General features: G+C 58.3%; 60 protein-coding genes, 2 tRNA genes, 1 pseudogene and 1 riboswitch (2 of these 64 cut by a window edge). Of the genes and pseudogenes, 33 read left to right on the forward strand and 30 right to left on the reverse strand.

From position 1 onward, the window contains the following. Together guaD and INF77_RS03510 are read right to left on the reverse strand one after the other, a co-directional pair. Window positions 1-421: the 5' portion of a guanine deaminase gene (guaD, locus tag INF77_RS03505; protein ID WP_063943665.1), read on the reverse strand. It extends 896 nt beyond the left edge of the window; the window shows 421 of its 1317 coding nt (coding positions 1-421); the start codon lies at window positions 419-421; the stop codon falls past the left edge of the window. 101 nt (window positions 422-522) lie between these two features. Further along, entirely contained in the window at window positions 523-2019 is a 1497-nt protein-coding gene (locus INF77_RS03510; RefSeq protein WP_193532715.1) for an NCS1 family nucleobase:cation symporter-1, read from the reverse strand. A 144-nt stretch (window positions 2020-2163) separates the two neighbouring features. Here INF77_RS03510 and INF77_RS03515 point away from each other — a divergent pair, with 144 nt between their 5' ends. The 3 genes and pseudogenes from INF77_RS03515 to puuE all read left to right on the forward strand — a co-directional run bounded on the left by INF77_RS03515 (window position 2164) and on the right by puuE (window position 4567). Then, the gene (locus INF77_RS03515; protein WP_045630054.1) at window positions 2164-2880 is read left to right on the forward strand and encodes a GntR family transcriptional regulator; all 717 of its coding nucleotides are present in this window, start codon (window positions 2164-2166) and stop codon (window positions 2878-2880) included. Further along, window positions 2880-3714 (forward strand): annotated as a pseudogene (gene hpxA / locus INF77_RS03520) (allantoin racemase). Before INF77_RS03515 ends, hpxA begins: the two are co-directional and overlap by 1 nt. Continuing rightward, the gene (gene puuE, locus INF77_RS03525) at window positions 3668-4567 is read left to right on the forward strand and encodes an allantoinase PuuE (RefSeq protein ID WP_370528594.1); all 900 of its coding nucleotides are present in this window, start codon (window positions 3668-3670) and stop codon (window positions 4565-4567) included. The pseudogene hpxA and the gene puuE overlap by 47 nt, the downstream one beginning before the upstream one ends. Before the next feature lie 42 nt (window positions 4568-4609). Here the strand turns inward: puuE and hpxZ are convergent, their stop codons facing one another. Genes hpxZ through hpxW form a run of 4 tightly spaced genes read right to left on the reverse strand, consistent with a single transcriptional unit; the run spans window position 4610 to window position 8169 of the window. Next, a complete protein-coding gene (gene hpxZ, locus INF77_RS03530; RefSeq protein WP_193532717.1) occupies window positions 4610-4996 on the reverse strand; it encodes an oxalurate catabolism protein HpxZ in 387 nt (128 codons plus the stop codon). Continuing rightward, the gene (locus INF77_RS03535; RefSeq protein WP_193532718.1) at window positions 4993-6390 is read right to left on the reverse strand and encodes an AtzE family amidohydrolase; all 1398 of its coding nucleotides are present in this window, start codon (window positions 6388-6390) and stop codon (window positions 4993-4995) included. The genes hpxZ and INF77_RS03535 overlap by 4 nt, the downstream gene beginning before the upstream one ends. Continuing rightward, complete coding sequence (gene hpxX, locus INF77_RS03540) at window positions 6387-6575, reverse strand: oxalurate catabolism protein HpxX (RefSeq protein ID WP_028012637.1); 189 nt, start codon at window positions 6573-6575, stop codon at window positions 6387-6389. The genes INF77_RS03535 and hpxX overlap by 4 nt, the downstream gene beginning before the upstream one ends. A gap of 10 nt (window positions 6576-6585) precedes the next feature. Continuing rightward, a complete protein-coding gene (gene hpxW, locus INF77_RS03545) occupies window positions 6586-8169 on the reverse strand; it encodes an oxamate amidohydrolase (protein WP_193532719.1) in 1584 nt (527 codons plus the stop codon). A gap of 143 nt (window positions 8170-8312) precedes the next feature. Here hpxW and hpxU point away from each other — a divergent pair, with 143 nt between their 5' ends. The 7 genes from hpxU (at window position 8313) to hpxK (ending at window position 14684) form a co-directional block, all read left to right on the forward strand. Continuing rightward, window positions 8313-9152, forward strand: coding sequence for a MurR/RpiR family transcriptional regulator HpxU (hpxU, locus tag INF77_RS03550; RefSeq protein WP_045261682.1), 840 nt, complete (start codon window positions 8313-8315; stop codon window positions 9150-9152). 191 nt (window positions 9153-9343) lie between these two features. Beyond that, window positions 9344-10126 carry a transporter substrate-binding domain-containing protein gene (locus tag INF77_RS03555; protein ID WP_045261681.1) on the forward strand — a complete coding sequence of 261 codons (783 nt, stop codon included), beginning with the start codon at window positions 9344-9346 and terminating at the stop codon, window positions 10124-10126. Window positions 10127-10130: 4 nt separating this feature from the next. Then, a complete protein-coding gene (locus INF77_RS03560) occupies window positions 10131-10796 on the forward strand; it encodes an amino acid ABC transporter permease (protein ID WP_126345226.1) in 666 nt (221 codons plus the stop codon). Beyond that, a complete protein-coding gene (locus INF77_RS03565) occupies window positions 10796-11452 on the forward strand; it encodes an amino acid ABC transporter permease (protein WP_014883296.1) in 657 nt (218 codons plus the stop codon). Before INF77_RS03560 ends, INF77_RS03565 begins: the two co-directional genes overlap by 1 nt. After that, complete coding sequence (locus tag INF77_RS03570; RefSeq protein WP_008499843.1) at window positions 11433-12170, forward strand: amino acid ABC transporter ATP-binding protein; 738 nt, start codon at window positions 11433-11435, stop codon at window positions 12168-12170. The genes INF77_RS03565 and INF77_RS03570 overlap by 20 nt, the downstream gene beginning before the upstream one ends. A gap of 13 nt (window positions 12171-12183) precedes the next feature. Next, a complete protein-coding gene (locus INF77_RS03575; protein WP_032651243.1) occupies window positions 12184-13425 on the forward strand; it encodes an alanine--glyoxylate aminotransferase family protein in 1242 nt (413 codons plus the stop codon). Beyond that, entirely contained in the window at window positions 13422-14684 is a 1263-nt protein-coding gene (gene hpxK / locus INF77_RS03580) for an allantoate amidohydrolase (protein ID WP_100170500.1), read from the forward strand. The genes INF77_RS03575 and hpxK overlap by 4 nt, the downstream gene beginning before the upstream one ends. On the opposite strand, the gene INF77_RS03585 is transcribed toward hpxK, so the two are convergent. Next, window positions 14650-15651, reverse strand: coding sequence for a magnesium transporter (locus INF77_RS03585; protein ID WP_045630063.1), 1002 nt, complete (start codon window positions 15649-15651; stop codon window positions 14650-14652). The two genes, hpxK and INF77_RS03585, sit on opposite strands and share 35 nt — an antisense overlap. A gap of 60 nt (window positions 15652-15711) precedes the next feature. Then, window positions 15712-15881, reverse strand: a riboswitch (M-box (ykoK) riboswitch). 154 nt (window positions 15882-16035) lie between these two features. On the opposite strand from INF77_RS03585, the gene INF77_RS03590 reads away from it, so the two are divergent. After that, entirely contained in the window at window positions 16036-16539 is a 504-nt protein-coding gene (locus INF77_RS03590) for a DedA family protein (RefSeq protein ID WP_193532720.1), read from the forward strand. A 1-nt stretch (window position 16540) separates the two neighbouring features. Here the strand turns inward: INF77_RS03590 and INF77_RS03595 are convergent, their stop codons facing one another. Beyond that, window positions 16541-17290: an SDR family oxidoreductase gene (locus INF77_RS03595; protein WP_028012645.1), complete on the reverse strand. Its 750-nt coding sequence runs from the start codon at window positions 17288-17290 to the stop codon at window positions 16541-16543. Between the two features lie 100 nt (window positions 17291-17390). Here INF77_RS03595 and INF77_RS03600 point away from each other — a divergent pair, with 100 nt between their 5' ends. Continuing rightward, entirely contained in the window at window positions 17391-17750 is a 360-nt protein-coding gene (locus INF77_RS03600; RefSeq protein WP_023335206.1) for a helix-turn-helix domain-containing protein, read from the forward strand. Between the two features lies 1 nt (window position 17751). Here INF77_RS03600 and INF77_RS03605 read toward each other — a convergent pair whose 3' ends face one another. After that, the gene (locus INF77_RS03605; RefSeq protein WP_028012646.1) at window positions 17752-18546 is read right to left on the reverse strand and encodes an SDR family oxidoreductase; all 795 of its coding nucleotides are present in this window, start codon (window positions 18544-18546) and stop codon (window positions 17752-17754) included. A 125-nt stretch (window positions 18547-18671) separates the two neighbouring features. Next, window positions 18672-19115: a helix-turn-helix domain-containing protein gene (locus INF77_RS03610; protein ID WP_028012647.1), complete on the reverse strand. Its 444-nt coding sequence runs from the start codon at window positions 19113-19115 to the stop codon at window positions 18672-18674. Between the two features lie 151 nt (window positions 19116-19266). On the opposite strand from INF77_RS03610, the gene agp reads away from it, so the two are divergent. Then, complete coding sequence (gene agp / locus INF77_RS03615) at window positions 19267-20508, forward strand: bifunctional glucose-1-phosphatase/inositol phosphatase (protein WP_048958424.1); 1242 nt, start codon at window positions 19267-19269, stop codon at window positions 20506-20508. Between the two features lie 32 nt (window positions 20509-20540). On the opposite strand, the gene INF77_RS03620 is transcribed toward agp, so the two are convergent. Both INF77_RS03620 and wrbA read right to left on the reverse strand, forming a co-directional pair. Beyond that, window positions 20541-20768 carry a YccJ family protein gene (locus tag INF77_RS03620; protein ID WP_193532721.1) on the reverse strand — a complete coding sequence of 76 codons (228 nt, stop codon included), beginning with the start codon at window positions 20766-20768 and terminating at the stop codon, window positions 20541-20543. A gap of 18 nt (window positions 20769-20786) precedes the next feature. Next, the gene (gene wrbA, locus INF77_RS03625) at window positions 20787-21383 is read right to left on the reverse strand and encodes an NAD(P)H:quinone oxidoreductase (protein WP_041910554.1); all 597 of its coding nucleotides are present in this window, start codon (window positions 21381-21383) and stop codon (window positions 20787-20789) included. Between the two features lie 390 nt (window positions 21384-21773). On the opposite strand from wrbA, the gene INF77_RS03630 reads away from it, so the two are divergent. The 4 genes from INF77_RS03630 to INF77_RS03645 all read left to right on the forward strand — a co-directional run bounded on the left by INF77_RS03630 (window position 21774) and on the right by INF77_RS03645 (window position 23837). Beyond that, window positions 21774-21944, forward strand: a complete 171-nt coding sequence (locus INF77_RS03630) for a general stress protein (protein ID WP_001273664.1) — start codon at window positions 21774-21776, stop codon at window positions 21942-21944. A gap of 116 nt (window positions 21945-22060) precedes the next feature. Next, window positions 22061-22978, forward strand: a complete 918-nt coding sequence (locus tag INF77_RS03635; RefSeq protein WP_045261672.1) for a DMT family transporter — start codon at window positions 22061-22063, stop codon at window positions 22976-22978. Between the two features lie 61 nt (window positions 22979-23039). Further along, a complete protein-coding gene (locus INF77_RS03640) occupies window positions 23040-23309 on the forward strand; it encodes a DUF1778 domain-containing protein (RefSeq protein ID WP_193532722.1) in 270 nt (89 codons plus the stop codon). 27 nt (window positions 23310-23336) lie between these two features. Beyond that, window positions 23337-23837, forward strand: coding sequence for a GNAT family N-acetyltransferase (locus INF77_RS03645; RefSeq protein ID WP_192971185.1), 501 nt, complete (start codon window positions 23337-23339; stop codon window positions 23835-23837). A 58-nt stretch (window positions 23838-23895) separates the two neighbouring features. On the opposite strand, the gene rutG is transcribed toward INF77_RS03645, so the two are convergent. Genes rutG through rutA form a run of 7 tightly spaced genes read right to left on the reverse strand, consistent with a single transcriptional unit; the run spans window position 23896 to window position 29330 of the window. Continuing rightward, on the reverse strand, window positions 23896-25218 hold the full coding sequence (gene rutG, locus INF77_RS03650) for a pyrimidine utilization transport protein G (protein ID WP_045261670.1): 1323 nt from the start codon (window positions 25216-25218) through the stop codon (window positions 23896-23898). Window positions 25219-25239: 21 nt separating this feature from the next. Next, window positions 25240-25731 (reverse strand): NADH-dependent FMN reductase RutF, encoded by a 492-nt coding sequence (gene rutF, locus INF77_RS03655; protein WP_032644856.1) that lies wholly within the window; start codon window positions 25729-25731, stop codon window positions 25240-25242. A gap of 12 nt (window positions 25732-25743) precedes the next feature. Then, on the reverse strand, window positions 25744-26334 hold the full coding sequence (locus tag INF77_RS03660) for a malonic semialdehyde reductase (RefSeq protein WP_041910551.1): 591 nt from the start codon (window positions 26332-26334) through the stop codon (window positions 25744-25746). A 9-nt stretch (window positions 26335-26343) separates the two neighbouring features. Beyond that, a complete protein-coding gene (gene rutD / locus INF77_RS03665; RefSeq protein ID WP_028012656.1) occupies window positions 26344-27144 on the reverse strand; it encodes a pyrimidine utilization protein D in 801 nt (266 codons plus the stop codon). Between the two features lie 7 nt (window positions 27145-27151). Next, entirely contained in the window at window positions 27152-27538 is a 387-nt protein-coding gene (gene rutC, locus INF77_RS03670) for a pyrimidine utilization protein C (RefSeq protein WP_008499822.1), read from the reverse strand. A gap of 11 nt (window positions 27539-27549) precedes the next feature. Then, on the reverse strand, window positions 27550-28239 hold the full coding sequence (gene rutB / locus INF77_RS03675; protein WP_193532723.1) for a pyrimidine utilization protein B: 690 nt from the start codon (window positions 28237-28239) through the stop codon (window positions 27550-27552). Continuing rightward, window positions 28239-29330, reverse strand: coding sequence for a pyrimidine utilization protein A (gene rutA / locus INF77_RS03680; RefSeq protein WP_041910549.1), 1092 nt, complete (start codon window positions 29328-29330; stop codon window positions 28239-28241). Before rutA ends, rutB begins: the two co-directional genes overlap by 1 nt. A 245-nt stretch (window positions 29331-29575) precedes the next feature. Here rutA and rutR point away from each other — a divergent pair, with 245 nt between their 5' ends. Then, complete coding sequence (gene rutR / locus INF77_RS03685) at window positions 29576-30214, forward strand: HTH-type transcriptional regulator RutR (protein ID WP_028012659.1); 639 nt, start codon at window positions 29576-29578, stop codon at window positions 30212-30214. Here rutR and INF77_RS03690 read toward each other — a convergent pair. After that, window positions 30211-30606, reverse strand: a complete 396-nt coding sequence (locus INF77_RS03690; protein ID WP_100170492.1) for a lysozyme inhibitor LprI family protein — start codon at window positions 30604-30606, stop codon at window positions 30211-30213. The genes rutR and INF77_RS03690 overlap by 4 nt on opposite strands. 51 nt (window positions 30607-30657) lie before the next feature. Then, the gene (gene putA, locus INF77_RS03695; RefSeq protein WP_193532724.1) at window positions 30658-34620 is read right to left on the reverse strand and encodes a trifunctional transcriptional regulator/proline dehydrogenase/L-glutamate gamma-semialdehyde dehydrogenase; all 3963 of its coding nucleotides are present in this window, start codon (window positions 34618-34620) and stop codon (window positions 30658-30660) included. Between the two features lie 422 nt (window positions 34621-35042). On the opposite strand from putA, the gene putP reads away from it, so the two are divergent. Together putP and INF77_RS03705 are read left to right on the forward strand one after the other, a co-directional pair. After that, window positions 35043-36551, forward strand: a complete 1509-nt coding sequence (putP, locus tag INF77_RS03700) for a sodium/proline symporter PutP (protein WP_045261668.1) — start codon at window positions 35043-35045, stop codon at window positions 36549-36551. A gap of 116 nt (window positions 36552-36667) precedes the next feature. Then, complete coding sequence (locus tag INF77_RS03705) at window positions 36668-37087, forward strand: DUF3574 domain-containing protein (protein WP_028012663.1); 420 nt, start codon at window positions 36668-36670, stop codon at window positions 37085-37087. A 47-nt stretch (window positions 37088-37134) separates the two neighbouring features. Here INF77_RS03705 and INF77_RS03710 read toward each other — a convergent pair whose 3' ends face one another. Then, window positions 37135-38319 carry a NupC/NupG family nucleoside CNT transporter gene (locus INF77_RS03710; RefSeq protein WP_047368266.1) on the reverse strand — a complete coding sequence of 395 codons (1185 nt, stop codon included), beginning with the start codon at window positions 38317-38319 and terminating at the stop codon, window positions 37135-37137. 251 nt (window positions 38320-38570) lie between these two features. Here INF77_RS03710 and efeU point away from each other — a divergent pair, with 251 nt between their 5' ends. The 4 genes from efeU (at window position 38571) to phoH (ending at window position 43149) form a co-directional block, all read left to right on the forward strand. Further along, window positions 38571-39404: an iron uptake transporter permease EfeU gene (gene efeU / locus INF77_RS03715; RefSeq protein ID WP_028012665.1), complete on the forward strand. Its 834-nt coding sequence runs from the start codon at window positions 38571-38573 to the stop codon at window positions 39402-39404. Between the two features lie 40 nt (window positions 39405-39444). Further along, a complete protein-coding gene (gene efeO / locus INF77_RS03720; RefSeq protein ID WP_193532725.1) occupies window positions 39445-40572 on the forward strand; it encodes an iron uptake system protein EfeO in 1128 nt (375 codons plus the stop codon). 5 nt (window positions 40573-40577) lie between these two features. Continuing rightward, the gene (efeB, locus tag INF77_RS03725; RefSeq protein WP_193532726.1) at window positions 40578-41861 is read left to right on the forward strand and encodes an iron uptake transporter deferrochelatase/peroxidase subunit; all 1284 of its coding nucleotides are present in this window, start codon (window positions 40578-40580) and stop codon (window positions 41859-41861) included. Between the two features lie 499 nt (window positions 41862-42360). After that, complete coding sequence (phoH, locus tag INF77_RS03730) at window positions 42361-43149, forward strand: phosphate starvation-inducible protein PhoH (RefSeq protein ID WP_024908976.1); 789 nt, start codon at window positions 42361-42363, stop codon at window positions 43147-43149. 290 nt (window positions 43150-43439) lie between these two features. On the opposite strand, the gene INF77_RS03735 is transcribed toward phoH, so the two are convergent. From INF77_RS03735 to INF77_RS03745, 3 genes are all read right to left on the reverse strand, one after another. Then, a tRNA-Ser gene (locus INF77_RS03735) sits at window positions 43440-43527 on the reverse strand. 138 nt (window positions 43528-43665) lie between these two features. Beyond that, window positions 43666-44343: an isochorismatase family protein gene (locus INF77_RS03740; protein WP_025755865.1), complete on the reverse strand. Its 678-nt coding sequence runs from the start codon at window positions 44341-44343 to the stop codon at window positions 43666-43668. Between the two features lie 20 nt (window positions 44344-44363). Continuing rightward, on the reverse strand, window positions 44364-45224 hold the full coding sequence (locus tag INF77_RS03745; RefSeq protein WP_193532727.1) for a pirin family protein: 861 nt from the start codon (window positions 45222-45224) through the stop codon (window positions 44364-44366). A gap of 109 nt (window positions 45225-45333) precedes the next feature. On the opposite strand from INF77_RS03745, the gene INF77_RS03750 reads away from it, so the two are divergent. After that, window positions 45334-46239, forward strand: coding sequence for a LysR family transcriptional regulator (locus INF77_RS03750; RefSeq protein ID WP_193532728.1), 906 nt, complete (start codon window positions 45334-45336; stop codon window positions 46237-46239). A 157-nt stretch (window positions 46240-46396) separates the two neighbouring features. Here the strand turns inward: INF77_RS03750 and INF77_RS03755 are convergent. Beyond that, window positions 46397-46484: transfer RNA gene (locus INF77_RS03755), tRNA-Ser, on the reverse strand. Window positions 46485-46716: 232 nt separating this feature from the next. Here INF77_RS03755 and ghrA point away from each other — a divergent pair. From ghrA to INF77_RS03775, 4 genes are all read left to right on the forward strand, one after another. Next, on the forward strand, window positions 46717-47655 hold the full coding sequence (gene ghrA, locus INF77_RS03760) for a glyoxylate/hydroxypyruvate reductase GhrA (RefSeq protein ID WP_193532729.1): 939 nt from the start codon (window positions 46717-46719) through the stop codon (window positions 47653-47655). Between the two features lie 84 nt (window positions 47656-47739). Further along, a complete protein-coding gene (locus tag INF77_RS03765; RefSeq protein ID WP_028012671.1) occupies window positions 47740-48477 on the forward strand; it encodes a phosphatase in 738 nt (245 codons plus the stop codon). Window positions 48478-48497: 20 nt separating this feature from the next. Further along, window positions 48498-49052 (forward strand): molecular chaperone, encoded by a 555-nt coding sequence (locus INF77_RS03770; protein WP_047368270.1) that lies wholly within the window; start codon window positions 48498-48500, stop codon window positions 49050-49052. Window positions 49053-49148: 96 nt separating this feature from the next. Then, window positions 49149-49631: a DUF1097 domain-containing protein gene (locus INF77_RS03775; protein ID WP_072201771.1), complete on the forward strand. Its 483-nt coding sequence runs from the start codon at window positions 49149-49151 to the stop codon at window positions 49629-49631. A gap of 45 nt (window positions 49632-49676) precedes the next feature. Here INF77_RS03775 and csgG read toward each other — a convergent pair whose 3' ends face one another. The 4 genes from csgG to csgD are packed head-to-tail and all read right to left on the reverse strand — an operon-like array spanning window position 49677 to window position 52018. Then, window positions 49677-50510, reverse strand: coding sequence for a curli production assembly/transport protein CsgG (gene csgG / locus INF77_RS03780; RefSeq protein ID WP_047368272.1), 834 nt, complete (start codon window positions 50508-50510; stop codon window positions 49677-49679). Between the two features lie 26 nt (window positions 50511-50536). After that, complete coding sequence (gene csgF, locus INF77_RS03785; RefSeq protein ID WP_028012675.1) at window positions 50537-50950, reverse strand: curli production assembly/transport protein CsgF; 414 nt, start codon at window positions 50948-50950, stop codon at window positions 50537-50539. Window positions 50951-50973: 23 nt separating this feature from the next. After that, window positions 50974-51363 carry a curli production assembly/transport protein CsgE gene (gene csgE / locus INF77_RS03790; protein ID WP_028012676.1) on the reverse strand — a complete coding sequence of 130 codons (390 nt, stop codon included), beginning with the start codon at window positions 51361-51363 and terminating at the stop codon, window positions 50974-50976. A 4-nt stretch (window positions 51364-51367) separates the two neighbouring features. After that, window positions 51368-52018, reverse strand: coding sequence for a biofilm master transcriptional regulator CsgD (gene csgD, locus INF77_RS03795; protein ID WP_028012677.1), 651 nt, complete (start codon window positions 52016-52018; stop codon window positions 51368-51370). A 755-nt stretch (window positions 52019-52773) separates the two neighbouring features. Between csgD and csgB the strand changes: the two genes are divergently transcribed. From csgB to INF77_RS03815, 4 genes are all read left to right on the forward strand, one after another. Next, complete coding sequence (csgB, locus tag INF77_RS03800) at window positions 52774-53229, forward strand: curli minor subunit CsgB (protein ID WP_028012679.1); 456 nt, start codon at window positions 52774-52776, stop codon at window positions 53227-53229. Between the two features lie 41 nt (window positions 53230-53270). Continuing rightward, entirely contained in the window at window positions 53271-53723 is a 453-nt protein-coding gene (csgA, locus tag INF77_RS03805) for a curli major subunit CsgA (RefSeq protein ID WP_047368274.1), read from the forward strand. Between the two features lie 61 nt (window positions 53724-53784). Next, window positions 53785-54117, forward strand: a complete 333-nt coding sequence (gene csgC / locus INF77_RS03810; RefSeq protein WP_041910536.1) for a curli assembly chaperone CsgC — start codon at window positions 53785-53787, stop codon at window positions 54115-54117. Between the two features lie 150 nt (window positions 54118-54267). Then, window positions 54268-54425: the 5' portion of a hypothetical protein gene (locus INF77_RS03815; protein WP_063153821.1), read on the forward strand. 163 nt of this gene lie beyond the right edge of the window; the window shows 158 of its 321 coding nt (coding positions 1-158); its start codon is at window positions 54268-54270; its stop codon lies off the right edge, out of view.

Raw genomic sequence — 54425 nt, forward strand, 5'->3', positions numbered from 1 at the left:
GCAGCGTGCAAAACACCAGCGCGGTGGTGGTGCCGTTGCTCACCAGTTGGTTAATGAAAAATTCGGCGATCTCTTTCGCGTAGGCTTCATCGGCAAACTGGCTCTCCACCGGGAAGGTGTAGGTGGTCAGCCACTCCAACAGCTGTTCGCCAAAGGCGCCGATCATCTCCGTTTGTGGATAATGAACGTGGGTGTCGACAAAACCGGGCAGCAGCAGCCTGCCGCGCAGGTCCGTGTAGCCTTTGTGGGGGTCGAGATACTGCTCGCCCTCCTGCCACGCCATGTGCGCCAGAATTTTTCCGTTCTGGATAAACAGCAGCCCGTCCTCAAGGTAGCGGGCGTGTTGGGCAATCGCGTCTGCGCTGTCGCAGACCTGGGCGATATCGAAAAATGCACCGCGTATCGCAGTCTGGTATTCCATCGTGGGTCCTGCCTTATTGTTTGCGTAGCGGGGTGAAAAAGCTCAGCAAGAACGGTGCCAGAATGAACGGGCCGCAGATAAACTGCGGCCGGAAGGAGGGGTTACTCTTTTTGCGTCGCTACGCGGGAGCTGAACGAGGCCGCGCCTGCCGTATCGCGCTCTTCCCGCGCCAGCCAGCGGTAGGTCACGCCGCCGAGGAAGACGCCGATAAACCAGCTGAAGTTTGCCACTTCATGCAGGGCCGGGATAAAGCCAATCACCAGACCTACGGCAACGGATGGGATCAGCGCGCCAATGGCCTTCGGGTTAAAGCCGTTGCGGTACCAGTATTTGCCCTTTGGCGTGTCGTCGAACAGATCGTCTACCGACACCTTGCCGCGCTTAATCAGGTAGAAATCGGCAATCAGAATGCCGAACAGCGGGCCGATAAACGCCCCGAGCACGTCCAGGGTGTAATGGATGAGCTCCGGTGAGTTGAACAGGTTCCACGGGGTGAGCAGGATCGAGCCGACGGCGGCAATCATCCCTCCGGTGCGGAAGCTGATCTTCTGCGGCGAGCAGTTAGAGAAATCAAACGCCGGTGAGACAAAGTTCGCGACGATGTTGATCCCGATGGTGGCGGTGATCATCGTCAGCAGGCCAATTGCCACGGCCAGATCGTTACCTACGCGGCTGACGGTTTCGATCGGGTCGGTGATCATGCGGCCAAACAGCGACTGGGTGCCGGAGACAATCACCACGGTGACGATGGAGAACAGCAGGAAGTTAAACGGTAGCCCCCAGCGGTTGCCGCGGCGGATCTCACCCATGCTTTTGCCGTAGCGGGAGAAGTCGCCAAAGTTAAGCAGCGGGCCGGAGAAGTAGGAGACCACCAGCGCGGTCGCGGTGATCATCTGCCAGGTCTGCTCGCCCGCGCTCAGGGATTTGCTGGCGAGGGTGAAAGAGATCCCGTCAAAACCGGTCTTGTATACAATCCAACCCGCAAGGGCCAGCATCACCACATAGACCGCCGGACCGGCGATATCAATAAAGCGCTTAATGGCGTTCATGCCGTGCCAGAAGACCATCGCCTGAAGAACCCACATGATGGCAAAGCAGATCCAGCCCAGCGGCGACAGGCCCAGGAAGGCACCGGTGGTAAGGCTCGCCAGAGAAGGCCAGAACTTCAGCACCACCAGCATCAGCGCGTTGGCGGCAAGCCAGGTCTGGATGCCGTACCACGCAAAGGCGATAAGCCCGCGGATCACCGCCGGAATATTGGCCCCGAAGACGCCAAACGCCTGACGGCTGATCACCGCATAGGGCACGCCCGCCATCTGGCTCGGTTTGGCCACCAGGTTGGCGCACAGCTGCACGATGCAGATCCCCACCAGCAGGCAGAGCAGCACCTGCCAGCTTGCCAGCCCGAGCGTAAAGAAGCTCGCGGCAACAACGTAACCCCCCATGCTGTGAACGTCGGACATCCAGAAAGAAAAGATGTTGTACCAGCTCCAGTTCTGGTCACGCGTCGGTGCCAGATCCTCATTGCAAAGACGTGGGCTGTAAACCGCACCGGAATCAGCGGCCGTACCCTGCTGTGCGTTTTGACTGTTTGGCATGAAACCTGCTCCTGTGAATGAAAACCCGTTGAGTGGGAGTGCAAACGGTGTTGCAGGATCCAGGCCAAAATAATAAATCTTGTATGCAATATTTTATTTTTATGTATACGATTCGATAACGGAAAGTAATATTCGGAGTGGTGAATGAACAACATAAACGCCCTGCAGACCGCGCCAGACCTGCATGACAAAGACGAAACCATCTTCCAGGCGCTGATGACTGCGATTGTGGAACATCAGCTGCTGCCGGGGAGCAAATTGCCGGAAGAGGCGCTGGCCGAGGTGTTTGGCGTGAGCCGCACGGGCATCCGCAAGGTGCTTCAACGACTCGCCGCTGTGCAAATGGTCACCCTGACGCCCAAACGTGGTGCACACGTCGCCAGCCCGACGGTTGAAGAGGCGCGGCACATCTTCCGCACCCGCGCGCTGCTGGAGGTCGCTAACCTGCCGGATGTGCTGGCGCACTGTCAGCCGCCGCACCTTGCCGCGCTGGAGGCCATTATTCGTCAGGAGCAGCAGGCGCACGAGGCGTACGACGGCCCGGCGGCAATCCGACATTCCGCCAGTTTCCACATACAACTGCAGGCCATCTCCGGTAACCAGGTGCTGACGGAGATGGTGACAAGCCTGAGCCAGCGCTCCTCGCTGGTGATTGCCACCTGGGGCGCGCCGTGGCGTCAGGGCTGTCGCTGCAACGATCACGAACAGCTTGTGGATCTGCTGCGCCAGAAGGCGCTCCAGCCGCTAAGCGATGCCCTCATGCACCATTTTGAACACATCGTTGCCAGCCTTTGCTTCGAGCGGGCGGGCGAGTGCCTGCCTGATTTTGCCCGGCTGTTTGCCGGCCACAAGGAGTCGTAATGTCTGTCTGTATACAAGTGATCAATCCCAACACCAGCCTCGCGATGACGGAAACCATCGGCGCGGCGGCCCGCGCGGTGGCGGCGCCGGGAACGGAGATCCTCGCGGTCTGTCCGGGCGCGGGCGTGCCGTCTATAGAAGGCCACTTTGATGAGGCCATCGCCGCCGTCGGTGTCCTGGAACAGATCAAAAAAGGCAGGGAGCAGGGCGTGGACGGTCACGTGATTGCCTGCTTTGGCGATCCGGGACTGCTGGCAGCGCGCGAGCTGGCGCAGGGGCCGGTTATCGGCATTGCTGAAGCCGCTATGCATATGGCGACGCTGGTGGCGACGCGCTTTTCGGTGGTCACCACGCTGCCGCGCACGCTGATTATTGCCCGCCATCTGTTGCACCAGTATGGCTTTCAGGACCACTGCGCAGCGCTGCACGCCATCGACCTTCCGGTGCTGGCGCTGGAGGACGGCAGCGGTCTGGCGCAGGAGAGGGTACGCGCGCGCTGTATACAGGCGCTGAAAGAGGATGGCTGCGGCGCCATCGTGCTCGGCTGCGGCGGCATGGCGACGCTGGCGCAGGAGCTGACCCGCGAGCTGCGCGTGCCGGTGATCGACGGCGTCAGCGCGGCGGTGAAGATGGTGGAATCGCTGGTGGCGCTGGGGCTCTCGACCAGCAAGCATGGGGATCTGGCCTTCCCGGAGAACAAACCGTTAAGCGGGCATTTTCAGGCATTGAATCCATTTTAACTTTTGGGGGTGGTATGGGGCTTTTCGAACAGGATTATCCGCGGGATCTGCGCGGCTACGCGGGCAACCCGCCACACGCGCGGTGGCCGAATGAGGCGCGCATCGCGGTGCAGTTTGTGCTCAATTATGAAGAAGGGGCGGAAAACCACGTTCTGCACGGCGATGCCGGGTCCGAGCAGTTCCTGTCGGACATCATCGGCGCGGCCAGCTACCCGGACAAACACATGTCGATGGACTCCCTTTACGAATACGGCAGCCGCGCCGGGTTCTGGCGGATCCACAGTGAATTTCAAAAACGCGGCCTGCCGCTGACGGTCTTTGGCGTGGCGATGGCGCTGGCGCGTCACCCGGAGATTGTTGAGGCGATCAAAACCGCGGATTACGACGTGGTCAGCCACGGCTGGCGCTGGATCCACTATCAGAATATGGACATCAGCCAGGAGCGCGACCACCTGCATAAGGCGGTGCAGGTTCTTACCGACCTGTTCGGCAAGCCGCCAACCGGCTGGTACACCGGGCGCGACAGCCCCAACACCCGCCAACTGGTGGTGGAGCACGGCGGCTTCGACTACGACAGCGACTACTACGGCGACGACCTGCCCTTCTGGACGGAAGTGGCCTGCGGCGACGGCACCCAAAAGCCGCACCTGATCGTGCCCTATACGCTGGATGCGAACGACATGCGCTTCGCGACCGCGCAGGGGTTTAACACCGCCGAGCAGTTTTATACGTACCTGAAGGACAGCTTTGACGTGCTGTACGAGGAGGGGGAAAGCGCGCCAAAGATGATGTCCATCGGCATGCACTGCCGCCTGCTGGGAAGGCCGGGGCGTTTTCGCGCGCTGCAACGGTTTCTGGATTACGTGCAGCAGCACGATCGGGTGTGGGTCTGTACCCGCCAGCAGATTGCCGACCACTGGCGGGAAGTGCATCCGTTTCAGAAGTAATTGTGCGATGTTTTGCCGGGTGGCGGCTGCGCCTTACCCGGTCTATACCATCAAACTAACCTGCGCCGCAACAATGCGCCACCCGTAGGCAAACCTTACCCACGTCTGCTGCTGGCGGCCAATCCGCTCCGTACCTTCACGGGTAAACTCGGTGCTGCACACGGCATAACCCTCCCCGAAGGTGGTAATCACGGTGTGGCGCAGCGTCCGCTGAAGCCCGGCAGACGGGCGCGCCGCCCTAAAAGCGCGGATTTCATCGATCCCGTACAGGTTTTCACCCGCCCCCAGACGCACCGTGTTTTTGTCGTGCCAGAACAACTCGTCCAGCACGGCAATGTTGTTACTCACCAGCGCGTCTTCATAGCGATAAAACGCGGCGGTCACCTCGGCAACCACCCACGGCAGGTTAATGTCATCGTGATTGATCATGCTGCGACCTCCGCCGGGCGGGCATCGGTGATGCCGCTCTCTTCCAGCACGCGCGCGACGCGCAGGCAGGCCTGCTCGTTAAACGGCGCGGCAATCAGCTGCAGGCCAATCGGCGCGCCATGTGCGGTGCGCAGCGGAACGGTGGTCACGGGCAGGCCCAAAAATGAAATCGGCTGGGTCAGCATCCCCATGCTGGCGCGGATGGGGAGCGGCTGACCGTTAATCTCCATGGTTTGATCGCCGATCCGCGTGGCGCTGCGCGGCGTCGCGGGGGCGATCAGCACGTCGGCCTGGGCAAACAGTGCGTGAAACGCCTGCCGCGCCTGCGCGCGGAACCGCTGGGCCTGAATATACCAGGCGGAGGGGATCATCGCGCCTGCCAGCAGTCGCTCCCGGGAGTGCGGCTCAAAGCGCTCGGGCTCGCGGCGAAGCGCGGGCAGGTACTGATTTCCCCCTTCGGAGGCGCTGATGATAAACGCCGCGGAGCGCGCCAGCTCGGCGTCCGGAAACTGCAGCTCATCCTGCACGTCGAGCGCCTTCGCCACCCGCGCCACGGCGTCTCTGGCCTGTGCGTCGCACCAGGTGGTGAAGTAGCCGCCGAGCACCGCGCAGCGCAGGCCGTCAAGCCCGCGGTCTAGCAGGGGGCGCGTCTGCTCGCGCGAGCTCTCTGCCTGAAAACGGTCGCTGCTGTCCCGGCCCTGCAGCGCGTCGTACACGGACGCCAGGTCGCACACCCGGCGGGCGAAGGGGCCTATATGATCCAGGCTCGCGACAAACGGATGGCTGCCGGATCGTGACAGGCGGCCAAAGGTGGGCTTGAGGCCATAGATGCCGCACAGGGAGGCCGGAACGCGAATCGACCCGTTGGTGTCGGTGCCGAGCGAAAAGTGCACCAGCCCGGCGGCTACGGCGGCGGCTGAACCGCCGGAGGACCCGCCCGCAATGCGCGTCAGGTCGTGCGGGTTACGCGTCGCGCCGTAGTGGCTGTTCTCGGTGGTAAAGCCGTAGGCGTAGGCGTCCATATTCACCATCCCGGACAGCAGCCCGCCCGCGCTGCGCAGCTGGCGCACGGCGAAGCTGTCAGCGGCCGCAGCGGGGCGCTGGCTGAACAGCTCGGCGCCCGCGAGGGTGGTGTGTCCGGCAACGTCGAACAGGTTTTTCACCGCGTAGGGCACGCCCGCCAGCGGCGGCAGGGGGCGCTTCTCGCGGCGCAGGGTGTCGATGTTCTCGGCCTCGGCGAGCATGCGTGCTTCCGTCACGGTGGTCCAGGCATTGATCTGCGGGTTAACGCGCCCAATCGCCTCCAGCGTCTGGCGGGCAATCTCATGGGCGCTCAGCTCGCCCGCGCTCAGCGCCTGTTGAATGTCGCTGATACTCATCTCGTGTAGCGTCATGCTTTATACACTCCTGCGATCTCCAGACGGTCGTCGAGCGGCAGCGCCATCAGCGGGGCGGCCATGCTGGCAATGCGGCTGAACTGCAACTGCAGCTCAGCGCGGCGGGCATCGTCCAGTGTCACGCCGAGCACGGACTCCATTTGCGCAAGATACGCCTGCCAGTCGGGTTGTTGTGTCGTCATTGTTTTCTCCTCAGTATCCGGCGGCCGCGCCGTTGCTGCGCGGGTCAAACGCCCCTTCAAACAGCCCGTTGGGGTGGCGGACAATCGCGCCCGCGTGGCCCATCGCTTCACTGAAGTCAGGGAATATTTCTACCTCATGTCCGAGTACCTGAAGCCGTAAGACCGTCTCAGCGGTAAAGCGTCCTTCCAGCTTTAACGTGTCTGAGGTTTGTCCCCAGGTGCGCCCCAGCAGCCAGCGCGGGCGGGAAATGCTTTCCTGCAAGGGCACGCCCTGAACCACGTAGCGGGTAAAGAGCGCGGCCTGGGTTTGCGGCTGTCCGTCACCGCCCATCGATCCGTAGACCATTACGCGCCCGTCCTTAAGACGCGCCGCCGCCGGGTTCAGGGTATGGAAAGGCTGTTTGCCCGGCGCGAGGGCCAGAAGATGAGCGGGGTCGAGGCTGAACGACGCCCCCCGGTTCTGCCAGACGATGCCGGTATCGGGCAACACCACGCCGCTGCCGAACTCGTGATAAATACTCTGGATAAACGACACGGCAAGCCCGCTGTTATCCATCACCCCCATCCACACGGTATCGCCAGGTCCTTTTCCGGTTCCCCACGGCGCGGCGTGGCCGTCGTCAACCCTGTCGGCAAGCGCCTGCAGGGCGGCGGGATCCAGCAGTTTCTGAATCTCGGTTTTCAGCTCACGCGGGTCGGTAATGTGGGCATCGCGCAGGCCAAAGGCCAGCTTGGTGGCTTCAACGATGCGGTGAATGGTGTCCGCGTCGTCGGCCTCCGCCATATTCAGGCGGTCGGTGATGCCGAGTATCGCCAGCGAGACCAGCCCCTGCGTCGGCGGGGCATGGTTAAAGATCTCCCCCTGCTGATGCTGCAGCTTCAGCGGCGCGGTGCGCCGGGCAACGTGCGCGTTAAGATCGGCCAGCGTCACGGGGAGAGCCAGCGTCTCCATGCCGTGCGCCAGGACTTCCGCCAGCGGGCCGCGATAAAAGCTGTCCAGACCGTCCTCCGCCAGGCGCGTCAACGTCGTGGCCATGGCGGGCTGATAAAAGCGGCTCCCGACCTGGGGCGGCTTACCGTTCACCAGCCACGTTTCCGCGAAGCCGGGGATGGCCTTAAGCTCGTCGAATTTACTGGCCGTGGCATGGGCCTGTGAGGCCGTGACCGGGGTGCCGTTTTGCGCATAGTCAATGGCGTCGGCCAGCAGGCGGGCCAGCGGCAGCGACTTGCCGGTCATCTCGCGGGAGACTTTCAGCGCCTCGTCCCAGCCGCTCACCGTGCCGGCGACGGTCAGCGCCGCCTGCGGCCCGCGATGGGGAATGTGCGTGTGCCCGTCGTAGGCGGCAAGCGTCGCGCGCGATCCCGCCGCGCCGCTGGCGTCAATGGCGATGGGGTCGCCTTCTGGCGGCACGATAAGCCAGAAGCCATCGCCGCCCAGCCCGTTCATGTGGGGGTAAACCACGGCGATGGTGGCCGCCGCCGCGACCATCGCTTCAATCGCGCTGCCGCCTTCGCGCAGCACCGCCAGCGCGCTCTGGCTGGCAAGATGGTGGGGCGCAACGGCCATGCCGTGCGTGGAGACGTTGCTTTGCATGAGAAGTCCTCGTAACACTGAAAGTCACAAGGCGCTGCAAAAGCTGTTCCAGTTCTGAAAGAAAAGTTTCAGTAAACTGGCACGTATAATGAATACGTATAAAGAAAGGTATAATGTGATGAAACAAAAGTTACAGAGGCGCTATGGAACAACTGGATGAACGTCTGAAAGCACAATACCCGTCGCTGTCGCCGCAGGAGCAACGGGTGGCAGACTTTATATTCGACCATTTTGACGACCTGATCAGCTACAACAGCGCCGAGCTGGCGCAGCTGAGCGGGGTGTCGAAAGCCACGGTCAGCCGCCTGTTTAAGCGTCTGGGCTATGAGAAATATAAGGATATGCGCGACGAGCTGCGCACCCTGCGCCAGAGCGGGATGCCGCTCACCGATAACCGCGACGCGGTGCAGGGCAACACGCTGCTGGCGCGCCACTACAAGCAGGAGATGGCGAACCTGACCCAGTGGGTCAATGCCCTTGACGCGCAGCAGTTTGCCGACGCCATGGCCTGCATGGTCAAGGCGCGGCGCATCGTCATTATCGGCATGCGTAACGCTTATCCGGCGGCGCTCCACCTGCGCCAGCAGCTACTGCAGGCGCGCGGTCAGGTGCTGGTCCTGCCGCAGCCGGGCCAGAGCCTGAGCGAGGAGCTGGTGGACTTAACGCCGGACGATCTGGTGGTGATGATGGCTTTCCGCCGCCGCCCGCGCATCATTCGTCCGCTGATGCAGCAGCTTCAGAGTAGCGGTATTCCGGTGCTGCTGATGTGCGAGCCGCAGGCCCACAGCCTGTTTCCGCTGGCGAGCTGGCAGCTCTGCGCCCCGCTGGACAGCGTCTCCGCCTATGACAGTTATTCCTCGGTCAACAGCCTGATCAACCTGCTGGCGAACGCCTTCCTGCATGACATTCTCGATAAAGGCCGTCCGCGCATTCACGAGATTGCCTCCCTCTACCAGCAGCTGGACGAACTCGAACAACGATAATGGGGCATCAGACTGGTGCTTTGCATTGAAATGGTGCAATTGAACGGGGCGAAAATAGAGAGTATTTTCGCCCCGTCCGCGTTTTATCAGGCTTTAAGAGAAAATTCCCCGCTTCGCCTTATCTGGCACATTAGTTGCAAAATCACATTCAAAGAATCTTTTGTTTCATGTTAACGTTACGGGGAAGCACCATGAAAAAACTGTTTATTGCACTGGCCGGGGCCGCCTGTCTCTTCACTCAGCTGCCCGCAAAGGCTGACCAGCTTCAGGATATCGAGAAGCGCGGCACCATTCGCATTGCCGTTCCGCAGGACTTCCCGCCGTTTGGCTCGGTAGGGACCGATCTGCAGCCGCAGGGCTACGACATCGATATGGCGCGCTATCTGGCGAAACAGATGAAGCTCAAGCTGCAGCTGGTGCCGGTGACCAGCGCCAACCGCGTGCCGTACCTGCAAACCGATAAGGTGGACCTGGTCATTTCCAGCCTCGGTAAAAACCCGGAGCGCGAGAAGGTGATCGACTTCAGCCGCGCCTACGCGCCGTTCTTCCTTGGCGTGTTTGGCCCGAAAGGGGCTGAGCTGAAGGACGCCGCCGCGCTGAGCGGAAAAACCATCGGCGTGACGCGCGGAGCGGTGGAGGACATGGTGCTGACCGGCCTGGCACCGAAAGATGCCAACGTGAAACGCTACGAAGATAACAACACCACGCTCTCGGCCTACCTCTCCGGCCAGGTGCAGTACGTGGCGACCGGCAACCTCGTGGTGGCGGCCATTTCGCGGCAGAACGCGGATAAAGCCCCGGTGCCGAGCTTTATGCTGAAAGACTCACCGTGCTTTATCGGCCTGAAGAAGAACGAACCGGCCCTGAAGGCGAAAGTGGATGCGCTGATTGAGCAGGGCATCAAGGACGGCACGCTGAACGGCCTGTCCGAGCAATGGCTGAAGGCCCCGCTGCCGGCAAACCTTGGCGCCTGAGCCAATGACGGAGCAACTTGATTTTTCAGCCCTCTGGCCGCACTGGCCGGAGCTGCTGGCGGGATTGTGGGTCACCATTCAGCTGACGGTAATGGCAACCGTCGGTGGGCTGGCAATCGGGATTTTCGGCGCGGCGATCCGCAGCGCACGCACCACCTGGTACAGCCGGATCTGGGGCGGCTACGTGGAGATCATCCGCAACACGCCGTTTGTGGTGCAGCTGTTTTTCATCGTCTTCGGCCTGCCGAATCTTGGCCTGAAGATGACGGCGGGGGAGGCGGCGCTATTGGCAATGGTGGTGAACCTGGGCGCGTACAGCACCGAAATTATCCGCGCGGGCATTCAGGTCACGCCGAAAGGACAGTGGGAGGCCGGGCGCGTGCTGGGGCTAACCCGTCTGCAGACGTTTATTCGCGTGGTGCTGCCGCCCGCGCTGCAGCGCATTTATCCGGCGCTGGTGAGCCAGTGCATCATCGTGATGCTCGGCTCGTCGGTGGTGTCGCAGGTCTCGTATGAAGAGCTGACCTTCGCCGCTAACCTGATCCAGTCCAGAACGTTTTTGAGCTTTGAGGTCTATCTGGTGACAACCGGGATTTACTTAGCGCTGTCGATTACCCTGCGCCAGCTGATGATGGCGGCAGGACGCAAATGGCTGGGGGTGCAGGCATGATGACCACCTTTACCGACTGGGACATTATTCGCAACCTGCTGCTGGCCGGACGCTGGACGGTACTACTGTCGCTGGTGGCGTTTGTCGGCGGGGCGGTGGTAACGCTGCCGCTCCTGCTGCTGCGCCTGACGGGCGGACGCACGGTGAAGCGCATTATCCGCGGCTATATCGAGCTGTTTCAGGGCACGCCGCTGCTGATGCAGCTGTTCCTGGCCTTCTTCGGCGTGGCACTGTTCGGCATCGACGTTTCGCCGTGGACCGCCGCCTCGCTGGCGTTAACCTTCTACACCAGCGCATTTCTGCTCGATATCTGGTACGGCAGCATTCGCGCCCTGCCGAAGGGGCAGTGGGAAGCCTCACGCTGCCTGGGCCTGACCTTCGGCCAGACCCTGTTTCGCGTGGTCGCTCCGCAGGCGCTGCGCATCGGCATCGCCCCGACGGTGGGCTTTGCGGTGCAGGTGATCAAAGGTACCGCGCTGGCGTCGATTATCGGCTTCATCGAGCTGACCAAGGCCGGCACCATGCTGACCAACGTGACCTATCAGCCGTTTAAGGTCTTTGCGCTGGTGGCGCTGGGCTACTTTATTCTGTGTTATCCGCTGTCGCGCTACAGCCGCTATCTGGAGACCAAATTCAATGCCTCTCATCACCATTAATCAGGTGCAGAAGTACTACGGCGATAACCACGTGCTCAAGGGCGTCGATCTGGATATCGATATGGGCCAGGTGATCTCCATTATCGGGCGCAGCGGATCGGGCAAAAGCACGCTGCTGCGCTGCATCAACGGCCTGGAAGGGTATCAGGACGGAAGCATCAAGCTGGGCGGCATGACCATTACCGACCGGGATTCTCAGGCGCGCGAAATCAGCCGCTCGGTCGGGATGGTGTTCCAGAGCTTCAACCTGTTCCCGCACATGACGGCGCTGGAGAACGTGATGCTCGCCCCGCGTCGGGTGCTGAAGAAAAGCGCCGCCGAATGCCGCGAACTGGCCCAGCGCATGCTGGAGAAAGTGGGGCTTGGCGATCGTCTGGATTACTACCCGTCGAGCCTCTCCGGCGGCCAGCAGCAGCGCGTGGCGATTGCCCGCGCGCTGGCGATGTCGCCTAAAGTTTTACTCTGCGACGAGATCACCTCCGCGCTCGACCCGGAGCTGGTGGGCGAAGTGCTCAAGGTGCTGGAGCAGCTGGCGGCCGAGGGGATGACCCTGATTCTCGTGACCCATGAAATGAATTTTGCCCGCGAAGTGGGCGACCGCGTGGTGTTTATGCACCAGGGGAAAGTCTGGGAGCAGGGCGACAGCAAAACGCTGTTCGCCAACCCGCAGACCACGGAACTGAAGCAGTTCATCTCCTCCGTGCGCGGCCTCAACTGATAAGGACTTAACAATGGATATCGCACACTTTCCGCAAATCAACCCGCCCCAGCGCCTGCTGATGGGGCCGGGGCCGATCAACGCCGACCCGCGCGTGCTGCGCGCCATGTCGAGCCAGCTGATCGGCCAGTACGATCCGGCCATGACCCACTACATGAACGAGGTGATGGCGCTCTATCGCGGTGTGTTTCGCACCGAGAACCGCTGGACGATGCTGGTGGACGGCACCTCCCGGGCGGGGATTGAAGCCATTCTGGTCTCCGCCATCCGCCCCGGAGATAAAGTGCTGGTGCCGGTCTTTGGCCGCTTTGGACACCTGCTGTGCGAAATTGCCCGCCGCTGCCGCGCGGAGGTGCATACCATCGAGGTGCCGTGGGGCGAGGTGTTCACCCCGGACCAGGTGGAGGATGCGATTAAGCGTATTCGTCCGCGCCTGCTGCTAACCGTGCAGGGCGACACCTCCACCACCATGCTGCAGCCGCTCGCGGAGCTCGGCGCCATCTGCCGCCGCTACGACGTGCTGTTTTACACCGATGCCACCGCGTCGCTCGGCGGCAACGCGCTGGAGACCGACGCCTGGGGGCTGGACGCCGTCTCGGCCGGGATGCAGAAGTGCCTCGGCGGCCCGTCGGGCACGTCGCCGATCACCCTGAGCGCGCGCATGGAGGAGGCGATCCGCCGCCGCAAATGCGTTGAGGAGGGCATTCGCACCGACGCCCACCGAGACGGCGATGAGGAGATGATCTACTCCAACTATTTCGATCTCGGCATGGTGATGGACTACTGGGGGCCGGAGCGCCTCAACCACCACACCGAAGCGACCACCGCGCTGTTTGGCGCCCGCGAGTGCGCGCGTCTGATCCTGCAGGAAGGGCTGGATAACGGCATCGCCCGCCACAGGCTGCACGGCGATGCGCTGCTGAAGGGCATTCAGGCGATGGGGCTGGAGACCTTTGGCGATCTGAAGCACAAGATGAACAACGTGCTGGGCGTGGTCATCCCGCAGGGCATCAACGGCGACCAGGTGCGTAAGCTGATGCTGGAGGATTTCGGGATTGAAATCGGCACCTCGTTTGGCCCACTGCACGGCAAGGTGTGGCGCATTGGCACCATGGGCTACAACGCGCGCAAGGACTGCGTGATGACCACCCTGAGCGCGCTGGAGTCGGTGCTGAACTACCTGAAATTCACCACCACGCAGGGTGCGGCGATGCAGGCCGCGTGGGACCACTATCGCCGCGAGACGCCGCAATGAGCCCGGCGGCAGAACGGGTGATGGCCCGCGCCGACGCGCTGGCCACCATCAGCGAAACCCCGGATGCGCTGACCCGGGTCTATCTCTCGGTGCAGCATCAGCAGGCCAACCAGCTGGTGGGGCAGTGGATGAGCCAGGCGGGCATGACCGTCTGGCAGGACAGCGTGGGCAACATCTGTGGACGCTATGAGGGGGCGCAGGAAGGGGCGCAGGCGGTGCTGCTTGGATCGCATCTGGATACCGTGCGCAACGCGGGACGCTACGACGGCATGCTCGGGGTGCTCACGGCCATTGAAGTGGTGGACAGCCTGCATCAGCAGGGAATGCATCTGGCGCAGGCCATCGAGATTGTCGGCTTTTGCGATGAAGAGGGCACCCGCTTCGGCATTACGCTGTTAGGCAGCCGGGGGCTGACGGGCACCTGGCCGCAGGGCTGGCTGGAAAAAACTGACGCCAGCGGCATCAGCGTGGCGCAGGCGATGACACAGGCGGGGCTCGATCCTGCCCGCGTGTCGCATGCCGCAAGGCGTCAGGAAGATTTCAGCGCCTATCTCGAGCTGCATATTGAGCAGGGGCCGTGCCTTGAGCAGGAGGCGCTCGCGCTTGGCGTGGTGGAAGCCATTAACGGCGCCCGTCGCCTGAACTGTCGTTTCACCGGCGAGGCCGGACATGCGGGAACCGTGCCGATGCTCCACCGCAGAGATGCGCTGGCCGCCGCCGCCGAGTGGATGGTTATCATTGAAAACGCTACCCGACAGCAGGGCGGCAACCTGGTGGCGACGGTCGGGGAATTGCGCTGTCTGCCGGGAGCGGTGAACGTGATCCCCGGTGAGGTTCAGCTCTCGCTCGATATTCGCGGCCCGCAGGATGCACCGCTGGACAGGTTGCTCAACGACCTGCTGGAACATGCCCGGGCGATCGCATCGCGCCGCGGGCTGGCATTTAGCGCCGAGGAGTTTTACCGCATTGCCGCCACGCCGTGCGATCTGCACTTGCAGAACGTGCTGGGGGAGGCCGTAAAATCGGTACAGGGACGCTCGCTGTCGCTGCCCAGCGGCGCGGGCCACGATGCGATTGCCATCGCGGAACGCTGGCCGGTGGGCATGCTGTTCGTGCGCTGCAGGGGCGGAGTCAGCCACCACCCGGCGGAATCGGTGATGGCTGAGGATGTTGCGCTGGCGATTGAGGCGTTTTCGCGTGCGGTGATTCAGCTGGCGGATCGCGTTACTCCAGCCCCAGCGTATACTGCGCGATCTTAAAGTAGATAATCAGCCCGGTACCGTCGATAAGCGTCGCGATAAACGGCGCGGAGACGACCGCCGGGTCAATGCCGCAGCGCTTGAGCACCATCGGGATCACTGACGACACAATCGCGCTCCAGAGCGTAATGCATACCAGCGTCAGGCTGACGATAAGCGTGATTTCCAGCCCGATACCCATCATCCAGGCGCGGATGCACCCGGCAATACCGAGCGTCACGGCAATCATCAGCGAGGTGGTCATCTCTTTGCGCAGCACGCGGCCCACGTCGCGCAGATGCACTTCACCCAGCGCCATGGCGCGCACCAGCGTGGAGGTGATCTGCGTTCCGCTGTTGCCACCCGTGCCGATCAGCAGCGGAATAAAGAACGCCAGCGCGATGGCAGACTCCAGCGCCTCTTCGAAGTGCTGGATCACCGAGCTGGTGTAGGCTTCCGCGACAAACAGCAGCAGCAGCCAGACGGAGCGTTTCTTCCACAGGCTGAAGGCGCTGGTTTCCAGATAGGGCTTCTCCAGCGGCAGCGTTGCCCCCTGAAGCTGGGCGTCTTCGGTGACGTCATCTTCCAGCAGATGGGCGATTTCGCGCTCGGTCAGGCAGCCGACGAGCTTGCCGTGGGTCACCACCGGCACGACGTCCGCGTCGCCGTGGGCCAGAAGTCCGGCGACATCGGCTCGTTCATCTTCCGGTTTGACCTGCAAAAACTGTGAAATCATCAGGCTTTTAATTGGCTGCACGGTATCCGTGACCTGCAATAATTTGCGTACCGCAATCATGCCCGCCAGGCGTCCATGGTCTTCAATAAAAATATGCGACGGAATATCATCGTCTTTTAATTTTTCGAAGAATTGCTCGCGCGCCAGCGCCACGCATAATGAAACGTCGAGGACAATAAAATCGGTATTCATATATTGCGCGACCGCGCTGTCATTGAATGCCAGGTTGTGGTTGTGAATAGCGTAAGACATAGTGAATTCCCTTTGAATAATAAAATCTCTCAGGGGCGAGCAAGACAGGGCATGTCGGAAAGGAGATCCCCACGTCCTGGGTTCAGCACTGTACACCGTATCCCGCAAGGGAAGTTATACTGACAAAGCCTTGATTCGACAGTGCCTGTTTTACCCTGTGCCGGTTCTCTCGAACCCACCAGAGCGATAACGTGTATTTGTACAGGAGCCTCGCCATAACGAGATCGTTGTAAAGCGTGAGGAATAATACGCTTGTTTAAATTTATCGCTCAGGAAATTAAATAATGTTTAAGAAAGGTTTAGGTAAATCTTATTGATAAAATGTTGAGGGTTTATTTAAGGTTATTCCTTTTAAATGGAGGATTAATTAACGGGGGAAGGAAAATGGCGTGGTTTGATAATCTGCTGAATCATTTTGCGCTTTATCCGGCACATCTGTTCGCGCTGTTATTCGTAATGGCGCTGAGCAAGTCCACGGTGCTGATCTCCTCCGTGCTGCCGCCCGCCTCGGTGATGCTGCTGGCGGGCATCGGCGTCAGCCAGGGGAGCATGCCCCCGGCGCTGGCGTGGCTCGCCGTGGTGCTGGGGGCAACGGCGGGATCGGTGCTGAACTACCATATCGGCCAGTTGATGGGGCACACCCGGCTGGTCGCGCGCTTTACGGCGAAGCATGCCGCTACGTTTTTACGGGTTCAGCATCAGCTGCAAAAAAACGGTGTCATCGTACTGTTTACGTCGCGCTTTCTGGCGGTGTTGCGTTATGTCGTGCCGCTGGCGGCGGGGATGCTCAGTCTGAACGCCGTCAAAGTTTACGCCGTCAGCCTGCTTTCCGCCTGTGCATGGGCGGCGCTGTATGTCGGCGCGGTCACCGGCATCAGCGCCTTTTGAGTTACAGACTCCCCATTCCGCCGTCCACCAGCAGCTCCGTTCCTACCGTGTAGCTCGACTCGTCGGACGCCAGATAGAGCGCGGCTTTTGCCAGCTCCGTCGTCGAGCCCATTCTGCCGAGCGGCACCAGCTTGATGATCTCCGCCATCATCGCGTTAAGCGTCTCTTCGCTTAAGCCCGTCTTCGTAAATGCCGGCGTTTCCACCGGACCGGGGCTCAACCCGTTAACGCGGATCCCGCGCGGCAGCAGCTCCGCCGACAGCGTACGCGCCAGCGACAGGAGGGCGGCCTTGCTCGCGGCATACACGCTGCTGGTGGGCAGGCCGATGCGTGCGCTCACGGAGCCGCAGAGGATCACCGACGACGGGTTATTCAGCAGCGGCAGCAGCGCCTGAATTAAAAAGAACGGTCCCTTCAGGTTGATGCCCATCAGGCGGTCCCACGCATCCTCCTGCCAGGCTTCCAGCGGCGCGTGCGTCACGTCGCCAGCGTTGAGAAACACCGCGTCCAGGCGTGGCCAGCGAGCGGCGAGAGTTTCCGCCAGCGCTTTTTGCGACGCGATATCGCCTGCGTCGGTTGGGATCACCCAGGCCTTATCGCCCAGAATGCGCTCTGCTTCGGCGAGGGTGTCCGGGTTGCGTCCGGTCACGGCGACGCGCGCCCCTTCGGCGATAAACGCCTGCGCGGTGGCAAGACCAATGCCGCTGGTACCGCCGGTAATCAGCGTATATTTATCTGTTAAACGACCCATGTTCTTCTCCTGAAATGTCACTGGAGAAAGCACTATAGAAACGTTAGTATCGAAAGGAAACCAGGTACCAAATGGATACTAACGAGGCAAGAGGTGTGCTATGGCAGAAATGCTGGAGGTGTGCTGCGAAAAAAAATCTGAGGCGTATACCTGCCCGATGACGCAGTTTGTCAACCTGATATCCGGTAAGTGGGCGATCCCCATTCTCTATCGCCTGATTGTGTTCAACACGCCCGTACGCTTTGGCGATCTGCTGCGTGCCGCTGCCCCCATCACGCAGAAAGAGCTGACGAAGCAGCTCCGCCTGTTTGAGCAGCGCGGGCTGGTGACGCGGACGGTCTACCCGGAGATCCCCCCGCGCGTGGAGTATCAAATTACCGAGCTGGGGTTAACCCTCCAGGACGCACTTTCGCCGCTGGCCGCCTGGATGAGCGAGTACGGCGACCAGCTTGAGCGTTAGGCTACTGTTTCACGTAGCGCGGTGCCGGAACCCCGGTGCGCGCGCTGTTAAACAGCTCAAGGCGCGCCGCTTCGTAGCGATCCCACAGGGCGGCGTCATGCATCGGCGGAATAGTGATCTGTTCGCCCTGATCCAGACCCGCCAGTGACGCATCGACCATATCGTCGGTAGTCATCACCGACCCTTCCGGCAGATCGTTCACCGTAACCCCTGAATGGCTCCAGATCTCCGTCGCCGTCGCGGCGGGGAGTACGGCCTGAATGCGCACGCTGCTATCGGCAAATTCTTCCTGCAGTCCACGGGTAAAGCTCAGTACCCAGGCTTTGGTGGCGCTGTACAACGCGCTGCCCGCTCGGACATGGAGCGATAACACCGAGGCGATATTGATCAGCGTCCCGCGATTGTTCTGCGCCAGGCGGGGCAGGATGGCGTAGGTCAGACGCATCAGCGCCGTGGTGTTGAGGGTATTGATGGCCTGATGCTGCGCCACATCGCCCGCGAGGAACGGGGCCATCTGCGCGGTGCCCGCGTTGTTTACCAGCGTATCGATGGCGGTATTGTGGCGCAGTTCATTTTCCACGGCGCGGATCCCGGCTTCATCGCTGAGATCGGCCACCAGTATAGCGACGGCCACGCCATAGCGCGCGCGCAGGTCGGCGGCGAGGGTTTTCAGGCGATCCTCGCGGCGGGCGACCAGGACCAGGTTAGCGCCGCGCGCGGCCAGGCGATCGGCATAGACGGCCCCGATCCCGGAAGAGGCGCCGGTAATTAAGGCGGTGGTGATTTGCGTAGTCATCGTGTGTTACCTCAAAGCAAAGTGGGTCATTTGGTTTCAATATGAAACTGAATTAACTCTCTGCTATTTGGTTTTATAATGCAACCATTTTGCCGGGCATTTTGTGCTTTTGCCGTTGGGAACGATCAGGAGGGGAGTTTAGCCACGATCTCTTCAGGCGTCAGTTCGCGCCCATCGTCGGCGATAAGTGCCAGTTTACGCAGGGGTTTGCGCTGTTCGCTATCGACGAGAACGGTGCCGCATTCGTTTTCCGCGAACAAAAATTCATTGCCCCACTGGGAGAGAGCAACCAGCACCGTCTGGAGCGCGCGTCCTTTGTCGGTCAGAACGTATTCCTGCCAGGCGCTGCCGTCGGAGGCGGGCTGAAGCCGGAGGATGCCTTCATCGACCAGCAGCTTCAGCCGCGAGGTGAGCATGTTTTTCGCGATACCGAGGCTTTTCTGAAACTCACCGAAGCGTTTAATCCCGCGCAGCGCGTCGCGAACGATCAGCAGCGACCACCAGTCGCCAATGATATCCAGCGAACGGGCGACGGGGCAGGTGCTCTCTTCAAGGCGGGTGCGTTTCACGGTCAGGTCTCCGGTGGGGTATGGTTTTATTATAAAACTAATTAGCGCCCACCGTAAGCACGTTAATCATCAGTTTGAGAAATGCTTCCCGAAAAAACTGTCACGAATCTGTCACACTCACTGGAATATTAAAAAACGTGAGGAACGAGGGATGAGAAAAGCACTACTCGCAGTGGCCGTGGCAGGTACCCTTTCAATGACCTTTGGCGCACAGGCGCAGGAGACGCCGAAAGGCTATCAGCTGGAGCAGGTGTTAATCATGAGCCGTCACAACCTGCGCGCGCCGCTCGCTAACAACGGCAGCGTGCTGGAGCAGTCCACGCCGAAGCAGTGGCCGGAGTGGGACGTGCCGGGCGGTCAGCTCACCACCAAAGGCGGCGTGCTGGAAGTCTATATGGGCCATTACATGCGCGAGTGGCTGGCAGAGCAGGGGATGGTGAAGACGGGAGAGTGTCCGCCAGCGGATAGCGTTTATGCTTACGCCAACAGCCTGCAGCGTACCGTCGCCACCGCGCAGTTCTTCATTACCGGTGCGTTCCCGGGCTGCGACGTTCCTGTGCACCATCAGGAAAAAATGGGCACCATGGACCCGACCTTTAATCCGGTGATTACCGACAACTCGCCGGAATTCCGCGAAAAAGCGCTGAAGGCGATGGAGACCGAGCGGCAGAAAATGCAGCTTGGCGAAAGCTATAAGCTGCTGGAGCAGATGACGAACTACGCCGATTCCCCGTCCTGCAAAGAGAAAAAAGTCTGCTCGCTGGCAGACGCGAAAGATACCTTCAGCGCCGACTATGAAAAAGAGCCTGGCGTATCCGGGCCGCTGAAGGTGGGTAACTCGCTGGTGGACGCGTTCACGCTGCAGTATTACGAAGGTTTCCCGGCCGACCAGGTGGCCTGGGGTGAAATCAAGACCGACCAGCAGTGGCGCGTGCTGTCGAAGCTGAAGAACGGCTATCAGGACTCGCTGTTTACCTCCACCGAGGTGGCGCAAAACGTGGCGAAGCCGCTGGTGAAATATATCGATAAAACGCTGGTCACCGAACAGGCGAAAGCGCCTAAGATTACTCTGCTGGTAGGGCACGATTCGAACATCGCTTCACTGCTCACCGCGCTGGATTTCAAGCCGTATCAGCTGCATGACCAGCAGGAACGGACCCCGATCGGCGGCAAGATTGTCTTCCAGCGTTGGCACGACAAAAACAGCAATCAGGAGCTGATGAAAATTGAGTATGTCTACCAGAGCGCGGAGCAGCTGCGCAACGCCAGCGTGCTGACACTGCAGTCGCCCGCGCAGCGCGTGACGCTGGAGCTGAAGGGCTGTCCGGTGGACGCGAACGGCTTCTGTCCGGTTGATAAATTCAATGCGGTCATGAATAACGCGGCGAAGTAAAAGAGAACCCCCCGCATGGCGGGGGGAAACGCTTAGACGTTTTTACGTACGATGGTTTGCTCGCCCCAGAAGAGCGAGTCTTTGTCCGTTTTTTCGAAGGCGCGAATCAGCACTTCATCGTTGCCTTCTTCCCAAATCTGCTCGGCCAGCTTTTCGTCGTAGTTCGCGACTTCAAAGATGGCTTCGGCAATCTCCGGAGAGGTGTTGCGTAAACTTGCCCATTCGCCCACGTGGTGAGCTTTGGATTCCTGTGTTGGCATACTTTTCCTCCTGTTGGGTTAGCCGTTCAGTTTTTTAGCGAGACCCGCGACGTATTCACCCTGATAGCGGGCGATAGAGAGTTCTTCATTGCTTGGCTGACGTGAGCCATCCCCACCGGCAATGGTGGTTGCGCCGTACGGCGTCCCGCCGCGCACCTGAGAAACGTCAAACAGCTCCTGCGCGCCGTAGCCAATTGGCACAATCACCATCCCATGATGAGCAAGGGTAGTCCAGGTTGAGGTAATCGTCTGCTCCTGGCCGCCGCCGGTACCGGTAGAGCTGAATACGCTGGCGAGTTTGCCGTACAGCGCCCCGGATGCCCAGAGCCCGCCGGTTTGATCGAGGAAGGTACGCATCTGGCCTGACATATTGCCGAAGCGGGTCGGGGTGCCGAAGATAATGGCATCATACTCCGCCAGCTCCTGCGGGGTGGCGACCGGGGCATTTTGTGTTTTTCCCCCGGCTTTGGCGAACGCTTCCGCCTGCATGGTTTCCGGTACGCGTTTTACCACAACCTCAACGCCGTCCACTCTGTTTGCACCTTCTGCTACCGCGTGAGCCATGGTTTCAATGTGTCCATACATGGAATAATAGAGCACCAGAACTTTTGCCATTTTGCATCACTCCTCGTTGGTTTTTCTGACAGCGGATCGCTGCGTTCATTTAAAGATATGACATCACGGCCAGACTGCAAAAATGAACGGCATTTCTTTGATTTATAACAACATGGTTACAATAAGGTGCTGTAGCAAAATGAAACAACTTTCTGGTCGTCGAATTTTAAAATGATAAGAAAGGCTTATAGATTTCCGTCGCGTTATCTGACCCGAAAGGCGGATATCATGTTGCAGAATATTACCCGTGGCTTGCCGGATAGCCTCAGTCCACTAAGCTTAGTTTCACGCGGCACAGATAAAGGCCCTGTCCTTTAGCCGCGAGGTGAAAGAATCCTCTTTTACTGAATGCAATATGATGTCTAATGTTTCACACTCTGGAGGTTAGAGATGGCAAACCATCGTGGTGGTTCAGGTAATTTCGCTGAAGACCGTGAAAGAGCATCAGAAGCAGGTCGTAAAGGTGGCCAGTCTAGCGGGGGTAACTTCAAGAACGACCCTCAGCGCGCATCAGAGGCTGGTAAAAAAGGGGGTAAAAATAGCCACGGCAGCAATAAGTAGTACGCCGGGTTGACTCCCTGCCGCCGGGTTTCCCGGCGGTTTTTTTATGTCTGCAACATTGAACTGTAACCAAAGGCAACGCACACTACAGAATTGATCTCACTTGTTGGTGTCGCATGTCCGTCTCACGCTTTAAATTCTCCATAAAACCGCAGGAAGCCATCCTTATTCTCATCACCATGTTCTGGGGCGGGACCTTTCTTGCCGTCCAGTACGCGGTGACCCTCAGCGATCCGTTCTTTTTTGTCGGCCTGCGCTTTGCGACGGCGGCGATAGCCGTGGGGCTGATCTCCCTTAAAACGCTGCGGGGTCTGACGCTGAAGGAACTCAAGGCAGGCGTGGCGATTGGGATTGCGATAGCGATGGGCTATAGCCTGCAGACGTGGGGATTGCAGACCATCTCCAGCAGCAAATCCGCTTTTATTACCGCCATGTACGTGCCGCTGGTGCCGCTGCTGCAATGGTTATGCCTCGGGCGGCTACCGGGGCTGATGTCCTGCATTGGCATCGTGCTGGCGTTTATCGGCCTGATTTTATTAGCCGGGCCGGAAAATAACCTGCTGGCGCTGGGGCCGGGCGAGATCATTACCCTCGTCGGGGCCATTGCCATCGCGGCGGAAATTATTTTGATCAGCGCCTGGGCTGGGAAAGTGGACGTCAAGCGCGTGACGGTGGTGCAGCTCGCGACGGCGTCGCTGGTGGCCTTCGCGACGATGGTGCCAGCCGGGGAATCCGTGCCGCCGATGTCCACGGGGCTAGTGGTGGTCGCGCTGGGGCTTGGCATCTTCAGCGCCATTATCCAGGTGACCATGAACTGGGCGCAGCGCAGCGTATCGCCAACGCGAGCGACGGTGATCTACACCGGTGAACCGGTCTGGGCGGGGATTTTCGGACGACTGGCCGGCGAGCGTTTACCGCTGCTGGCGCTGGTGGGCGCGGCGTTTATTGTCGCCGGGGTGCTGGTGAGCGAACTAAAGCTCAGAAAGCGGGGGCGTGAAGCGAGTCATTTGACTGCTGAAAAAGGTTTAGATTGAAAAAAAGCGCAACGTTACTTAGGATATGTACGGATTAAAACCGTACACGGTGATGTAAACCATGCCAGCACTTAAAAAACAGCGTATCGATCTTCGCTTAACGGACGAAGACAAAACAATGATTGAAGAAGCGGCGGCGATGACGAATCAAACGATCACCCAGTTTATGGTGAACAGTGCGTCAGAGCGTGCTGCAGAGGTCATCGAGCAGCACCGTCGTCTCGTGTTAAACGAAGCCTCCTGGAATGCGGTGATGGATGCTATCGACAATCCGCCAGAGCCAAATGAACGCCTCAAGCGAGTGGCAAAACGTCTTCGAAACATGGAGTGAAGCGTCTTGGCAAATCTCACGATTGAAATGTTTTCAGAGGGAACCGACTATGATTTCGGGGATTTTGATTGTGGTGAACCCTCGCTAAATGCCTTCCTGAGAGAACACCTGGTACGCCAGCACAATGGACGTATTCTACGAGCCTACCTGCTTAAAGAGCGCGACCATCCGCGCGTGCTGGGCTATTACACGCTATCGGGAAGTTGCTTTGAGAGAGCGATGCTTCCTTCTAAGACTCAGCAGCGTCGGATCCCTTATCTCAACGTACCCAGCGTGACGCTGGGACGTCTGGCTATTCATAAAGAACTACAGGGAAACGAGTGGGGAACAACGCTTGTTGCACACGCTATGCGGGTGGTTTACCTGGCGTCGCAGGCTGTGGGAGTAAACGGAATATTTGTTGATGCCCTTAGCGAGCAGGCTAAACGATTTTATCTGAAGCTGGGGTTCATCCCGCTGGCAGGCGAAAACAGCCATTCTTTGTTCTTCCCGACAAAAGCTATCGAACGACTGTTTGAGCAGGCGTGATCGCTCTTAAGGAGCATGCAGGTCGGGTAAGGCGTAGCCGTCACCCGACATATCGATTTCACGAATCCTGATGCGCCGCGGCGGCCTGCGGCGCGGCAGCCATCCGGCGGCTCAGCAGGGCGTTAAGCAGGATCGCGCCGAAGGTCGCCGTACCAATCCCGCCAATCGTAAACCCGCCCAGCGTCAGGGCAAAATCGCCCGCGCCCAGCACCAGCGTGACGGCCACCATGATCAGGTTGCTGTTCTGGCTGAGGTCAACCCGATGCTGTACCCAGATGCGCGCCCCGGCCACGGCGATCAGCCCGAACACCACAATCGACGCGCCGCCGATGACCGGTGACGGAATGGTGTGGATCAGCGCGCCGAACTTCGGTGAGAAACCAAGAAGGATCGCCATTACCGCCGCCGCCACGAAGACCAGCGTTGAGTAGACCTTGGTCACCGCCATCACGCCGATGTTTTCCGCGTAGGTGGTCACGCCGCTGCCGCCCACGGAGCCTGAGAGCATGGTCGCCAGCCCGTCGCCGACGAACGCGCGGCCCATGTACGGATCCATGCTGCGCCCGGTCATTCCCGCCACCGCCTTCAGGTGCCCTAAGTTTTCCGCCACCAGGATCACCGCCACCGGGGCGATAAGCATCATCGCCTGCGTGTTAAAGGTGGGCGAGGTCACCTGCGGCAGACCGAACCAGGCGGCCTGATGAAGCAGGGTAAAATCGACCGGCTTGCCCATGCCGAACACGTTCGCCAGCAGGGCGTAGATCAGACAGGCGACAATCAGCCCGACCAGGATCAGCAGACGCTGGATCATCCCGCGCGTAAAGACTGCCACCAGGCCGATGCACAGCACCGTGATCACCGCCATCCAGCTTTCAAACGGCGAAGCGGAGACGCTTTTCACCGCAATCGGCGCGAGGTTCAGGCCTATCGCCATCACCACCGCGCCGGTGACGACGGGGGGCATCATCCGTTCGATCCAGCGCGTGCCGATCTTCATCACAACGAGACCAATCAGGGTATAGACCAGCCCGCAAGCGATGATGCCGCCGAGGGCCACGCTCAGGTTGGGGTTGATCCCCTGGCCGTTAAAACCGGTAGTGGCGATCACCACGCCGACAAAGGCGGCGCTGGAGCCCAGGTAGCTGGGCACGCGCCCGCCGGTAACAAAAAAGAACAGCAGGGTGCCGATTCCCGACATCAGAATAGACAGGTTGGGATCGAGCCCCATCAGCATCGGCATCAATACCGTCGCGCCAAACATCGCGACTGCATGCTGGACGCCCATCACCATGGTTTGCCCGAGCGGGAGGCGTTCATCCGGCGCGACCACGCCTGCTTCAGTGGAGGTCGATTTCAACTGCCAGTGGGGAAATCCGAACATGGTCTGTCTCCTTAAAGCGCCTTAGCAGGCGGGTCGCATAAGCGCGTGGTAGCTGCGGTCAAACCACACCAGACCTTGCGGGGCGGGGTGGCGAATAATCGATACGATGTCGCAAAACAGAATGTCGTGAGTACCGACGCTGACCACCTGGCTGATGCGGCAGTCAAACGAGGCCAGCGCATCCTCCAGACGCGGGCAGCCCGTGTCGCCCGTCTGCCAGCGGGCGGCGGTAAAGCGTTCCGCCATCGGCGTTTTACCGCCAAACAGATTGGATAAAGGCTCCTGTCCGGCGCTCAGGGTATTCACGCACAGGGTGCGGTTTTCGCTGAACGTGGGCCAGACCGACGCGCCGCGGTTCAGGCACACCAGCAGGGTGGGAGGGGAATCCGTGACGCTGCATACCGCGCTGGCGGTGAAGCCCGCCATCCCCGCCGGGCCGTCGGTGGTGATGATGTTGACCGCCGCGCCGACGCAGGCCATGGCGTCGCGAAAGGTTTGTTTATCGGGTGTCATCACGATCGCTCCTTACGCCAGTCCGCAGGCATCGTCGAAGGTCAGGCGCGGCAGACGCCCGTAAAGTTTGCGCGTATCGCCATAGCCAATGTTGATCAGCAGGTTGCTTTTAAGCGTTGTGCCGGTGAAAAAGGCCTCGTCGACCTTTTGTCGGTCAAAGCCCGACATCGGGCCGGTGTCCAGGCCGAGTGCGCGGCAGGCGAAAATCAGATACGCGGCCTGCATTGAGCTGTTGCGAAAGGCCGTCTCTTCCGCCAGCGCGGGGCTTGCGGTAAACCAGCTTCTGGCATCGCCGTGCGGGAACAGCTCGGGCAGGCGCTCGTAGAATTCCCCGTCCCAGGCGACAATCGCTGTCACCGGGGCGGTAAGCGTTTTCTCGAGGTTGCCGCTGGAGAGCGCCGGGCGCAGCTTCTCTTTTCCCTCTGCGCTTCGCACAAAGACAATGCGCGCCGGTGAGCAGTTGGCAGACGTTGGGCCCCATTTCATCAGGTCATACATCTCGCGCAGCGTCTCGTCGCTGACCGGCATATCCAGCCAGCCGTTGTGGGTGCGGGCACCGGTGAACAGCGTTTCCAGCGCGGCGGGGGTAATGGCTTCGCTCATTAAAGCTCCTTATAAAGCGGGTTCAGGGCTGTGCAGCAGGCTGGCAAGCCCGTTCAGCAGCAGGGTGTTAAAGGTGTCCGGCTCGGTGACGTTGCAGGCATGTCCGCCCTGGCGCATGACCGTTTTGTGGGCGTGCGGGAGGGCGGCGTGCAGTTCAGCGGAACAGACGGACGGCACCAGCACGTCGTCGGCGGAACAGATAATGTGAACCGGGCAGCGAATGCGTGCGGACTGGCGGCGGAAGTCGGCTTTTTTCAGGGCGCTGAGCCTGCGCAGCAGGTTGGTTTTACCCTGGAAATGGGCCAGCGCCAGCGCTTCTTCGGCCTCCAGACGCGGCGCGCGGGCGGCCATCCAGTCTGCCGGGTAGAGAAACAGCGGCTGCGCCTCGACCCACGCCTGCGCGCCGCCGGAATGCAGCAGCCGCTCGCGAACGTCAAAACAGCGGCGGGTGTGGGCATTGAGGGTCAGCCAGCCATTGACGCACACCAGCGCGGTGAGGGCGTCGGGCCTGTCGAGGGCCAGTTGCAGGCCGACCAGCGCGCCGAGCGCGTGCCCGACGACGCTGTAGCGCGCAATGCCTGCGTCAGCCAGCGCCTGGGCGAGCTCGTCTGCCATCTGCGCAAGGCTGTAACCCTCCGGCAGGGTGTCGGGGTTATTGCCCGTTCCCCGCTGGTCATAGCACACCACCTGATACTCCGGCTCCAGCGCGGCCTGTTGGGGCAGCCAGTAGCTGCCGCTGCCGCCGAGACCGGAAATAAAGACCACCACGGGCGCACCCTCGTACGGCGGCGGCGAGACGGAAAGTTTCATGCCTGCCTCACTTCGCGATGTGCGCAACGGTGGCGATCTCAACCAGCGCGTCCGGTTTTACCAGCCCGCACTGAATGCAGAACCGCGCCGGTTTATCGCCGGGGAAGAACTCGGCGTAGATTTCGTTAATCGCGGCGTAGTTTTTCCAGTCGGTGATAAAGATGCTGTTGAAGGTCACATCCTCCATCGTGCCACCTGCCGTTTCGATCACGGTTTTGATCGTCTCCAGCACGTGGCGGGTTTGCGCCTTTGGGTCGTTGATAAATACCACGTTGTTGTCTTTATCAAACGGCAGCGTGCCGGAGACATACACCACGCCGTCGGCGAGGGTGCCGGGGACAAACGGGGCGATGGGCGTGCTGGTGCCCGGCGGGATGATTACGGATTTCGGCATCGTGTGTCTCCTCAGGCGATACGGGCGAGCGGAGGATTCAGGGCGTCGCAGAAATCCGCAACGTTACTGACCCAGCCAAAAAAGGTTTCGATATTGAACAAAGCTGCCTTTTGGGCGAATTCCGGCCCGGCCTGGTGGGTGGCGTCTTCCAGCACCACGCCGAAATACTCGAGGAAAAAGCCGTCGCGCAGGGTCGATTCCACGCACACGTTGGTGGCAATGCCAGTGAACACCAGGTGGCGAATGCCCCGGCTGCGCAGCAGGCTGTCGAGCGGGGTATTGAAAAAGCCGCTGTAGCGCGGTTTCGGCAGGACGATATCACCCGCCTGCGGGACCAGCTCGTCCACCAGCTGATAATCCCAGCCGCCTTTGGCCAGCAGCTTGCCCTGCAGTTCGGGCCGCTTGCGCATGGTTTTCAGGGCGTTCGACTTGTGGAAGTTGGGCGAGCCGGGGCCCCCGGCCTCGACGTACTGGTCATCCCAGCCGTTCTGGAACCAGATGATGAGCATTCCCGCCGCGCGCGCGGCGGCGACGGCGGTTTTGATGTTCTCGATCACCGGCCTTGTGGCGGAGACGTCGAACCCCGCCAGATCCAGATAACCGCCCTTGCTGGCATAGGCGTTTTGCATGTCCACCACGATCAGCGCGCTCTGCTGCGGCGCAAAGGTGATGGCTTCCGGGCGAGCGTTTAAGGTCGTCATTACGCCACCTCCTTCGTGACGGCAGGGATATGGGCGCGGCACTGCATCAGCGGCTGGATGCGCTCGCCGAAGGTTTCCACGCCGGTGAGGAAATCATCGAAGGTCAGCAGGACGCCCTCCGCGCCGGGTACGGCCGCCACTTCGTCGAGCATCCTGGCAACGCTGGCATACGAGCCGACCAGCGTGCCCATGTTGATATTGACGGCGGAGGTCGGGTCGGCCATCTGGCGCACGTTGGTGTCTGCGCCGGAACGGGTGTCTTTCTGGCTCTGCTCGGTAAGCCAGCTCAGGGCTTCGTCGTCAGCGCCGTCCTTATACCGCTCCCATTTGGCGCGCGCGGCGTCGTCCGTTTCGTCGGCAATGACCATGAACAGCACGTACGAGCCCACGTCGCGCCCGGTTTTGTCGGCGGCCTCCTTCATGCGTGCCGCGGTCGGGGCAAAGGCGGCAGGGGTGTTAACGCCTTTGCCGAAGCAGAAGTTGAAGTCAGCATATTTCGCGGAGAATTCCATCCCCGCGTCGCTCTGCCCGGCGCAAATCACCTTCATCGGCACCGACGGCTGCGGGCTGACGCGGCAGTCGTTCATGGTAAAGAAGTCGCCTTTGAAGTCGCTTTTGCCGGTGCCCCACAGGTCGCGCAGCACCTGTACGTATTCGGTCAGGTAGTCGTAGCGACGGGAGAAGTAATCGTCCCCCGGCCAGAGTCCCATCTGCTCGTACTCCGGTTTTTGCCAGCCGGTGACCAGGTTAACGCCAAAGCGCCCGCCGGAGATGGAGTCGATGGTGGAGGCCATGCGTGCCACGATCGCGGGCGGAAGGGTGAGGGTGGCCGCGGTGGCGTAGATCTGGATCCGCGAGGTAACCGCTGCCAGCCCGGCCATCAGTGTGAAGGACTCCAGGTTGTGATCCCAGAATTCCGTTTTGCCGCCAAAGCCGCGCAGCTTGATCATCGAAAGCGCAAAGTCGAAATGGTAGTGCTCCGCTTTCTGCACGATGGCTTTGTTCAGCTCAAAGGTCGGCATGTACTGCGGTGCAGTGGTCGAGATAAGCCAGCCGTTGTTGCCGATGGGTACAAATACGCCAATTTTCATCACGAACCTCTCTTCATTACGTCGCAGGTGTAACGGTGGTTTTGCAAAGGCAATGCCAGTTTTGAAAACGCCTGTGTTATTAATGTGTTAATCAAAGGTTGAGGGATTGATGCCGCTAAATGTGGACTAAATGGTCAAAAACATTGCACAGAAAACAGGCACTCATGCGCGATGGGAGTGCAGAAGGTCGTGGCGAGGCGGGGGTTTTGCTATGCTGAGCGCAGGAAAGAAAATGGAGAGCGGAAATGACACAAGGCGCAGTGAAAACACCCGGAAAACGTTCGCAGGCGGTGAGCGCCAAGAAGCAGGCGATCCTCAGCGCCGCGCTGGAGACCTTTTCACAGTTTGGCATTCACGGCACGCGCCTGGAGCAGGTGGCGGAGCAGTCCGGGGTGTCTAAAACCAATCTGCTCTACTATTACCCGTCGAAAGAGGCGCTGTATGTGGCGGTGATGCAGCAGATCCTCGATATCTGGCTGGCGCCGCTCAAGGCATTTCGCGAAGAGCTGGCCCCGCTGGTGGCTATCGAGGAGTACATTCGCCTGAAGCTCGAGGTGTCGCGCGATTACCCGCAGGCGTCAAGGCTGTTTTGTCTTGAGATGCTGCAGGGCGCGCCGCTGCTGCAGGCGGAGCTGACGGGGGATTTAAAGCAGCTGGTGGACGATAAGTCGGCGATTATCGCCGGATGGGTTGCCAGCGGAAAGCTGGCCCCGGTCGACCCGCAGCACCTGATCTTTATGATTTGGGCCGCTACCCAGCATTACGCTGACTTTGCGGCCCAGGTCGAGGCGGTAACCGGTAAAACGCTCCAGGACGAGGCGTTTTTCCAGAGCACCCTCGAAAACGTGCAGCGGATGATTATCGAAGGGATCCGCGTGCGTTAATTGCCCGGCGGGAGAGGGCAGCTTAAGTCGCCCTCTTCACACTGCATCAGCGAGGCCAGAAACGCCTCGCGCTCCACGGTTTTTTCCGCCAGGCACTGGTTAACAATCATTGGCTGGACGCTCCCGCCTTCCGTCCCCGAACCGATAAACGCGCAGTCCGCGTCGCGCAGGGTAATCCACGCCTGTTGCGCTTTTTTCAGCAGGTCGCGCTGGGGGGCCGCCGCGCGTTTGATGGCGGCCTGGTAGGTCTGGTTGAGTTTTTTATCGGCTGCCTGGTACTGCTGCGCGCTACAGCTGTTCAGTTCAAGCTGGGTGGTCGCGTTGTCGCACTCGTTGGCCAGCGCGCTGGCGCTGAGCAGCAGTGCCGCACCGGCGATAAGATATCGTTTCATATACTCCCCAATAAAATAAGGCTCCGTCTCCGGAGCCTTATTAGCACAGCGTTAGCCGATTGTCATCAGGCTGGCGTTACCGCCCGCCGCCGCGGTGTTGACGCTGAGCGAGCGCTCCACGTACAGACGCTCCAGCAGCAGGTTGGTTTCCCCGCGGGCGAAGCCCTGCATGGAAACAATCGCCCCGCTGCGGGCCGCCACCTGCTCGCACAGCTCGCGCAGCTGGTCGGAATCACCGTGATAAATCACCGCGTCAAACGGCTGGGTCAGCAGGGCATCGGCTTTCGCAAAGCGAATGCGAGCCGAAACCGCTTTCGGCAGCTGTTTGGCGAGATCGCGATGCAGCGCATCGTCCGGCCACAGCACTTCACACCCGGTGGCCATCGCCGCGGCCAGCTGTACCAGCGCGTCCTGCTCGTTATCCGCCACGCACAGTACGTGCTCGCGCGGCATCAGCGTCCAGGTGTTGCGCTCGCCGGTTGGCCCCGGCAGCAGGCGCTGGGTACCGGCCTGCGCCAGCTCGCCGTACTGCTGGGCAACCGCACGCAGCTCAGGACGTTTTTCCGCCCATGCGATCAGCGCCTCCAGCGGCTGGGTCAGCACGGCTTTCACCTGCGCATCCACCGGATATTCAGCGTCCTGACGCGCCAGCGTCACGCCCAGCGCATTTTCCGGACGGTTCGCCAGCAGACGATACAGGTAGAGCGGGCCGCCCGCTTTCGGACCCGTACCGGAGAGGCCTTCGCCGCCGAACGGCTGCACGCCCACGACCGCGCCAACCATGTTGCGGTTGACGTACAGGTTGCCGACTTTGGCCGTGCCGGTGACCTGCGCAATGGTCTCGTCGATACGGGTATGCACGCCGAGCGTCAGGCCGTAGCCGGAGGCGTTGATCTGGTCGATAAGCGCGTTGAGGTTGTTACGGTTGTAACGCACCACGTGCAGCACCGGGCCGAAGACCTCTTTTTTCAGCTCGTCGAAGCTTGCCAGCTCAATCAGCGTAGGCGGCACGAAGGTGCCTGTCTGCCACTCGCGGGCATCTTCGCTGTTCTCGCGCACCGCCTGGAACACCGGACGGCCTTTGGCGCGCATGGCCTGAATGTGGTTTTCAATGTTGGCTTTGGCTTCCGCGTCGATCACCGGCCCGATGTCGGTGGTGAGACGGCCCGGGTTGCCCATGCGGCATTCCGCCATTGCGCCGCGCAGCATCTTCAGCGTGTGGTCAGCCACGTCATCCTGTAAGCACAGCACGCGCAGGGCGGAGCAGCGCTGACCGGCGCTGTCGAAGGCGGAGGCCAGCACGTCAACAACCACCTGCTCGGTGAGGGCGGAGGAGTCAACAATCATGGCGTTCATGCCGCCGGTTTCGGCGATAAGCGGGGTAGGACGACCCTGCGCATCCAGACGGGTGGCGATGTTGCGTTGCAGCAGGGAGGCCACTTCGGTCGAACCGGTAAACATCACGCCGCGCACGCGGTTATCGGAGGTGAGTTTGGCGCCCACCGTTTCACCGCGCCCAGGCAGCAGTTGCACCACGCCCGCCGGTACGCCGGCTTCCAGAAGAATGTTGATGCCCTGGGCGGCAATCAGCGGGGTTTGCTCTGCCGGTTTCGCCAGCACGCTGTTGCCTGCGGCAAGGGCGGCGGCAATCTGGCCGGTGAAGATGGCCAGCGGGAAGTTCCACGGGCTGATACAGACCACCGGACCGAGCGGACGGTGCGTTTCGTTGTCGAAATCATCGCGCACCTGACCGGCGTAGTAGTGCAGGAAGTCGACCGCCTCACGCACTTCGGCGATGGCGTTGCTGAAGGTTTTCCCCGCCTCACGCACCAGAATGCCGATGAGCTGCTGCATCTGATCTTCCATCAGCACCGCGGCACGTTCCAGAATGGCGGCACGCTCCTGCGGCGGGGTGGCGAACCAGATTGGCGCGTTGTTCACCGCGCTCTCCAGCGCCTGTTCCACTTCCGCTTCGGTTGCTTCACGCGCGTAGCCGACGATGTCCTTCGGCTCTGCCGGGTTGATCACCGGCTGCATTTCACCGTCCTCAACGGACTGCTCAAGGATCGGTTTGGCCTGCCACTTCTGCAATGCGCTGTTGAGCAGGGCAGAGGAGAGCGACGCCAGACGGTGTTCGTTCGCCAGATCCAGGCCCGCCGAGTTGACGCGGCCCGCGCCGTAAAGCTCGCGCGGCAGGGCAATTTTCGGATGCGGCAGACCAATCTGGCCTTCCTGCGCCGCCAGCTTCTCAACGGCCTGCACCGGATCGGCCACCAGTTCGTCGAGCGGCAGCGTGGTGTCTGCGATGCGGTTAACGAAGGAGGTGTTCGCCCCGTTCTCCAGCAGACGACGCACCAGGTACGCCAGCAGGGTTTCGTGGGTGCCCACCGGCGCATAGATACGGCACGGGCGGTTCAGCTTGCCGTCCGCCACTTTACCGGTGACCTGCTCGTACAGCGGTTCGCCCATGCCGTGCAGGCACTGGAACTCGTACTGGCCCGGATAGTAGTTCTGCCCGGCCAGGCTGTAGATCGCCGCCAGGGTATGGGCGTTGTGGGTCGCGAACTGCGGATAAATCAGGTTCGGCACGCCGAGCAGTTTTTTCGCGCACGCGAGGTAAGAGACGTCGGTGTAGACCTTGCGGGTATAGACCGGATAGCCTTCCAGACCTTCAATCTGGGCGCGTTTGATTTCGCTGTCCCAGTAGGCGCCTTTCACCAGACGGATCATCAGGCGGCGACGGCTGCGGCTGGCCAGGTCAATCAGGTAATCAATGACGAACGGACAGCGTTTCTGGTAGGCCTGAATAACGAAACCAATCCCGTTCCAGCCTGCCAGTTCCGGCTCGAAGCACAATTTTTCCAGCAGATCGAGGGAGATCTCCAGACGGTCAGCCTCTTCGGCGTCGATATTAATGCCGATGTCATACTGGCGCGCCAGCAGGGTCAGGGACTTCAGGCGCGGATAGAGCTCTTCCATCACCCGGTCGTACTGCGCGCGGCTGTAGCGCGGGTGCAGGGCAGAGAGCTTAATAGAGATGCCCGGGCCTTCATAAATACCGCGACCGTTGGACGCTTTACCGATGGCGTGGATCGCCTGCTGGTAAGAGACCATGTAGGCCTGCGCGTCGGCGGCGGTGAGCGCCGCTTCGCCCAGCATGTCATAGGAGTAGCGGAAACCTTTGTCTTCCAGCTTGCGGGCATTCGCCAGCGCTTCGGCAATGGTTTCCCCGGTGACGAATTGCTCGCCCATCAGGCGCATCGCCATGTCCACGCCCTTGCGGATCAGCGGCTCGCCGCTCTTGCCGATAATGCGGTTCAGAGAGCGTGACAGGTTGGCTTCGTTATGGGTGGAGACCAGCTTGCCGGTAAACAGCAGACCCCAGGTGGCGGCGTTGACGAACAGCGACGGGCTGCGGCCAATGTGGGAGTGCCAGTTGCCGTTGCTGATCTTGTCGCGGATCAGCGCGTCGCGGGTAGCTTTATCCGGAATACGCAGCAGCGCTTCCGCCAGGCACATCAGCGCCACGCCTTCCTGTGAGGAGAGGGAGAACTCCTGCAACAGGCCCTGCACCATCCCGGCGCGGCCGGTGGCGGTTTTCTGGTTGCGCAGCTTGTCGGCTAACTGATACGCCAGGCTGTGCGCCTGGGCGGCAATGGCTTCCGGCAGGCGGGCCTGCTCCAGCAGCATCGGCACGGCGTCGGTTTCGGCGCGGCGGTAAGCCCCGGTAATGGCGGCGCGGCTGACGGACTGCGGCAGGATCTGCTCGGCAAATTCGAGGAACGGCTGGTGGTTCTCTTCCACCGCCGTCGCGGCGTCTTCGCTTTCGTTCGCTGCGCCCGCCAGCAGGGCAGGCAGCTCCGGCAGGCCGTCTTCGCTTTCCAGCCTTTCCAGATAGTTAAAAATCGCCTGCTTGATTAACCAGTGCGGTGTGCGATCAATGCGGGTTGCTGCGGTCTTAATCCGTTCGCGGGTCGCGTCATCCAGCTTAACCCCCATGGTGGTCATCCCCATGCCAAAACTCCTGTTGTTCTGTAATAGCGTTCTGTTGATAGCGTGAAATATCCACCATGTTGCAACTTTGTGCAACCGTGTTAAATGTGACCTGGTTTGCAAGCTGGAAAATGAATGGATTGTTAACGAATAGTTAGCTGGAAAAAAGCGCTGGCTTCTGCATGCGAAGCCTGTTTTTATGCGGTGCTTAACACTTTTAAAAGGTGCAACCCGTATAAATGTGAGCGAGTGCAACCTATAGGAAAGACGTATAAAACCAGGGATGAAATTCATGTAAATGCAGTGTTAAATCGTTTGTCAGTGGGAAGCGTATACGGCAGGATAGCGCGCCCAACGGAAACACATACACACATCACTACGTTCCGGTGATGACATAACAAGGCAACCCGGACGGTTGTCGCTCGACATTTTGGAGAATTTGAATGGCTATTAGCACACCGATGCTGGTGACATTTCTCGTTTATATTTTTGGCATGATCCTGATAGGGTTTTTGGCATGGCGTTCCACTAAAAACTTTGACGACTACATCCTTGGCGGGCGCAGCTTAGGCCCAATGGTCACCGCGCTCTCTGCGGGCGCATCCGACATGAGCGGCTGGCTGCTGATGGGGCTGCCGGGCGCGATTTTCATCTCTGGTATTTCCGAAAGCTGGATCGCCATCGGCCTGACCGTCGGCGCATGGATCAACTGGAAGCTGGTGGCAGGCCGTCTGCGCGTGCATACCGAAGCCAACAACAACGCCCTGACGCTGCCAGATTACTTCACCGGACGCTTTGAAGATAACAGCCGCATTCTGCGCATTATCTCCGCGGTGGTGATCCTGCTGTTCTTCACCATCTACTGCGCCTCCGGCATCGTGGCGGGTGCGCGACTGTTCGAAAGCACCTTCGGCATGAGCTATGAAACCGCCCTGTGGGCCGGTGCCGCGGCAACCATCCTCTATACCTTCGTGGGCGGGTTCCTGGCAGTAAGCTGGACCGACACCGTGCAGGCGAGCCTGATGATCTTCGCCCTGATCCTGACCCCGGTGATTGTGATTTTCACCGTTGGCGGCTTTGGCGATTCACTGGAAGTGATCAAGCAGAAGAGCATCGAAAACGTCGACATGCTGAAAGGGCTGAATTTCGTTGCCATCGTCTCCCTGATGGGCTGGGGCCTGGGCTACTTCGGTCAGCCGCACATTCTGGCGCGCTTTATGGCGGCGGATTCTCATCACACCATCGTTCACGCGCGTCGCATCAGCATGACGTGGATGATCCTGTGTCTGGCGGGCGCGTGTGCGGTCGGCTTCTTCGGTATCGCCTACTTCAGCAATAACCCGGCGCAGGCGGGCGCGGTGAACCAGAACGCCGAGCGCGTGTTCATCGAGCTGGCGCAGATTCTGTTTAACCCGTGGATTGCCGGTATTTTGCTCTCCGCGATCCTGGCGGCGGTGATGTCCACCCTGAGCTGTCAGCTGCTGGTTTGCTCCAGTGCAATCACCGAAGACCTCTACAAGGCCTTCCTGCGTAAAAATGCGAGCCAGAAAGAGCTGGTGTGGGTAGGGCGCTTTATGGTGCTGGTGGTGGCGCTGGTAGCCATTGCGCTGGCAGCCAACCCGGAAAACCGCGTGCTGGGTCTCGTGAGCTACGCGTGGGCGGGCTTCGGTGCCGCGTTTGGGCCGGTGGTGCTGTTCTCCGTCATGTGGTCACGCATGACCCGCAACGGCGCGCTGGCGGGGATGATCATCGGTGCGGTGACCGTCATCGTCTGGAAGCAGTTCGCGTGGCTGGGCCTGTACGAAATCATTCCGGGCTTCATCTTCGGCAGCATCGGTATTGTGGTGTTCAGCCTGCTGGGTAAAGCGCCGTCTGCCTCTATGCAGAAGCGCTTTGCGGAAGCGGATGCGCACTACCACACTGCGCCGCCGACTAAGCTTCAGGCAGAATAATTTTCTCACGCAGTACCGTAGGCCGGGTAAGCGCAAGCGCCACCCGGCTTTTTTCTTGCCAAAATCCGTATTTTCCTGTGATATCCATGTGCTTATAACAATGAGGATAGCGACACATGACCATCAAAACAGGGGTAATGGCAGCGGCATTATTGATGCTGGCGGGCTGCAACGCGCCATCGCAACATGCGGCGGTAGAGACCTGCAAAGCGGATAACCAGATGCAGCAAACCACGCTCTATTTCGGCTTGAATCGCCCGGCAGGGGCGCAGATTACCGGCAGCGAGTGGCAGCAGTTTGTTGACCAGGACGTGACGCCGCGTTTTCGCGATGGCTTAACGGTGTTTGATGCGCGCGGGCAGTGGCTGGGCAACGACGGAAAAGTGGCGCGTGAACCGAGCAAGGCGCTGATGCTGATCCACGGTAAAGATGCGCAGAGCGAGAAGAACATCGAAGCGTTGCGCGGGATCTATAAGTCTCGTTTCGCACAGGAGTCGGTGATGCGGGTCGACCAGCCGGTGTGCGTACAGTTTTAACAAAAACGGCGGGATAACCCGCCGTTGTTGTTTTGTAGCAAAGCAATTTACAGCACTAATCCCGCAAAGCTCGCCGACAGCAGGCTCACCAGCGTCGCACCGTATACCAGGCGCAGACCAAACCGCGACACCACGTTGCCCTGCTGCTCGTTCAGCCCCTTAATCGCCCCGGCGACGATGCCGATGGAGGCGAAGTTGGCAAACGAGACGAGGAAGACGGACAAAATACCCAACCCGCGCGGTGACATTTCATGAGCAATTTTTTGCAGCTCAATCATCGCCACAAATTCATTCGCCACCAGCTTGGTTGCCATAATGCTGCCCGCGTTTAACGCATCGCTCAGCGGAATCCCGATAAGCCACGCCAGCGGATAAAACACATAGCCCAGGATCTGCTGGAAGCTCATGCCGAATACGCTGGAGAAGAGGGCGTTAACGGCGCTGATGAGGGCGATAAAGCCAATCAGCATCGCCAGAATAATCATCGCCACCTTAAAACCGGCCAGAATATACTCGCCCAGCATTTCAAAGAAGCTCTGGGATTCGTGCAGTTTTTCCAGCTTGATATCCGGTTCGGCTTCCGGACGCACCGGGTTAATGACCGAGAGAATAATAAAGGTGCTGAACATGTTCAGGATCAGCGCGGCAACGACAAATTTGGCGTCGAGCATGGTCATATAGGCACCGACAATCGACAGGGAGACCGTCGACATGGCCGTGGCCGCCATGGTGAACAGACGACGCGAGGAGAGATCCCCCAGCACGCCTTTATAGGCAATGAAGTTTTCCGACTGGCCGAGGATCAGCGAGCTCACCGCGTTGAACGATTCCAGCTTGCCCATGCCGTTCAGCTTTGACAGCAGCGTCCCGATGATTCGAATAAAAATCGGCAGGATCCGCCAGTGCTGGAGAATACCAATCAGTGCGGAAATAAAAATAATCGGACACAGCACGCCGAGGAAAATAAACGCCAGCCCTTTTTCTCCCATTCCGCCAAAGACGAAATTCGTCCCTTCCGAGGCAAATTTCAGCAGTGACTCAAAGAAGCCGGAAACGTATTTAATCAGGAATAGCCCGCTTTCGGCGTGCAGGAAAAAGAACGCCAGGGCAATTTCAATAACAATCAGCTGTAAAACATAACGAATGCGAATTTTTCGGCGGTCGAAACTCACCAGCCAGGCAAGCGCAAGAATAATCACCAGCGCCAGCAGGAAATGGACAATCTTAAACATGGAATATTTTCGGTTGGTTTTTGAGGCGGATATTTAGCCACAGCACTAGTTAACCGTAAATGGGCATTTTAATTATAACTTATAAACTTAACGGTAACGGTGGCAACTATTAACAGGCTTTGAGTTTACAACTCGTCATCAAATCACCACACATTTCGCTTGTGTTTCCTTCCGCCGTAATGATAATCACTATCACAAGAATTTACCTTTCTTTGCATCAGTTGACCGCGATAAACATTTAAGGTGTCGGCATGTTTGTTCCATTTCTCATTATGTTACGTGAAGGCCTTGAAGCGGCCCTGATTGTCAGCCTTATCGCCAGCTATCTCAAGCGCACCCAGCGTGGGCGCTGGATTGGCGTGATGTGGGTTGGCGTATTCCTTGCCGCGGCGCTCTGCCTGGGCTTAGGTATCCTCATCAATGAAACCACCGGCGAATTCCCGCAGAAAGAGCAGGAGCTGTTTGAAGGTATCGTCGCCGTGATTGCGGTGTTCATACTGACGTGGATGGTCTTCTGGATGCGCAAAGTTTCCCGCAACGTGAAGGTGCAGCTGGAGCAGGCGGTGGATAACGCCCTGCAGAAGGGGAATCACCACGGCTGGGCGCTGATTATGATGGTCTTTTTCGCCGTGGCACGCGAGGGTCTGGAATCGGTTTTCTTCCTGCTGGCGGCATTCCAGCAGGATGTGGGCATCTGGCCGCCGCTGGGTGCCATGCTCGGTCTGGCAACGGCGGTGGTGCTGGGTTTTCTGCTCTACTGGGGCGGCATTCGCCTCAACCTGGGCGCCTTCTTTAAGTGGACCAGCCTGTTCATTCTGCTGGTGGCCGCGGGGCTGGCGGCAGGGGCGATCCGCGCCTTCCACGAGGCGGGCCTGTGGAACCACTTCCAGGACGTGGCGTTCGATCTCAGCAACGTTCTCTCCACCCATTCACTGACCGGCACCCTGCTCGAAGGCATCTTCGGCTACCAGGAAACGCCGAGCGTCAGCGAAGTGGCGATGTACTTTATCTATCTGGTTCCGGCGCTGGTGCTGTTCGCGATGCCGCCGCGTACCGGTTCGCAGGCGTCGCGCGTTGCGCCGTAATTACTGTTTTAGTTACAACATACTTTTTAAGGGAAGAGTCATGGCAATTCAGTTTCGTCGTAGTGCATTGTGCGCAGGCATTGCCGCGCTGTTCGCTTCTGCATTCGCTGCGCAGGCTGCGGATATTCCGCAGGTAAAAGTCACCGTTAACGATAAGCAGTGCGAGCCGATGACCATCACGGTTAACAGCGGTAAAACCCAGTTTATCATTCAGAACCACAGCCAGAAGGCGCTGGAGTGGGAGATCCTCAAAGGCGTGATGGTGGTGGAAGAGCGCGAGAACATCGCGCCGGGCTTCAGCCAGAAGATGACCGCCAACCTGCAGCCGGGTGAATACGACATGACCTGCGGCCTGCTGACCAACCCTAAAGGCAAGCTGATCGTCAAAGGTGCAGCGACGGCGGACGCGGCCAAAGGCACGGCCCTGCTGAGCCTGGGCGACGCCATCACCGCCTATAAAGCCTACGTCACCAAAGAGACGGCGGACCTGGTCACGGGTACCAAAGCCTTCACCGACGCCGTGAAAGCGGGCGATATCGAAAAAGCGAAATCCCTGTACGCGCCAACCCGTCAGCACTACGAGCGCATCGAGCCGATTGCCGAGCTGTTCTCTGACCTCGACGGCAGCATTGATGCCCGCGAAGATGACTACGAGCAGAAGGCCGCCGATCCGAAATTCACCGGCTTCCACCGTCTGGAAAAAGCCCTGTTTGGCGATGACTCCACCAAAGGAATGGAGAAATACGCCGGGCAGCTGAACACCGACGTGCTGGAGCTGCAAAAGCGCATCAGCGAGCTGGCCTTCCCGCCGTCGAAGGTGGTGGGCGGCGCGGCCGGTCTGATTGAAGAAGTGGCTGCGAGCAAAATCAGCGGTGAAGAAGATCGCTACAGCCATACCGACCTGTGGGACTTCCAGGCCAACGTCGACGGTGCGCAGAAGATTGTCGAGCTGCTGCGTCCTCAGCTGCAGAAAGAGAACGGCGAACTGCTGGCGAAAGTGGATGCCAACTTCAAAAAGGTCGATACCATCCTGGCGAAGTACCGTACCAAAGACGGGTTCGAAACCTACGACAAGCTGACCGACGCCGACCGTAACGCGCTGAAAGGCCCGATTACGACGCTGGCGGAAGATCTCTCCCTGCTGCGCGGCGTACTGGGTCTGGACTAAGCACGATGAACAAGCACGAAGAATTCGACGTGGCGGAACCTTCCCGACGTCGTTTGTTAAAAGGGGTAGGGGCGCTGGGCGGCGCGTTTGCCCTGGCGGGAGGTTGCCCGGTGGCGCATGCGGCGAAACCGCAGAGCGCGCCCGGTACGCTCTCGCCGGATGCCCGCATGGAGACCCAGCCGTTTTATGGCGCGCACCAGGCGGGTATTCTCACGCCGCAGCAGGCTTCCATGATGCTGGTGGCCTTTGATTCGCTGGCCAGCGATAAGGCGGATCTGGAGCGTCTGTTCCGCCTGCTGACGGCGCGCATCGCGTTTCTTACCGCGGGCGGGCCGGCACCGGATACGCCGAACCCGCGCCTGCCGCCGATGGATTCCGGTATCCTCGGGGCGTTTATCGCGCCGGATAACCTGACCATTACCGTGTCGGTAGGGGAGTCGCTGTTTGACGGCCGCTACGGCCTGGCAAAACAGAAGCCGAACGCGCTGCAGAAGATGACGCGCTTCCCGAATGACTCCCTCGACGCGGCGCTGTGCCACGGCGATCTGCTCCTGCAGATTTGTGCCAATACCCAGGACACGGTGATCCACGCCCTGCGCGATATCATCAAGCACACGCCGGATCTGCTGAGCGTGCGCTGGAAGCGGGAAGGGTTTATCTCTGACCACGCCGCCCGCAGCAAAGGCAAAGAGACGCCGGTTAACCTGCTGGGCTTTAAGGACGGCACGGCCAACCCGGACAGCAGCGATGCGGCGCTGATGAAAGACGTGGTGTGGGTGACGGCAGATCAGGGGGAACCCGCATGGGCGGTGGGCGGCAGCTACCAGGCTGTGCGTATTATTCAGTTCCACGTGGAGTTCTGGGACCGCACGCCGTTGAAAGAGCAGCAGACGATTTTTGGCCGCGACAAGCAGAGCGGGGCGCCGCTGGGCATGAAGCACGAGCATGATGTGCCAAACTACGCGAACGACCCGGATGGCGACGTTATCGCGCTCGACAGCCATATTCGCCTTGCCAACCCGCGCACCAAAGAGACGCAGTCCAGCCTGATGATGCGCCGTGGCTACAGCTATTCGCTGGGCGTGACCAATTCCGGCCAGCTTGATATGGGGCTGCTGTTCGTCTGTTATCAGCACGATCTGGAGAAAGGCTTCCTGACCGTGCAGAAGCGGTTAAATGGCGAAGCGCTGGAAGAGTATATTAAGCCCATCGGCGGCGGCTATTTCTTTGCCCTGCCCGGCGCGCACGATGCTGGCGCGTATCTCGCACAAGGTCTGATGGAAGCCTGATAATCGTCCCTGCGATAGTTCGCGGGGACATTATTTTTTCATATGACTATCTTATTGTTATATTTCTGTAATATTCATATATAAGACTGATTCCGCTGCAGGAACAGTCTTAAAAGTTGCATTCAGGTAAAATAAATGTTGCATTTATGATAACTCCTGATGTACTTAAGATAAGACAGCGGTAGTTCCCGGCAGTGATGCTGAATCACTATGGAGATCGCGAATGGTTGCGTCCTGTACTGGACAAGGTAAACATAACAACCGCAGCACCCGGCGCGGAGGCTCAGACTCCGGCAGCGATTTCCTCACCACTAAATTCTCCCCCACACCTCAAGAATCTGATTCGACCGACGTGCAGACCGGTGCGCGTAGCCGTTCTGTATCGTCATCTGATAAAGCAAGCAATGGCTTACAAGGAAGCCAACCCTCTGATGTTCGTGCGCATAATCGTGCCGAAGCTGGCGCGTGTGATGAATACCAACAACTCAAGGTGCTATCCATGGGAAGACAAAAAGCAGTGATCAAAGCTCGTCGCGAAGCAAAACGTGTGCTGAGACGGGACTCACGTAGCCATAAACAGCGTGAAGAAGAATCGGTCACCTCGCTTGTGCAGATGAGTGGCGTAGAAGCAATTGGCATGGCCAGAGACAGCCGTGATAATTCTCCAATTGTGGCGCGCAATGAGGCTCAGGCGCACTACCTGAATGCTATCGAGAGTAAACAGCTCATCTTTGCAACCGGCGAAGCCGGATGCGGGAAAACCTGGATCAGTGCAGCCAAAGCAGCGGAAGCGCTGATCCATAAGGACGTGGAGCGCATTATTGTTACCCGTCCTGTACTGCAAGCTGATGAAGATCTCGGCTTCCTGCCCGGCGATATTTCGGAGAAGTTTGCTCCGTACTTCAGGCCCGTCTATGACGTGCTGGTGAAGCGACTGGGTGCATCCTTTATGCAGTACTGCCTGCGACCAGAGATTGGCAAGGTGGAAATCGCGCCGTTCGCCTATATGCGCGGACGTACATTTGAAAATGCGGTCGTTATTCTCGACGAGGCTCAGAACGTGACCGCTGCGCAAATGAAGATGTTTTTAACGCGCCTCGGGGAGAACGTGACGGTTATCGTCAACGGCGATATTACCCAGTGTGACCTGCCGTCGGGCGTGAAGTCCGGCCTCAGCGACGCCATGTCACGTTTTGAGGAAGATGAGATGATTGGGGTGGTACGCTTCACCAAAGAGGACTGCGTGCGCTCGGCGCTGTGTCAACGGACGCTGCAAGCGTATTACTGAGTTTGCTGTTGCGTTCAAGGCCCGGGAAACCGGGCTTTGTTTTATGTGCATTTTATTCCCTCTCCCCTGGGGAGAGGGTTAGGGTGAGGGTCTCAGGCCGCACCGAGCTGAATATAGCTACGGGGGGGATTGACTCGCTTCGCTCGCCCTGCGGGCAGCCTGTTCGCTTTGCTCACAGTCTGTCCAACTGGCTGCGCCAGTTGTCGAACCCCGGTCGAGGGTTCTCATCCCCCTTACGAGAATATAAAAGAAAAAAGCCCGTACTTTCGTACGAGCTCTCATCTCAAATATGGCGGTGAGGGGGGGATTCGAACCCCCGATACGTTGCCGTATACACACTTTCCAGGCGTGCTCCTTCAGCCACTCGGACACCTCACCATATTATTTTGCTGCCTGACCGCTTGGGGGGGCAACGGGGCGCTACTATAGGGAGTTGCGCGAAAGCGGTCAAGCAGATTTTCTGCATTCGTGCTTGTTCGGTTAAGCCTTAATCAGCTTATGGCGTACAGCGCAGGATTAACGCTGCGAATCGAGCACTTCGCTGTTTTTCACCACCTCCTGCGCTTTGCCGTAGCTTTCGATCAGCAGCTGGTAGGCCGGGAAGATGTGGGTGTATACCTCAGCCCATTCAGCCGCATCTTCACGGTTCCAGGTTCGCTGGATCTCAGAGGCCACAGCGGCGGTATCCATCGGCACCACGCCTGCCTGGACCACGCGGGCCAGGGTGATCTCCTGCGCCATTTTGCTGTAGGTGCCGGAGGCATCAATCACCGCAAACACTTTATATCCGTCCGCCACCGCGCTGATGGACGGGAAGGCCATGCAGACGCTGGTGATCGTGCCTGCAATAATTAACGTCTTGCGACCGGTAGCTTTTACCGCCGCCACGAATTCCGGGTTATCCCAGGCGTTGATCTCACCTTTGCGGGCCACATACTGCGCATGCGGCGCGTTGGCGTGGATCTCCGGGATAAGCGGGCCGTTCGGTCCCTGTGGAACGGAGGCGGTGGTGATCACCGGGATCTTCGCCAGCGTGGCGATCTTTGCCAGCGCCGCCGCACGGGCGCGCAGCTCCGGCATGGGCATGTCGCCGACGGTCTGGAACAGCCCGCTCTGGTGGTCGATAAGCAGCATGACGGCATCATTTACGTCAATGACGGGACGTGCACCGTTGAAGTTTGCAGGGGTAGACATATTGCGCTCCTTAATTACGTTCAGATCTGGCCAAAGCGGCCGGAGTTGAAATCACGAATGGCTTCCGCGATCTCGGTTTTACTGTTCATCACAAACGGGCCGTAGCCCACAATCGGTTCATTCAGCGGCTCACCGGCCATCAGCAGCAATTTCGCGTCGCTGTTCGCTTCCAGATGCAGCTTTTCACCGCTCTGACTTAGCACAACCAGCTGCGCTTCACCCGCTGGCGTGGTGCCGTTCACCGTTACGCTGCCCTCAAGTACCACCAGCGCCGTGCTCCAGCCTTCGGGCTGGTTGAGCGTCAGATGGCTGCCCTGGTTAAGCGCGATGTCCCAGACGTTCAGCGGTGAGAAGGTATGGGCCGGGCCCGTCACGTCCTCAAGGCGACCGGCGATGACCCGCAGCGTGCCGCTGTTATCCGGCAGCGTGACCACCGGGATATCCGCTTTGGTGATGCTCTGGTATCCGGGCGTCGCCATTTTGTCTTTGGCGGGCAGGTTGACCCACAGCTGCATCATTTTTAGTACACCGCCTTTCTGCGCGAAGGCGCTGGAGTGGAACTCCTCGTGCAGGATGCCTGCGCCCGCCGTCATCCACTGCACGTCGCCGGGGCCAATAACGCCGCCTCTGCCGGTGGAGTCGCGATGCTCCACTTCGCCCGCGTAAACGATGGTCACCGTTTCAAAGCTGCGATGAGGATGCTCGCCCACGCCGCGTTTCGCGCCGTCCGCCGGGAAGGTGTACGGTCCGGCATAGTCCAGCAGCAGAAACGGGCTCAGCGGCTCGCCGTGCGTCTGGTAAGAAAACATTGAACGAACCGGGAAACCGTCACCGACCCAGTGCGGACGAGGTGCGGTATAAACGCCTGTTACGTTTTTCATGATGAACTCCTGATGTTCTGTTGATGTAATTAGCTTATATTCAGGGTTAATATCCCGGTAGATAGTGAAAATGACATTCACTGTTCTGAATATGGAACGATGAGGACGTATGCAGGATCTCAATGATTTCGCGTGGTTTGTGAAGGTGGTGGACCATGGTGGATTTGCGGCGGCGGGTCGGGCGCTCGATCAGCCCAAGTCAAAACTGAGCCGCCGGATTGCCCAGCTGGAAGAGCGCCTTGGCGTGCGTTTGATCCAGCGTACCACCCGGCAGTTTACGGTGACGGAAGTGGGGCAGACGTTCTATCAGCACTGTAAAGCCATGCTGGTAGAGGCCGAAGCTGCGGAAGAGGCGGTGGCGGCGTTGCAGGCCGAGCCACGCGGCGTGGTCAGGATCACCTGTCCGGTCACCTTGCTGCACGTGCATGTGGGTCCCATGCTGGCACGGTTTATGGCGCGCTATCCGGGGATCAATCTTCAGCTTGAGGCCACCAACCGACGGGTCGATCTGGTGGGCGAGGGTATTGACGTGGCGATCCGCGTTCGTCCACGTCCGTTTGATGACAGCGACCTGGTGTTAAGAGTGCTGGCAGACAGGGGACACTGCCTGGTGGCGAGCCCTGCGCTGATTGAGCGGATGGGTCACCCTGCCGTGCCCTCTGAGCTGAGCGAGTGGCCGGGTTTGAGCATGGGGGTGGGAAAGCAGCTGCACAGATGGGAGCTGAGCGGGCCGGAGGGAGCGAAAGCCGCGATTCATTACACGCCGCGCTTTATTACCACCGACATGCTGGCGCTGCGTGAAGCGGCGATGGCGGGGGTGGGCATGGTGCAGCTGCCGATTTTGATGGTCAAGGATCAGCTGGCATCCGGGGAACTGGTAAGGGTGCTGGACGCATGGGAACCCCGACGGGAAGTGATTCACGCTGTTTATCCTTCCAGGCGAGGTTTGCTGCCGTCCGTCAGAACACTGGTGGATTTTCTTACTGAAGAGTATGCGCGGATGGTGGAGGAGTAACGATCCCCTCGCCCTTCGGGCAGATTCCTCGCAGGTTCGTCATCTGTCCAACTGGCTGCGCCAGTTGTCGAACCCCGGTCGGGGGTTCTCATCCCCCCGCAGGCGTGCAACATGCGAAAAAAAAACCCGCATTTTCATGCGAGCTCTTCTTAAAATATGGCGGTGAGGGGGGGATTCGAACCCCCGATACGTTGCCGTATACACACTTTCCAGGCGTGCTCCTTCAGCCACTCGGACACCTCACCATATTGTCATCCCGTTGTTACTGGGACGGGCGCTAATGTAAGGAAAAGCCGAACTGCCGTCAACCCACTTTTTCAGTAATTTAGCGCGTTTAGACAAACTTCAGGCAACATGATTCTTAAATGTGCTGAAAGCGTCTTTTTTATCAACAACACGATCACGCAATAAATTTGCTATGCTGACCGTCCAGTTAAAAAGCAAAATAAATCAGCGCAATAAAAGGCAGGATTGACTATGGATATACTCTTCTATCACCCCACTTTTGATACGGCTTACTGGATTAAGGCACTTTCTGCGGCACTGCCGGGCGCTCGCGTTCGTGAGTGGAAGCGGGGCGATAACGAACATGCTGACTACGCGCTGGTCTGGCATCCGCCGGTAGAAATGCTCCAGGGCCGTAAGCTAAAGGCCGTGTTCGCGCTCGGAGCCGGCGTGGATTCCATTCTGAGCAAGCTGAAAGCACACCCTGAAATGTTGCCGGAAGATATTCCTCTGTTCCGCCTGGAAGATACCGGTATGGGCCAGCAAATGCAGGAGTATGCCGTCAGCCAGGTGCTGCACTGGTTCCGCCGTTTTGATGACTATCAGGCGCTTAAGCAGCAATCCCGCTGGGAGCCGCTGCCTGAATATCCGCGCGAAGCGTTTACCGTTGGTATCCTCGGCGCAGGCGTGCTGGGTTCGAAAGTGGCTGAAGCGCTCGCGCCGTGGGGCTTCCCGCTGCGCTGCTGGAGCCGCAGCCGTAAAGACTATCCGGGCGTTGAGAGCTTTGCCGGAACGGATGAGCTTCCGGCCTTCCTGAACGGCACGCGTGTGCTGATTAACCTGCTGCCCAATACGGCGGAAACGGTGGGGATTATCAATGAAGGCCTGCTCAACCAGCTGGACGACCAGAGCTATCTGATGAACCTGGCGCGCGGCGTGCATCTGGTCGAGACGGATCTGCTGAAGGCGCTGGATAGCGGGAAGCTTAAAGGCGCCATGCTGGATGTCTACAGCCGTGAGCCGCTGCCGGAGGAAAGCCCGCTGTGGCGACACCCGCGCGTGGCAATGACTCCGCACGTTGCCGCCGTGACGCGACCTGCCGAGGCAGTGGCCTATATCTCGCACACGATCGGTGAAATAGAGAAGGGTAACCCGGTCACCGGACAGGTCGACCGACAGCGCGGCTACTGAGAGAAACCCGGCGTTCGCCGGGTTTTTGCTAATATTCGCCGCTGATAACTGCTATCCTTTGGAAAAAACGCAGAGGAGAGAAAGATGTATCCCGTTGACCTGCATATGCACACCGTCGCCAGCACCCACGCGTATAGCAACCTCCATGATTATATTGCCCAGGCGAAGCTTAAGGGCATCAAGCTGTTCGCGATAACCGATCACGGCCCGGATATGGCGGATGCGCCGCACTACTGGCATTTTGTGAATATGCGTATCTGGCCACGTCTGGTGGACGGCATTGGGATACTGCGCGGCATTGAGGCGAACATCAAAAACACCGACGGTGAAATTGACTGTACCGGCCCGATGCTGACCTCCTTAGATCTGATCCTTGCCGGCTTCCATGAGCCGGTTTTCCCGCCGCAGGATAAAGAGACCAATACCGCGGCGATGATTGCCACTATTGCCAGCGGCAATGTGCACATCATCAGCCATCCGGGCAATCCGAAATACCCGATTGATATTCAGGCCGTGGCGCAGGCCGCGGCGAAACACCGCGTGGCGCTGGAGATTAACAACTCCTCGTTCGTGCACTCGCGTAAAGGCAGTGAAGCCAACTGTCGCGAAGTGGCTGCCGCCGTGCGTGATGCGGGTGGCATGGTGGCGCTGGGCTCTGATTCGCACACGGCCTTCACGCTGGGGGATTTTAGCGAGTGCCTGAAAATATTGCAGGATGTGGATTTCCCGGAAGAGCGCATCCTGAACGTCACGCCGCGTCGTATGCTTGATTTCCTCGAGTCGCGCGGCATGGCGCCGATTGATGAATTTGCCGATCTTTAATTGAATAACGGAATAAAACAATGAATGAATTTTCCATCCTTTGCCGCGTGCTGGGCTCCCTGTATTACCGCCAGCCGCAGGACCCGCTGCTGGTGCCGCTGTTTACGCTGATTCGCGAAGGTAAACTGGCGCAGAACTGGCCGCTGGAACAGGATGAGTTACTGGAGCGCCTGCAGAAAAGCTGCGATATGCAGCAGATCTCAACGGACTACAATGCTCTGTTCGTGGGCGAAGAGTGCCGCGTGTCGCCGTATCGTTCCGCCTGGCAGGAAGGCGCGACCGAAGCGGAAGTGCGGGCATTCCTTTCAGAACGCGGGATGCCCCTGAGCGATACCCCAGCCGATCATATCGGTACGCTGATGCTGGCCGCGTCCTGGATCGAAGACAACGCTGGCGACGATGAAAATGAAGCCATCGGGATCCTTTTCGAAACGTATCTGCTGCCGTGGGTGGGGACCTTCCTGGGTAAAGTGGAAGCTCATGCCACCTCTCCGTTCTGGCGAACGCTGGCCCCGCTGACGCGTGACGCCATTGCAGCAATGTGGGACGAGCTGGAAGAAGAGAGTGAAGAGTGATGTAAATCACAAAAATCCTGCAACGATACATTTCAACTTGCACGTAATGTGCTTCTGATCTCATTTCTATGGCGCGCTTCTGCTAAGATGCGCGCCATGAACATATTACTTTGTATTGCAATCACGACGGGTATCCTCTCCGGTATTTGGGGATGGGTAGCGGTGTCTCTCGGTCTGTTAAGCTGGGCTGGCTTCCTGGGTTGCACGGCCTATTTCGCCTGTCCTCAAGGCGGGCTGAAAGGGCTCTTTATCTCAGGCTGCACGCTGATGAGCGGCGTTATCTGGGCGCTGGTCATCATGAAAGGCAGCGCGCTGGCGCCGCATCTGGAGATGCTGGGGTACGTCATGACGGGTGTCGTCGCCTTCCTGATGTGTATCCAGGCGAAGCATCTGCTGCTGTCGTTTGTGCCGGGAACCTTTATGGGGGCCTGCGCAACCTTTGCCGGGCAGGGGGACTGGAAGCTGGTGGTTCCTTCCCTGGCGCTGGGGCTGCTGTTTGGCTACGCCATGAAGAACAGCGGTCTTTGGCTGGCGGCGCGACGGGAAAAAACGCAAAACATCACCGCGGTGAGTGAATAAAAAAAAAGGCGAGATAATCATCTCGCCTTTTTTATGCGCTGCCCGTCAGGATTCCGGAGGCACCGACATATCACGGTATTTCACCAGGATCGGGTTCTGCACCTCCGCTTTGTTTTGCAGATCCCACAGCCCGCGATCGATACCATCGTTGATTAAGAAGATCACACCGGTTTCAATGGCTGACATCAGACACATCATGACCGGTTCGTTAGAGGTGTAGCCAATTTCTCCCTCCAGCAGACGCTGGTAATCGATGAAGCGGAATACCCCAGCCTGAACTTCATAAGACAATATCGTTTTGCTGGTGTTGACCGAAGAGAGCACTTCACCGGTACTGACGTTCACGACGCGCAGGTTAACCGCAATTTGGTCGAGCTGGTACTGGGTATCTGCGCCGATACCGAAGTAGCGCGCGCCCACGCCACCCGATTTCACGTTGCTCTCGTAACCGATAATCGACCCTTCAATCATCACGTTTGCGGCGGCCAGAGACTGCAGAGGCATCCGGTTATTGTCCGCAACGGTGCCATTCTCCTGCGCGGCACGAATGATTTTTCGTTCATTTAACAGGTTCTGAAGCCCCTGGCGTTCCAGCGGAATAAACCAGTGCGAATCTTTAAGTGCAGTCACCAGCATGGCGGTGGCGCTTTGCGGCACCGCGGTGGAGAAGTTACTTGCCGGATAAGGCTTAAATTGTCCGGTTTCATCCTGAATGTTGTATACCGAGACAAATATCTTGCCCGTAGGTGAAGGCAAATGGGTTAAATCACGGTAACTTTGGGCCCGCGGCATTAATGTGGGTTTTGCAGCTTCTTTAGGCGGAGCAGTTAAACAACCGCTCAATAAGCACACTGCAACAAATATCAGGAAGCGCTGCATGGTCGTTGTCCTTATTTAGCTATTGTTTAAAAGTCAGTTGAATTATTTTGCAGGCCGGAAACCTCTATGGTGGAAGTTTTTCCGGTTTTACGATCGGTCACATTCAACTGGAGCTGTCCGTCCCTGTTGGCGATGTCGACGATAAAGTCGTTGGTCATCATTCGGCCGGGTTTGCCGGTATTAATGTTGGTCAGCAATCCCCCTAAAATCTGCGACTGGATAGCCTGGGTGAAGTTATCCAGTGCGGAAGGGGTATCAACGGTAAAATCCTGAAAGCTCGGATCTTTATAGGAGTTTTGTGCCTGAGCTTGATTCAGCAGAAAGGCACCGTTGTTGGGGTTACCGCCAAAGTTAGGGTTACGGAACTGGAAGGTCATATTTCCGGCCCAGCTCAGGGGAGCAATAAGCATGATCGAAACAACTGCATATGCAATACGCATGACAGCCTCCGCATATCGGTTCGCTAGAACTCATCTTTTGCTAAATCGCTGGTGCTTAATAGGGCTTTATCTATTTGCAGGCGATTAATAGCGTCTTCAGTTTGAGCCAGTGCTAAGGCTACGTTTTTTTCGAAGTCTGTTTTCGAGGGGAATAAAAACGTTTGATAAATAACGTCCTGATTGGCCGTTATGGTTATCCAGCTTCCCCATCGTGCACTGGGCCGCTCGTTGATTGTTAAATTACCCGTGTAGGGACTGTCCCATTTATCGCTGAAGGCCCGGTAAAAACTGTGCCCGATCGATGAGACAGTGTGGTCAGTTAACAATCCGGGAACTTCGACCTCAACGGCCTGCAGGTTCCCTGCAGCGAGCAGGAGACTCGCTGCGGCGATCCAACTCAACGTGCGCTTCATGTGATTAACGCCTGAGGTTATCGTTTGCCCATGAAACCGCCTGAGTTCGGTTTTTAACAGCTATCTTCTTGAAAAGATTATAAAGGTGCGTCTTTACCGTATTTTCGCTGATAAATAACGAACGGGCGATTTCAATATTTGAAGCACCAATGCGTAATTTGTTCAGGATCTCTTTCTCACGGTGGGTGAGCAGCGCTGATTCCGAACTGTTATAGCGGTAATTTCCGGAGTGCGTGATGAGGTAGCTGGCCAGCTTTTGCGAGAAATAGCATTCGCCGCGCAATATGCCTTGCAGACCATCTACCACCCGAACCTCTTCTTCAGTGACGTAGAACACGCCATTGATATGCGGCCAGCTTTCAATATCTCTGAAAGGATATTCATCAGGCGTATTCAATAATAACACGCGGATATTATTGTTTTTCCTGCTTAAGTTATCTTGCCAGTAATGGATAAGCTTTTTATCGGCTTCCATCATATCAAACAGAATGATGCTGCCAGGCGCAATATCATCAAAAGAACGTTGAATATTATGCAATTTCCCGTTCAGTGATAGAGATTGCTTTAAGTGTTGTAATAAAGCTGTCGCTTGCAGAGAAGGTTTTGTGATCAACAGTAATGTATGACCATGTAAACTATGGACTTCATTATACATGATGAAACCCCACTTATTTTTGGCACCTGACAGCCGCCCTCTCTGTAAAGAAGAGGGCACCAATAGTACTGACAGATGTTGCACTGCTGTGTGTAGAATCAGAACATAACCTCCACAGGGAGGTAAATATAAAACCAATTTCGTACATCTAATTTCAATCTAGCTTTTACGAATTTTAAAGCAAGTGTTAATCATGTAACAAGATGTAAAAATCAATATTAATTTGTGAAAATTGCAGATTTTTAATGTTGTTATTTGATATGAAAGTTGTACATGGAAATAGTTGTGCATAGATTTTAAAAATCATACAAATATAATTAACTGTTTAATATTTATAAGTATTTATTATTTTCTTTAGTTTGTACCCAGGTATGAGTAACTGATACTTTCTAAGTCATGCCGTTCTGGTTTTTCTGGCTTAAGAAAACTCGCCTTGTGTCACGCCCTGAAGAAAATGTCATCCTGGCGTTACGCTTAAACAACGCGGGAAGGGGCATGGACGGCTTTCTCGCCGTTGTACAACATGTCGCGCATAAATATTTCATAAAAAAATAAAAACGGCCTGTGTCATGCCTTTCATGGTGCAAATTACAACTTTGTGGTGACCTGAAAAATAAAAATAAGCCGCGCGGGTGAGATATTTAAAATGTTTCAGCGGACATACTCTTCACCGTAACGACGCGTTAACAAAAACGAGTCGTTTAATACGAAATACGATCAGGGTGTTTTCAGGTAGCCGGGTCCAGGGTGACAACATGAAAAACACATCGTTATTTTTGATGTTTACATTACTGGGTGCGCCTGGATTTGTAACCGCCGCGAATTCAGATTTGGCAAACGCTGAATATAATTTTGCGGTTAATGAATTAAGTTATTCATCATTAAATCAGGCAGCCATTATTGGTCAACAGGGCGTATTTAATGACGCTCAGCTTCGCCAGGAAGGATCGAAACTCTTGTCCGTCATTTCTCAGGATGGGGCAGGCAACAGAGCGAGAGTTGATCAATCAGGGACTTACAATATTGCCTGGATCGATCAGAGCGGTAACGGGAACGATGCAGGTATTACGCAGGATGGATATGGTAATAGTGCGAAAATTATCCAGAAAGGGTCGGGTAATAGAGCAAATATTACGCAGTACGGTACGCAGAAAACCGCAGTTGTAGTGCAGAAACAGTCGCAGATGGCAATTCGCGTTATTCAGCGCTAGCTATTTCGCGACGACGTTAATCAATCCGATGGGGGTTTACCATGAAATTTATCAAAGTGGCAGCACTTGCAGCAATCGTCGTTTCTGGTAGTGCTATGGCTGGTATGATTAATCAGGGCGGATGGGGTCATGGACACGGTCATGGCGGAAACAGTGGTCCAAATTCAACCCTGAATATTTATCAGAACGGTGGCGGTAACTCCGCGCTGGCGTTGCAGACAGATGCCAGAAATTCCGTTCTTAATATTAGCCAGACCGGTGGCGGTAACGGGGCTGATGTCGGTCAGGGTTCTGACGACAGCAAAATCAACCTGACCCAGAACGGCTTTGGCAACAGTGCGACACTCGATCAGTGGAACAGCAAAAAATCCGTTATGAATGTTAGCCAGTACGGCGGCCTTAACGGTGCGCTCGTAGACCAGACGGCGTCTAACTCCACCGTCAACGTTACCCAGATCGGCTTTGGTAACCACGCGACAGCGCATCAGTACTGATACTGAAATCTGTACTACAAAAAAACAGGGCCGATGCCCTGTTTTTTTTCGGGAGTTCCTCATGAATACCTTCATTCTCCTTGCCGCGCTTTCCGGCCAGATAACCTTTCAAACGTCACAGCAGGGAAATATGACGACCATTATTCCGCAGGTCATTTTGACGGAACCGTGTGATTGTCAGGTTCAGATCCTCTCTTTGAAGGAAGGGCAGAGTGGGCAAAGTGCTTCGCGACAGCAAAATACCCTTTTTATTCCCGCTAATCAGCCGATTGATTTAACGCGGTTGAGTTTAACTATTTCTGCGGAAGACACGATCAACATCGTTGTCACCGTCACGGATGGAAAAGCGCTTCATTTATCACAGCAGTGGTCGCCAGCCGGGGGTGCGCTGTAAATATTCATGAAATCAATGCATTGTGAATATTTGCCGTTGAACTAAGCTGTTATCAGGAACTGCGTTGTTAGGTTCCGTAACGTCAGCCTTCGTTTGCATAATGAAGCGCGTTTGCCCCTCATGGACGATTTTCATTGAGGAGTACATATCGTGACCCACTCTTTTGCACATCTTATTTCAGGTCTGGGCCTGCTTGTTTCGGCATTTATCGCTCCAGCTTATTCGGCCACGCTCGCGCAGGGCGGCGTTATTCACTTTCGCGGCGCAATCGTTGCTGACCCTTGCGAAGTTACCCACCAGCAGCGGCA

This window comes from Enterobacter cloacae complex sp. P1B (assembly GCF_014982345.1).
Taxonomy (GTDB): Bacteria; Pseudomonadota; Gammaproteobacteria; order Enterobacterales; family Enterobacteriaceae; genus Enterobacter; species Enterobacter bugandensis.

What these genes read in the sequence shown, in the direction of transcription:
- csgE (WP_028012676.1), bottom strand. Translation starts at nt 51,363, where the DNA reads ATGAAGCGCACGTTGAGTTGGATCGCCGCAGCGAGTCTCCTGCTCGCT.
- csgD (WP_028012677.1), bottom strand. Translation starts at nt 52,018, where the DNA reads ATGTATAATGAAGTCCATAGTTTACATGGTCATACATTACTGTTGATC.
- rutA (WP_041910549.1), bottom strand. Translation starts at nt 29,330, where the DNA reads ATGAAAATTGGCGTATTTGTACCCATCGGCAACAACGGCTGGCTTATC.
- rutC (WP_008499822.1), bottom strand. Translation starts at nt 27,538, where the DNA reads ATGCCGAAATCCGTAATCATCCCGCCGGGCACCAGCACGCCCATCGCC.
- rutG (WP_045261670.1), bottom strand. Translation starts at nt 25,218, where the DNA reads ATGTTCGGATTTCCCCACTGGCAGTTGAAATCGACCTCCACTGAAGCA.
- efeB (WP_193532726.1), top strand. Translation starts at nt 40,578, where the DNA reads ATGAACAAGCACGAAGAATTCGACGTGGCGGAACCTTCCCGACGTCGT.
- INF77_RS03590 (WP_193532720.1), top strand. Translation starts at nt 16,036, where the DNA reads ATGGCGTGGTTTGATAATCTGCTGAATCATTTTGCGCTTTATCCGGCA.
- csgF (WP_028012675.1), bottom strand. Translation starts at nt 50,950, where the DNA reads ATGCGTATTGCATATGCAGTTGTTTCGATCATGCTTATTGCTCCCCTG.
- INF77_RS03630 (WP_001273664.1), top strand. Translation starts at nt 21,774, where the DNA reads ATGGCAAACCATCGTGGTGGTTCAGGTAATTTCGCTGAAGACCGTGAA.
- hpxZ (WP_193532717.1), bottom strand. Translation starts at nt 4,996, where the DNA reads ATGATCAATCACGATGACATTAACCTGCCGTGGGTGGTTGCCGAGGTG.
- INF77_RS03555 (WP_045261681.1), top strand. Translation starts at nt 9,344, where the DNA reads ATGAAAAAACTGTTTATTGCACTGGCCGGGGCCGCCTGTCTCTTCACT.
- ghrA (WP_193532729.1), top strand. Translation starts at nt 46,717, where the DNA reads ATGGATATACTCTTCTATCACCCCACTTTTGATACGGCTTACTGGATT.
- hpxK (WP_100170500.1), top strand. Translation starts at nt 13,422, where the DNA reads ATGAGCCCGGCGGCAGAACGGGTGATGGCCCGCGCCGACGCGCTGGCC.
- putP (WP_045261668.1), top strand. Translation starts at nt 35,043, where the DNA reads ATGGCTATTAGCACACCGATGCTGGTGACATTTCTCGTTTATATTTTT.
- INF77_RS03575 (WP_032651243.1), top strand. Translation starts at nt 12,184, where the DNA reads ATGGATATCGCACACTTTCCGCAAATCAACCCGCCCCAGCGCCTGCTG.
- INF77_RS03510 (WP_193532715.1), bottom strand. Translation starts at nt 2,019, where the DNA reads ATGCCAAACAGTCAAAACGCACAGCAGGGTACGGCCGCTGATTCCGGT.
- phoH (WP_024908976.1), top strand. Translation starts at nt 42,361, where the DNA reads ATGGGAAGACAAAAAGCAGTGATCAAAGCTCGTCGCGAAGCAAAACGT.
- hpxU (WP_045261682.1), top strand. Translation starts at nt 8,313, where the DNA reads ATGGAACAACTGGATGAACGTCTGAAAGCACAATACCCGTCGCTGTCG.
- INF77_RS03560 (WP_126345226.1), top strand. Translation starts at nt 10,131, where the DNA reads ATGACGGAGCAACTTGATTTTTCAGCCCTCTGGCCGCACTGGCCGGAG.
- INF77_RS03660 (WP_041910551.1), bottom strand. Translation starts at nt 26,334, where the DNA reads ATGAGCGAAGCCATTACCCCCGCCGCGCTGGAAACGCTGTTCACCGGT.
- INF77_RS03635 (WP_045261672.1), top strand. Translation starts at nt 22,061, where the DNA reads ATGTCCGTCTCACGCTTTAAATTCTCCATAAAACCGCAGGAAGCCATC.
- INF77_RS03570 (WP_008499843.1), top strand. Translation starts at nt 11,433, where the DNA reads ATGCCTCTCATCACCATTAATCAGGTGCAGAAGTACTACGGCGATAAC.
- csgG (WP_047368272.1), bottom strand. Translation starts at nt 50,510, where the DNA reads ATGCAGCGCTTCCTGATATTTGTTGCAGTGTGCTTATTGAGCGGTTGT.
- rutR (WP_028012659.1), top strand. Translation starts at nt 29,576, where the DNA reads ATGACACAAGGCGCAGTGAAAACACCCGGAAAACGTTCGCAGGCGGTG.
- wrbA (WP_041910554.1), bottom strand. Translation starts at nt 21,383, where the DNA reads ATGGCAAAAGTTCTGGTGCTCTATTATTCCATGTATGGACACATTGAA.
- INF77_RS03515 (WP_045630054.1), top strand. Translation starts at nt 2,164, where the DNA reads ATGAACAACATAAACGCCCTGCAGACCGCGCCAGACCTGCATGACAAA.
- csgA (WP_047368274.1), top strand. Translation starts at nt 53,271, where the DNA reads ATGAAATTTATCAAAGTGGCAGCACTTGCAGCAATCGTCGTTTCTGGT.
- INF77_RS03750 (WP_193532728.1), top strand. Translation starts at nt 45,334, where the DNA reads ATGCAGGATCTCAATGATTTCGCGTGGTTTGTGAAGGTGGTGGACCAT.
- rutB (WP_193532723.1), bottom strand. Translation starts at nt 28,239, where the DNA reads ATGACGACCTTAAACGCTCGCCCGGAAGCCATCACCTTTGCGCCGCAG.
- INF77_RS03775 (WP_072201771.1), top strand. Translation starts at nt 49,149, where the DNA reads ATGAACATATTACTTTGTATTGCAATCACGACGGGTATCCTCTCCGGT.
- INF77_RS03770 (WP_047368270.1), top strand. Translation starts at nt 48,498, where the DNA reads ATGAATGAATTTTCCATCCTTTGCCGCGTGCTGGGCTCCCTGTATTAC.
- INF77_RS03600 (WP_023335206.1), top strand. Translation starts at nt 17,391, where the DNA reads ATGGCAGAAATGCTGGAGGTGTGCTGCGAAAAAAAATCTGAGGCGTAT.
- INF77_RS03585 (WP_045630063.1), bottom strand. Translation starts at nt 15,651, where the DNA reads ATGTCTTACGCTATTCACAACCACAACCTGGCATTCAATGACAGCGCG.
- INF77_RS03705 (WP_028012663.1), top strand. Translation starts at nt 36,668, where the DNA reads ATGACCATCAAAACAGGGGTAATGGCAGCGGCATTATTGATGCTGGCG.
- INF77_RS03535 (WP_193532718.1), bottom strand. Translation starts at nt 6,390, where the DNA reads ATGACGCTACACGAGATGAGTATCAGCGACATTCAACAGGCGCTGAGC.
- INF77_RS03765 (WP_028012671.1), top strand. Translation starts at nt 47,740, where the DNA reads ATGTATCCCGTTGACCTGCATATGCACACCGTCGCCAGCACCCACGCG.
- hpxW (WP_193532719.1), bottom strand. Translation starts at nt 8,169, where the DNA reads ATGCAAAGCAACGTCTCCACGCACGGCATGGCCGTTGCGCCCCACCAT.
- efeU (WP_028012665.1), top strand. Translation starts at nt 38,571, where the DNA reads ATGTTTGTTCCATTTCTCATTATGTTACGTGAAGGCCTTGAAGCGGCC.
- INF77_RS03690 (WP_100170492.1), bottom strand. Translation starts at nt 30,606, where the DNA reads ATGAAACGATATCTTATCGCCGGTGCGGCACTGCTGCTCAGCGCCAGC.
- INF77_RS03620 (WP_193532721.1), bottom strand. Translation starts at nt 20,768, where the DNA reads ATGCCAACACAGGAATCCAAAGCTCACCACGTGGGCGAATGGGCAAGT.
- INF77_RS03710 (WP_047368266.1), bottom strand. Translation starts at nt 38,319, where the DNA reads ATGTTTAAGATTGTCCATTTCCTGCTGGCGCTGGTGATTATTCTTGCG.
- putA (WP_193532724.1), bottom strand. Translation starts at nt 34,620, where the DNA reads ATGGGGATGACCACCATGGGGGTTAAGCTGGATGACGCGACCCGCGAA.
- INF77_RS03595 (WP_028012645.1), bottom strand. Translation starts at nt 17,290, where the DNA reads ATGGGTCGTTTAACAGATAAATATACGCTGATTACCGGCGGTACCAGC.
- rutD (WP_028012656.1), bottom strand. Translation starts at nt 27,144, where the DNA reads ATGAAACTTTCCGTCTCGCCGCCGCCGTACGAGGGTGCGCCCGTGGTG.
- csgB (WP_028012679.1), top strand. Translation starts at nt 52,774, where the DNA reads ATGAAAAACACATCGTTATTTTTGATGTTTACATTACTGGGTGCGCCT.
- INF77_RS03640 (WP_193532722.1), top strand. Translation starts at nt 23,040, where the DNA reads ATGCCAGCACTTAAAAAACAGCGTATCGATCTTCGCTTAACGGACGAA.
- INF77_RS03565 (WP_014883296.1), top strand. Translation starts at nt 10,796, where the DNA reads ATGACCACCTTTACCGACTGGGACATTATTCGCAACCTGCTGCTGGCC.
- hpxX (WP_028012637.1), bottom strand. Translation starts at nt 6,575, where the DNA reads ATGACGACACAACAACCCGACTGGCAGGCGTATCTTGCGCAAATGGAG.
- efeO (WP_193532725.1), top strand. Translation starts at nt 39,445, where the DNA reads ATGGCAATTCAGTTTCGTCGTAGTGCATTGTGCGCAGGCATTGCCGCG.
- INF77_RS03745 (WP_193532727.1), bottom strand. Translation starts at nt 45,224, where the DNA reads ATGAAAAACGTAACAGGCGTTTATACCGCACCTCGTCCGCACTGGGTC.
- agp (WP_048958424.1), top strand. Translation starts at nt 19,267, where the DNA reads ATGAGAAAAGCACTACTCGCAGTGGCCGTGGCAGGTACCCTTTCAATG.
- rutF (WP_032644856.1), bottom strand. Translation starts at nt 25,731, where the DNA reads ATGACACCCGATAAACAAACCTTTCGCGACGCCATGGCCTGCGTCGGC.
- INF77_RS03740 (WP_025755865.1), bottom strand. Translation starts at nt 44,343, where the DNA reads ATGTCTACCCCTGCAAACTTCAACGGTGCACGTCCCGTCATTGACGTA.
- INF77_RS03645 (WP_192971185.1), top strand. Translation starts at nt 23,337, where the DNA reads ATGTTTTCAGAGGGAACCGACTATGATTTCGGGGATTTTGATTGTGGT.
- INF77_RS03605 (WP_028012646.1), bottom strand. Translation starts at nt 18,546, where the DNA reads ATGACTACGCAAATCACCACCGCCTTAATTACCGGCGCCTCTTCCGGG.
- csgC (WP_041910536.1), top strand. Translation starts at nt 53,785, where the DNA reads ATGAATACCTTCATTCTCCTTGCCGCGCTTTCCGGCCAGATAACCTTT.